This window comes from Mongoliibacter sp. (assembly GCF_007692705.1).
Classification (GTDB): Bacteria; Bacteroidota; Bacteroidia; order Cytophagales; family Cyclobacteriaceae; genus Mongoliibacter.
The window spans coordinates 1-40,408 of record NZ_REBN01000224.1; the positions used below are offsets into that span (position 1 = coordinate 1).

The 40,408-nt window shown below is 38.9% G+C and carries 31 protein-coding genes; 15 read left to right on the top strand and 16 right to left on the bottom strand.

What is annotated here, in order from left to right; genetic code table 11:
- Window positions 1-9 precede the first annotated feature (9 nt).
- On the top strand, window positions 10-138 hold the full coding sequence (locus EA341_RS19020) for a hypothetical protein (protein WP_367127667.1): 129 nt from the start codon (window positions 10-12) through the stop codon (window positions 136-138).
- Window positions 139-452: 314 nt separating this feature from the next.
- Entirely contained in the window at window positions 453-2,012 is a 1,560-nt protein-coding gene (locus EA341_RS15765; protein WP_293016127.1) for a S8 family serine peptidase, read from the top strand.
- 163 nt (window positions 2,013-2,175) lie between these two features.
- Here EA341_RS15765 and EA341_RS15770 read toward each other — a convergent pair whose 3' ends face one another.
- The 5 genes from EA341_RS15770 to tsaD form a co-directional block, all read right to left on the bottom strand.
- Window positions 2,176-3,228: a M42 family metallopeptidase gene (locus EA341_RS15770; protein ID WP_293016128.1), complete on the bottom strand. Its 1,053-nt coding sequence runs from the start codon at window positions 3,226-3,228 to the stop codon at window positions 2,176-2,178.
- Window positions 3,229-3,336: 108 nt separating this feature from the next.
- On the bottom strand, window positions 3,337-5,220 hold the full coding sequence (locus EA341_RS15775) for an amidophosphoribosyltransferase (RefSeq protein ID WP_293016129.1): 1,884 nt from the start codon (window positions 5,218-5,220) through the stop codon (window positions 3,337-3,339).
- 126 nt (window positions 5,221-5,346) lie between these two features.
- Window positions 5,347-5,862 carry an HNH endonuclease gene (locus EA341_RS15780; RefSeq protein WP_293016130.1) on the bottom strand — a complete coding sequence of 172 codons (516 nt, stop codon included), beginning with the start codon at window positions 5,860-5,862 and terminating at the stop codon, window positions 5,347-5,349.
- Window positions 5,863-5,916: 54 nt separating this feature from the next.
- Entirely contained in the window at window positions 5,917-6,384 is a 468-nt protein-coding gene (gene smpB, locus EA341_RS15785) for an SsrA-binding protein (protein WP_293016131.1), read from the bottom strand.
- A 252-nt stretch (window positions 6,385-6,636) separates the two neighbouring features.
- Window positions 6,637-7,641, bottom strand: a complete 1,005-nt coding sequence (gene tsaD, locus EA341_RS15790; RefSeq protein WP_293016132.1) for a tRNA (adenosine(37)-N6)-threonylcarbamoyltransferase complex transferase subunit TsaD — start codon at window positions 7,639-7,641, stop codon at window positions 6,637-6,639.
- A gap of 13 nt (window positions 7,642-7,654) precedes the next feature.
- Between tsaD and EA341_RS15795 the strand changes: the two genes are divergently transcribed.
- From EA341_RS15795 to EA341_RS15810, 4 genes are read left to right on the top strand one after another with little or no spacing between them, the layout of a single operon-like run.
- Window positions 7,655-12,274, top strand: a complete 4,620-nt coding sequence (locus EA341_RS15795) for a translocation/assembly module TamB domain-containing protein (protein ID WP_293016133.1) — start codon at window positions 7,655-7,657, stop codon at window positions 12,272-12,274.
- Window positions 12,275-12,322: 48 nt separating this feature from the next.
- A complete protein-coding gene (locus EA341_RS15800) occupies window positions 12,323-13,621 on the top strand; it encodes a deoxyribodipyrimidine photo-lyase (protein ID WP_293016134.1) in 1,299 nt (432 codons plus the stop codon).
- Window positions 13,621-14,574, top strand: a complete 954-nt coding sequence (locus EA341_RS15805) for a Smr/MutS family protein (RefSeq protein WP_293016135.1) — start codon at window positions 13,621-13,623, stop codon at window positions 14,572-14,574. Before EA341_RS15800 ends, EA341_RS15805 begins: the two co-directional genes overlap by 1 nt.
- 3 nt (window positions 14,575-14,577) lie before the next feature.
- Window positions 14,578-15,411: a hypothetical protein gene (locus EA341_RS15810; protein WP_293016136.1), complete on the top strand. Its 834-nt coding sequence runs from the start codon at window positions 14,578-14,580 to the stop codon at window positions 15,409-15,411.
- Window positions 15,412-15,416: 5 nt separating this feature from the next.
- Here EA341_RS15810 and EA341_RS15815 read toward each other — a convergent pair whose 3' ends face one another.
- From EA341_RS15815 to EA341_RS15845, 7 genes are all read right to left on the bottom strand, one after another.
- Complete coding sequence (locus tag EA341_RS15815) at window positions 15,417-16,889, bottom strand: cellulose synthase family protein (protein WP_293016137.1); 1,473 nt, start codon at window positions 16,887-16,889, stop codon at window positions 15,417-15,419.
- The gene (locus tag EA341_RS15820; RefSeq protein WP_293016138.1) at window positions 16,889-18,433 is read right to left on the bottom strand and encodes a 4Fe-4S binding protein; all 1,545 of its coding nucleotides are present in this window, start codon (window positions 18,431-18,433) and stop codon (window positions 16,889-16,891) included. Before EA341_RS15820 ends, EA341_RS15815 begins: the two co-directional genes overlap by 1 nt.
- On the bottom strand, window positions 18,430-19,788 hold the full coding sequence (locus EA341_RS15825) for an FAD/NAD(P)-binding oxidoreductase (protein ID WP_293016139.1): 1,359 nt from the start codon (window positions 19,786-19,788) through the stop codon (window positions 18,430-18,432). Before EA341_RS15825 ends, EA341_RS15820 begins: the two co-directional genes overlap by 4 nt.
- Complete coding sequence (locus tag EA341_RS15830) at window positions 19,781-20,539, bottom strand: DUF547 domain-containing protein (RefSeq protein ID WP_293016140.1); 759 nt, start codon at window positions 20,537-20,539, stop codon at window positions 19,781-19,783. Before EA341_RS15830 ends, EA341_RS15825 begins: the two co-directional genes overlap by 8 nt.
- 141 nt (window positions 20,540-20,680) lie before the next feature.
- A complete protein-coding gene (locus EA341_RS15835; protein WP_293016141.1) occupies window positions 20,681-21,166 on the bottom strand; it encodes a rhodanese-like domain-containing protein in 486 nt (161 codons plus the stop codon).
- Between the two features lie 92 nt (window positions 21,167-21,258).
- The gene (locus EA341_RS15840; protein ID WP_293016142.1) at window positions 21,259-21,972 is read right to left on the bottom strand and encodes a Crp/Fnr family transcriptional regulator; all 714 of its coding nucleotides are present in this window, start codon (window positions 21,970-21,972) and stop codon (window positions 21,259-21,261) included.
- A gap of 72 nt (window positions 21,973-22,044) precedes the next feature.
- On the bottom strand, window positions 22,045-22,518 hold the full coding sequence (locus EA341_RS15845; RefSeq protein ID WP_293016143.1) for a type I restriction enzyme HsdR N-terminal domain-containing protein: 474 nt from the start codon (window positions 22,516-22,518) through the stop codon (window positions 22,045-22,047).
- A gap of 51 nt (window positions 22,519-22,569) precedes the next feature.
- On the opposite strand from EA341_RS15845, the gene EA341_RS15850 reads away from it, so the two are divergent.
- Entirely contained in the window at window positions 22,570-24,222 is a 1,653-nt protein-coding gene (locus EA341_RS15850; protein ID WP_293016144.1) for an amidohydrolase, read from the top strand.
- A gap of 122 nt (window positions 24,223-24,344) precedes the next feature.
- Here the strand turns inward: EA341_RS15850 and EA341_RS15855 are convergent, their stop codons facing one another.
- Window positions 24,345-25,043, bottom strand: coding sequence for a helix-hairpin-helix domain-containing protein (locus tag EA341_RS15855; RefSeq protein WP_293016145.1), 699 nt, complete (start codon window positions 25,041-25,043; stop codon window positions 24,345-24,347).
- A 224-nt stretch (window positions 25,044-25,267) separates the two neighbouring features.
- On the opposite strand from EA341_RS15855, the gene hemA reads away from it, so the two are divergent.
- Window positions 25,268-26,539, top strand: a complete 1,272-nt coding sequence (gene hemA, locus EA341_RS15860) for a glutamyl-tRNA reductase (RefSeq protein ID WP_293016156.1) — start codon at window positions 25,268-25,270, stop codon at window positions 26,537-26,539.
- 67 nt (window positions 26,540-26,606) lie between these two features.
- Window positions 26,607-28,187, top strand: coding sequence for a WG repeat-containing protein (locus EA341_RS15865; RefSeq protein ID WP_293016146.1), 1,581 nt, complete (start codon window positions 26,607-26,609; stop codon window positions 28,185-28,187).
- Between the two features lie 124 nt (window positions 28,188-28,311).
- Here EA341_RS15865 and EA341_RS15870 read toward each other — a convergent pair whose 3' ends face one another.
- The 3 genes from EA341_RS15870 to EA341_RS15880 form a co-directional block, all read right to left on the bottom strand.
- Window positions 28,312-31,149, bottom strand: a complete 2,838-nt coding sequence (locus EA341_RS15870; protein ID WP_293016147.1) for a PD-(D/E)XK nuclease family protein — start codon at window positions 31,147-31,149, stop codon at window positions 28,312-28,314.
- Window positions 31,142-34,402: an exodeoxyribonuclease V subunit beta gene (locus EA341_RS15875; RefSeq protein WP_293016148.1), complete on the bottom strand. Its 3,261-nt coding sequence runs from the start codon at window positions 34,400-34,402 to the stop codon at window positions 31,142-31,144. The genes EA341_RS15870 and EA341_RS15875 overlap by 8 nt, the downstream gene beginning before the upstream one ends.
- 90 nt (window positions 34,403-34,492) lie before the next feature.
- The gene (locus EA341_RS15880) at window positions 34,493-35,101 is read right to left on the bottom strand and encodes a hypothetical protein (protein WP_293016149.1); all 609 of its coding nucleotides are present in this window, start codon (window positions 35,099-35,101) and stop codon (window positions 34,493-34,495) included.
- Window positions 35,102-35,554: 453 nt separating this feature from the next.
- Between EA341_RS15880 and EA341_RS15885 the strand changes: the two genes are divergently transcribed.
- The 6 genes from EA341_RS15885 to accC all read left to right on the top strand — a co-directional run bounded on the left by EA341_RS15885 (window position 35,555) and on the right by accC (window position 40,142).
- Window positions 35,555-36,121, top strand: coding sequence for a DUF177 domain-containing protein (locus EA341_RS15885; RefSeq protein WP_293016150.1), 567 nt, complete (start codon window positions 35,555-35,557; stop codon window positions 36,119-36,121).
- 17 nt (window positions 36,122-36,138) lie between these two features.
- Window positions 36,139-36,330 (top strand): 50S ribosomal protein L32, encoded by a 192-nt coding sequence (gene rpmF, locus EA341_RS15890; protein WP_293016151.1) that lies wholly within the window; start codon window positions 36,139-36,141, stop codon window positions 36,328-36,330.
- A gap of 274 nt (window positions 36,331-36,604) precedes the next feature.
- Entirely contained in the window at window positions 36,605-37,603 is a 999-nt protein-coding gene (locus tag EA341_RS15895; RefSeq protein ID WP_293016152.1) for a beta-ketoacyl-ACP synthase III, read from the top strand.
- A gap of 21 nt (window positions 37,604-37,624) precedes the next feature.
- The gene (efp, locus tag EA341_RS15900; protein WP_293016153.1) at window positions 37,625-38,188 is read left to right on the top strand and encodes an elongation factor P; all 564 of its coding nucleotides are present in this window, start codon (window positions 37,625-37,627) and stop codon (window positions 38,186-38,188) included.
- A 106-nt stretch (window positions 38,189-38,294) separates the two neighbouring features.
- Complete coding sequence (accB, locus tag EA341_RS15905; protein ID WP_293016154.1) at window positions 38,295-38,765, top strand: acetyl-CoA carboxylase biotin carboxyl carrier protein; 471 nt, start codon at window positions 38,295-38,297, stop codon at window positions 38,763-38,765.
- A gap of 27 nt (window positions 38,766-38,792) precedes the next feature.
- Entirely contained in the window at window positions 38,793-40,142 is a 1,350-nt protein-coding gene (gene accC, locus EA341_RS15910; protein ID WP_293016155.1) for an acetyl-CoA carboxylase biotin carboxylase subunit, read from the top strand.
- The last annotated feature ends 266 nt before the right edge of the window (window positions 40,143-40,408 follow it).

Below are 40,408 nucleotides of genomic sequence, written 5' to 3' on the forward strand. Positions count from 1 at the left end.
GCAGTTGACATTTTCAAAAAAGCCTCTGAAAAAAGTGAAGATGCAGACATCAAAAGATGGGCAAAAGATTCATTACCAATGCTGCAGAATCACCTTGACAAATCTGTCAAACACAAAGAATTGACTAAAAATATATAAACTAAATTAAATTCCTGAACTCAATTAAATGTTCAAATAATATGAATCAAGAAGCCTCCTAAGCTCAAATGCTTTGGGGGCTTTTTTCACTGGGATCTAAATGTAAATTAAACACAGATCCTCCATAATTTTTTATCTGCTTTTTTATCAATAAAAAATACTTTTTTATAAATAGATAAGTATATTACTACGTATTTGTAAAAATTCTTTTTGGTCAAAGCACAGGTTTTGATTGAGAAAAAATCTTACTAAGAAAATAACAACCAACTCGTTTTTACCACTTATTTTCATTTTATCAACATTAATTTACAATTATGATGTGTTCAACCAAATTCAAATTTTCACAATTTTTTGTGATTATTCTTTTGTTGTTATCAGCTTGTCATGACCAATTGGAAAGCATAGCTCCAATTGAAGATGCAATTACAGAAGAGGAGTCAAGCTTCAATCAGTTCAATTTTGAAGAATTGGCTGATATGTCCGACTTTACCAATTTAAGAGAGGGTGACTTTACCGGTAGATTTTTAATCATCAGTAGAGGACAAAACCTGCCGAATAACTTAGAGCGAAGCATTCAGCAAGCAGGAGGAGAATTAGTAAAAACTTTCCCTCAGATAGGTATAGCTGTAGCCGTAGCAAGGGCTGAAGACTTTCTTTCTCAAGCAAAAAAAATCAACGGTATAGAGTCTATTACACCTGATTTGATTTTGCAATACACTAAGGAACCTGAAATCAGTGGTGAAGCATTAGTATTTGATGCTTCTTTGACAAGGAGAGGAAATACCGCTTCTGCTGGAGCACCTTTTAATTATCAAGACGCATTCTTTGATGGCGTTCAGTGGGCTCCATCTTCCATCAATGGTCCTGCAGCTTGGGATGCAGGCTTTACCGGTAAAGGAGTTAGAGTTGCCGTAATTGATGGGGGTTTTCATTCAACTCATCAAGATCTTGCTCCAAATTTAGACATTGCAAGCTCAATTTCGACTGTACCCGGATTCAATTTTAATCAGGACGTAGGTACTTTCTGGCATGGTACACATGTCGCGGGCATTGTTGCAGCAGCTGGAAATGGTATCGTGGGAATAGCACCCGAGGCGACACTGATCGGTGTCAAAGCACTTCACGGAGGCTCGGGCGCCCTTGAATGGATATTGGAAGCTATACTTTATTCAGCCACACCCCTTACAGAAGGTGGAGCAGGAGCAGATATCATCAATATGAGCTTAGGAGCAACAATCGATTATAGAAACAATTGGGGTGATAAAGGTTTCCGTGATTTTTTCAAAAATTTGCAAAAAACTTATGATAGAGCCACAAGATACGCTTATCAAAATGGCGTTACTGTAATTGCTTCAGCAGGTAACGGCGGTACTAACTATGACGATGCTAAGGAATTTTTCCAACTTCCAGCACAAAACCAACACGTGCTTTCTATAAGCTCTACAGGTCCTACAGGTTGGGTATTAGGAAATGATAATTTCACACAACCTGCCTATTACACCGATCATGGTAAATCTTTGGTAGATTTTGCTGCTCCAGGAGGGACGATAGGATTATTTGAAGTTGAGGGATTTGATGGTATTTGTACCTTAAATGGTACTAACTTAGAGCTTACGAGATTCTGTGAGTTATTTGATATGGTCATCAGCTGTAATGTAAACAATAACTGGGCTTGGGCTCAGGGAACTTCTATGTCAGCTCCTGCCGCAGCGGGTGTAGCGGCATTAATCATTCAAGCCAACAAGGGTAAAATGTCTCCAGCACAGGTAGCTGCAAGAATGAGACAATCTGCTACAGACTTGGGAAAATCTGGACAGGATGAATTCTATGGCCATGGATTTGTTAATGCTGCCAAAGCTGTAGGTTTAAATTAAGTTCAAAAACCAGAATTTTACAAATACAAAATAGTTGGTCAGTTTGATAATTGCCAGCAAAATCAAAAAGGGTTGTCTTTGATGAAAAGACAACCCTTTTTGATTTTAAAACCTTATTTTTCAAACCTAAACGAGGTCAGAAAAAGACCTTAAAGGTTAGGCGTTAATGACTCCAATCATACCCATCCATATCTTCCAAACAAGCTTTTAATAAAAGAATACTATTGGCTATGTCTTCTTTATGAGCCATCTCAATCACTTGGTGTAAATGGCGGGTGGGGATTGAAATCGCACCGGCTATAGCACCCTGCTTGCCCATACGCTGTACACCTGCTGTATCCGTACCCCCTGCGGTTAGTATTTCGGGCTGCCAAGTGATCTCATTTTTCGATGCAGTTTTTTTCATAAAATCCACCATCCTGTAATCACAGATTGTCATGCCATCCATAATTTTTATTGCAGTGCCTTTTCCAAGCTCTGTTATTTTTTCATGTGCTTGAGCTCCTGGTACATCATACGCAATAGTAGTATCTAAAGCTATTCCAAAATCAGGGTTAATTCCATGAGCAGCAACATTTGCGCCGCGGATCCCCACCTCTTCCTGTACAGTAAAAGTTGCATAAACATCGTACGCAGGATCCTCAAGTTGCTTTAAGGTTTCGATGAGAATAAATACAGCTACCCTATTGTCAATAGATTTACAGTTGACACAATCACCCATTTCAATCAATTCCCTATCCCTTGTAATCGGATCACCTACATTGATGTATTTTTCTACCTCCTCTTTGGGCATTCCCATATCTATAAAAAAATCCGTTGTCTTGGGAAGCTTGGTCCTTTCTTCAGCTGACATGACATGAATAGGCTTACTTCCCATCACACCTATCAGGTCTTTTTTCCCGTGGACAATTACTCTTTGTGCGGTAAGGGTTTTGGGGTCAAAGCCACCCAAGGTATGAAAGCGAACAAAACCCTTATCATCTATATGGGTGACAATAAAACCAATCTCATCCATATGCGCGGCCACCATCACCTTTTGGGTATCCGGGCTTTTCTTTGATTTTTTAACAGCTATAACATTGCCCATATTATCTGTTTTCACTTCATCCACCAAAGGGGTGACCAATTCGATGACCAGATCCCTGATACGTTTTTCATAACCAGGAGCTCCAGCTATCTCACAAATCTGCTTTAACAAGGCTACATTTACTTCCATATTTAATCAGTGATTTTTACTATAAAAAAGACTTTCCCGCTTGATATAGCAATCAGGAAAGTCCTATAAATTGAATACTCAAGACTGGTTAACTTTTCCGGAATTGTATTAATAAGCTCTGACTGCCTTTCCTTCCATAAAGTTAACAAACGCCCTATTCACAACGCGCATTCCTCCACTTGTTGGGAAATTACCCGTAAAGTACCAATCTCCCAAATGATCTGGAATACATTTATGTAAATTATCTGCTGTCTGGTAAATTACCTTTACTTCTGCTTGTATCTGATCAGTGGTAATGATCTCTGCAATTTTATCTGAAATTTCCTGATCTGTAAATGGCTCATATAGAAGTTTTACAAAATTATTTGAGGTATTCTGATTGCTTTGACATTTCTCCAGTATCTCATCCATCAGGAAGTTCATCTTTCTTTCTTTAATGAGTGCAAGCGTTGCCCTGAATGCGATGAATTCTCTCATCTTAGACATATCAATTCCGTAACAATCAGGGAACCTGATCTGAGGTGCAGAAGAAACGATAATGATACGCTTGGGATTCAACCTGTCCAAAGTAGTCAGGATACTCTTTTCCAAAGTAGTACCTCTCACAATACTGTCATCAATGACCACCAAAGTATCAATACCCGAGCGGACTACCTCATAAGTAGTATCATAAACATTGGCCACCATCGCATCCCTGTCAGAATCATTTGTGATAAAAGTTCTCAACTTAACATCTTTACTGACAAGTTTTTCTACCCTGGGCCTAAAACTCAGCAAATCCTCCAAATCCTCTAAGTGTGGTTTTCCTTCAAGCAGCACTTCCCTTCTTTTAGCACTTAGGTAATCTTCCAATCCCTCAATCATACCCAAAAAAGCTGTTTCCGCTGTGTTAGGAATATAGGAAAACACTGTGTTTTTCAAGTCAAAATCAATGGCCTGAAGTACTTGAGGAATTAAAGCCCGTCCTAAAGCCTTTCTTTCTCGGTAAATATCAGGATCCGTACCTCTTGAAAAATAAATACGCTCAAAGCTACAGGATTTCTTTTCTCTGGCGGGCATGATTTCAAACTCTCCATATGAACCATCCTTATTGATCACCAAGGCGTGACCCGGCTGAATTTCTTTGATTTCTTTATAGTCTATGTTGAAAGCAGATTTGATGGCGGGTTTTTCAGAAGCGACCACCACAATCTCATCATCAGCATAATAATAGGCAGGTCTGATACCGGAAGGATCCCTCACTACAAAACTGGATCCATTCCCTATCAATCCGGCCATGGCATAACCTCCGTCAAAATCCCTGCAAGACCTTCTCAGTATTCTGGCTACATCCAATTCATCTTCAATAAATGCAGTTATCTGTTCATTACTGAAATCCTGCTTATACTTATCAAAAATCCTCTGGTTTTCCTCATCCAGAAAGTGTCCGATTTTCTCCATAACTGTCACCGTATCAGTTTTTTCCTTAGGATGCTGCCCCAATTCAACCAATCTACTAAAAAGCTCTTCCACATTGGTCATGTTGAAGTTTCCTGCCATGACAAGATTTCTGCTTCTCCAGTTATTCTGTTTTAAAAAAGGATGACAGGTTTCAATACTGTTTTCGCCGTGAGTGCCATAGCGTAGGTGTCCAAGCCATACCTCTCCAGAAAACGCAATATTTTCTTTGAGGTATTCTGCATTGGTGAGGGCTGCATCCCCTCCATGCTTTTTGGCTTTTTTATATTTCTTGTGGATTTTATCAAAGATATAATTAACTGCCTGTGGTTCTATGGACCTGTAACGGCTGATATATCTTGTTCCTGGTTTGGTGTTGATTTTGATATTGGCGACTCCTGCGCCGTCTTGTCCTCTGTTGATTTGCTTTTGCATCAGGACGTATAGCTTATTTGGAGCATACAGGGGTGATTTGTATTTATCCAAGTAGTATTGAGGGTCTTTTCGAAGCCTCAACATGGCTATTCCACATTCATGTTTGATCTGCTCACTCATTTGGGTCTGGGCGAATTATATGACAATGCAAAGGTACTTTTAATTTCAATGATTAGAAAAACCTTTTTGTAAATGGCACTACACCCAAATTCGAAAAATAGTTTCCACCCCTCCCAAATAGTGGGTTTATTTTACTCCCACGACTTTTACATCTAAAAACGGCATCCATTCTTCTGCATGGCGTTCTGCGTAATTTGCCAAAAAGAAACCTAATGTAGGCCTAAAAGGAATGCTATTTAACTTCAATCCCATCTGTTCTGGACTTTTGTCCCCTTTCAGTACATTGCACCTATGGCATGCAGTAACTAAATTCGACCAATTGGTTTTACCTCCCTTTGATTTGGGAATTACATGGTCAATTGTTAGCTGTTTTTTGGACCCACAGTATTGGCATTCGTTTCCATCACGACGAAATAGATTAGACCTATTTAAAAGCACCCCTTTGTAAGGGATATTTTTATACTCATTAAGTCTAATGACAGCCGGATATTTAAATTCTTTAGAGACTGTCCTAACTACAAGTGTTTCGTAATGACTTAGGCAGCTTACTTTTTCTAAAAAAACAAGAACCAGCGCCTTTTGCACGTTGACAACGGCTATCGGACTATGATCCAGATTTAACACCAAAACACGCTTTTCCATAGACCTCTAAGATAAAACTTTGATTGGAAAAACCTGTTGTTCAGTGAGAATGTTTTAAAACTTCATCCTTGCTAATTCTCTTTTTGAATCTTTTTCTTTAATACTTTGCCTTTTGTCATGGACTTTCTTTCCCCTCGCTAAAGCGATCTCAAGTTTTGCCAAACCTTTGTCATTCATGAAAATTCTGACCGGAATTATAGACAATCCTTTTTCCTCAAATTTGCTTTGAAGTTTTTCTATTTCCTTCCGATTCAATAGCAGTTTTCTTTCACGTACTGCATCATGATTGTAACTCGCAGCCATAGAGTAAGGAGCAATATGCATCTGCTTGATAAATAGCTCTTCTTTTCTAAAAAAACAATATGCCTCAGTCAAGGAAACCTTGCCCTCTCTGATAGATTTAATTTCTGTCCCTTTCAAGACAAGACCTGCCACAAAAGTATCTATAAACTCAAATTCATAGCTGGCTTTTTTATTTCTTATATTGATATGCTTTTCAAATCTTTTTTTCTTGTCAGACATGTATTCATCCTTTTATAGTAAGAAACTAGTATGTCAACTCCTTACCAAATTAAAATTTGTCACTAAAACTACTCACCGCTTCCTTGCAAAAACATCAAATATTAAAATAATAAGGTCCTATTATAAATTACACCTATTCTCTTGATTCTTGCCTTCTCGCTTTTTACTTGTTTGCCCTTATTTCTTGATTTCTCTCACGCATCTCGGCTCTCAGCTCTCGTCTCTCGTCTCTAGTCTCTCGCTTCTTACTTCTCAGATCTTCATCCTTGCCTCAGGTACCACATCCAATCCACAAAACTCACCTTTCATATATTTAAAATGTGCGGCCATGGCAATCATAGCGGCATTATCTGTACAATACTCAAATTTCGGGATGTAAACCTTCCAACCATGTTTGTTTGCCAAAAGTTGCAGTTCCGCCCTTAATCCTGAATTTGCTGAAACACCACCTGCAATAGCAATATGATTGATTTTGTACAAATTTGCTGCTTTTTTCAACTTCTGCATCAGCATTTTGATCAAAGTAAATTGAATTGAAGCACATAAATCTGCTAAATTTTCTTGAACAAAATTCGGATTTCCTTTTAATTGATCCCTCAAAAAATAAAGAACTGCTGTTTTTATTCCTGAAAATGAAAAACTTAATCCTGGCATATCCGATACCGGAAAAGGAAAAGCTTTGGTGTTTCCTTCTTTGGCATATTTATCAATCAATGGGCCTCCAGGATATGGTAATCCTAATAGTTTCGCAGTTTTATCAAAAGCCTCTCCTACAGCATCATCCATCGTCTCCCCAATCACCTCCATGTCCAAATATCCTTTGACTAAGACCAATTGTGTATGCCCGCCCGATACCGTCAAGCAGATAAATGGAAACTCAGGCTTGGGATCATCAATAAAATGTGCCAATATATGGGCCTGCATATGATTGATATCAATCAAAGGAATACCCAAAGAATAGGCAAAAGATTTCGCAAAGGATACACCCACCAAAAGAGAACCCATAAGGCCTGGTCCTTTAGTGAAGGCAATAGCAGACAGTTCATTTTTGGAAATCCCGGAGTTTTCTATCGCTTCATGTACTACAGGAATAAGATGTTGCTGATGAGCCCTTGAAGCAAGCTCAGGAACTACTCCACCATATTTTTCGTGTACTGATTGCGTAGCGATAATATTATTAAGTATTTTGCCGTCAGAAATTATCGCTGCGGACGTTTCATCACAAGATGATTCTATAGCCAGAATATTGATTTTCATTGCAGATTGATCCTTGGAAAAGAACCCGAAAGTTACGGAAAAAATACTGAAAGCCTTAAGGCTGATCTTCAGGCTGGTACTTTTCCTTGTTTTGGGAATTTTTTTAATAGCTGCCTTGCTTCAAATCCCTTATTTTCAAACCAAAATATCGGGAGTTTTAACTGATTATATTACCAAAAATACAGGCTTTGATACCAAAGTATCGAGCGTAAAAATCAGGTGGTGGGATGCTATCAGTTTGAATAACGTGGTAATTCACGACCAAAAAGATAGCCTCATGGTCGATTTGGAGGAAGTTTATATAGATTTTTCTATCCGTGGATTATTTGACAAAGAAAGTCCCTCACTTGACCAAATCAAGATGGAAAAAGGAAATGTCAGGTTAATATTTCATGAAGATGAGCCCTACATCAATATTTCTGAATTTTTCTCAAGACTGAATGAATTACTTCCTGGCACCAAAGATCCCGACAAGCCATCTGGGAGGTTTGAAATAAACAATATCTATTTCAATCAGACATCTCTTGACATCCTTAATTACGATGCAATACCAGTAACTGAAGGCTTTGATTACAACAACCTTAGGTTTCGTAACCTAATTGCAGATGCAGATGAGTTCTACACTGACGGACCAAATCTGGGCATGAAAGTCAATTACCTAAGAGGTGAAGAAAGCACTTCAGGTATGGTTTTCCAGCAACTGAAAACAGATTTTACTTACGCTCCTACATTTATGGAATTTGATAATCTTTATCTCAGGTCTAACAGAACCGAATTCAAAGATTATCTAAAATTCAGCTACTCTTCCAGCAGTGCACTTTCCAATTTCAATCAGGAGGTACAAATACTCGCCAGACTTGATGAGGCCTTTTTGGACATTCAGGACTTACGTTATTTTACCGACCAATTGCCAGAAGTTGAAGATAGGATATCCTTGAGCGGAGAAGTCAGTGGGACTGTTGACAAATTGGTGTCAGAACAACTGCTGATTCGGTTTGGACAGCGTAGCGCCTTATTTGGGAAATTTAAAATCAATGGCCTGCCTGATGTAAGCAATACTTTTTTTGAAATGTCATTGATGAATTCTATCCTTAGCAGCACTGATCTTAAACCATATATTTCAGAGCAAGCCCAAAGGGAAGTCAATAAGTTCAGGGATATTCGTTTTGACACTGATTTCTCAGGTTATCTACATTTTTTCACTTTCAATGGGAGATTTAGAACGGGCATAGGAAATATGACCGGTAGGCTAAGCTATAAGTCAGAGAACAACACACCGACTTATACCGGAAGGTTGGAGTTGGAAAATCTGGATATGGGAATATTGATGGAGGATAGGGAACAGTTTCAAAAAGTATCTATGACAGGACGGGTAAGAGGAACCGGACTAGCGGTAGAGTCTGCCATTTTGGAATTGGATGCAGATATCAGAAAAATTGGTGTAATGGGATATGATTATACTAATATCAGGACAGATGCCACCTATGGAAGGGATCTTTTCAGAGGCAGTATAAAAATAGCAGACCCTAACCTTAAAGGTGAAGCCCGTGGAGTACTGGATTTACGGGATAAAAAAGACTCCATCAGACTCAACGTGGAACTGGATACTGCCTTTTTGAAGGAATTAAAAATTGTAGATAATGAGCTTTTCATAAGCGGTAATTTAGACATGGATACAAAAGGCATCACCCTGGATGATATTGAGGGGATTGCCAGATTCAGTGACATTGCCGTAAGTTTGGAAGGGCGTACCTTGAATGTAGATAATTTCTTCTTCCAGTCATTGTTTACAGATGATTCAAGGGTGATTTCTCTCAACTCAGACCTTTTGGTAGCTGGGATATCTGGAATATTCAAAGTAGAAGAATTGATCACTGATGTGACCAATCTCAGCAGAGAATATTTGGCAATCTTGACCAATTCTCAAAGTCCCGTAGACATCTCCCAAGTAGGGCTTCACGACCCCTATAATATTGATATCAATATGAATTTCATTGATATCAATCCCATTATCAATTTGATAGAACCTAAGGCATCTATTTCCAAAAACACCCTAATAGAGGGTGCGTTTTATCAAACCCCTGACAATACCATATTGAACTTTTACTCCGGAATTGATAGCATTTACTATAACGGTAATTTCTTGTTCGACACAAACCTTGACTTCAATACTTCAAAACTAACACGAAGTAATGACGTGTTGGCTTCTTTTTATATCTACTCCAAACAACAAAACCTCAAGTCGGGATTGGTCTTCAACAACCTGGAAATTGAAGCAATATGGGATGTTAACAATATAGATTTCAGCTACCGCCAAGACCAATTGAGCACCGGAAGCTACCTGCGCATACAAAATGAAATCACCATATTTCCAGACCATACCACTATCGTATTTGAGCCATCAGAGCTCAAGATCATTGATAAAATCTGGAATTTCGATCCCGAAAACAGAATTTACATTGCAGATAATGCCTTTCTCTTTGACAATCTCAAAATTTTCAATGAAAAGCAATTTATCTCCGTAAATGGAAATGTATCAGAGAGTTCAGAGGATGTCTTAGGGATTGAAATCAATAATTTAAACCTTGACTTTTTCAACACACTTTCTATAAGAGAATTTGAGGGTAGAGCTAATGGTCAGTTTGGACTGAGTAATATTTTCGAAACCCTTGCCATCAATGGACAATTGAATGTTGAAGATTTCTACATCAACAACTTTTTGATTGGTGACATAGAGGCAGGCACTTTCTTTTCGGAGGGCTTGATCAATGTTGAATTAAATAATTACCGTTTAGGAGAAAAAGTTATTTCTTTAGAGGGTTCACTTGGAAGTGAAGAACAGAACCTCACCTTAAAAGCAAACCTGCAAAAAGCCAATATTTCTGTATTAGAACCGTTTTTGGAAGATTATGTAACTAAAATGGGTGGAACTGTTACCGGAGAATTGGATATCGGTGGCACTCTGGCATTCCCTGTAGTCACCGGCACCGGAAGGGTCGATGAAGGACGCCTTTTAATCAATTACCTGAACACCCCTTATACCATAGATGGAAACTTGGTTTTTGAACCAAACGAAATAAGTTTTAGGGAAATCATACTTAGGGATGTAAATGGTAACCGTGCAAGAATGCGCGGCGGGATCTCTCATGACTATTTCAGTGATTTTGTCTTGGATATTTCTTCTACTATGGAAAACTTCCAAGTCCTAAACACTTCTATTAGGGACAATGACCTGTTTTATGGAACAGCCAATGTTTCAGGTAGTCTCAATATATTCGGTGCAGCCAATAACCTGGACATAACAGCCCGTGCTACTTCCCAGCCAAATACGAGAATTTTTATCCCTTTTGGCTCGTCCAATATTCAAGCCCAAGAAGATTTCATCAATATTATCAACATAAGGGATACGACCCAGACGCAGGGTTTTGAAGAGTCAGTTGAAAAGCTTGCTATCAACAATGTCCGTATGAATTTCACCCTAGATATCACCCCAGATGCCTATACAGAAATCCAAATAGATCCAAGAACAGGTGAAAATATTCAGGGAAGAGGGCGAGGAGTACTGACATTGAATATCGACACGCAGGGGAATTTTTCCATGCAAGGGAATTATGAAATCACTGAAGCCCGCTATAATTTCTCACTTTATAATGTGATCCGAAGGGAGTTTATAGTTGAGCCAGGCGGACGGATTTCCTGGTATGGAGATCCATATGAAGGAGTGATGGACCTTAGGGCGTATTATCAGGAAAGTGTATCTTTACAGAATTTACAAAATGTACAAAACCAAGGTTTGGAAGATCCGCAGATGAGAAGAAGGTGGCCGCTGAGGGTTATCATGGATCTTAAAGGAAGTTTACTCTCTCCAGATATCGCTTTTAATTTTGACTTTGCAGAATTCCCCTCTGAAGGAAATATACAAACCTATATTTCAGCCTTCCAAAACCGGATAGCCAATGATGAACAGGAAAAAAACAGACAGGTTTTTTCTGTGATTATGATGCGGTCCCTTTCTCCAGAAGGACAATTCACCGGTGTCAGCAACATTGCAACATCCAACCTTAGCCAGCTGCTTTCCTCGCAATTGAACAGCTTTATTGCCCAGGTAGATCAAAATCTGGAAGTGGATATTGACTTGGCTAATCTTGATCAAAATGCCTTGGAAACATTCCAATTGCGCGTAGCCTATACATTCCTTGATGGTAGATTAAGGGTTACAAGAGATGGTGGATTTACGGATTTACAGGGAAATGCTGATATCAATAGCATCGCGGGTGACTGGCAGGCAGAATACCTGCTCACAGAAGATGGCAGATATAGAATGAGGATTTACAATAGAAATAATTTCAATACCTTCACCTCTCTTTCTCTGGCAAGAAATGTCGCTACCTATGGAGTATCAGTCTCTCAGAATCTTTCCTTTAATTCATTTACAGAACTTTGGAATAAATTGAGGTCAGGTGAAAGAGAAAAACTCAGAATCAACGATACTGATGATTTCCTTAGATATCAATTTGAAGAGGACGAAAATTGGCAACCAATTCCCCTAAAAGATTTGGACAGAAAGGTGGAGCCTGAATACCTAGAGATTATTGAAAAGCCTAAAAATCTTAGAAAAGAGGAGGAAGATTGAAACATTTTTCAAATTGGGATATTCTAAACCTAAAACAATATATAAACTATGGATAAAGTAAGCATATTTTGGTTTAGAAGAGATTTACGTTTAGATGACAATGTAGGATTATACCATGCCTTTGAGCAGGAAAAAAATGTACTTCCTCTTTTTATTTTTGATAGGGATATTTTGGATGACCTAGAAGATAAAAAAGATGCCAGGGTAAGTTTTATCCATGATCAAATTACGGGAATTTCCAAAAAGCTAGAAGACTTTGAAAGCAGCTTAATTGTGCGATATGGCAAACCGATCGATATTTGGAAGGAGCTTTTGGAAGAATATGAGATTGAGAATGTCTACACCAACCGAGATTATGAACCTTATGCCAAAGAAAGGGACTCATCAGTAAAAAATCTGCTAAAGGATAAGAATATCCAATTTCTGGATTTCAAAGACCAGGTGATTTTTGAAAAAGACGAAATTGTCAACGGATCAGGAGATTTTTATAAAGTCTTCACGCCATTTAGCAAAGTTTGGCTGGAAAAATTCCACAAATCAAAAATCGAACTGGTGTCTTTGGATGGCCGTAAAAAGAACTTCTTCAAAACTGAACCTTTGCCTATTCCAAGCTTGGAAGATATGGGCTTTGAAAAGACCGATATCGAGATTCCTCCTTTGGAAATCGATAAACCTCTGATCAGGAAATACGACGAAACCCGAAATTTCCCCTCGCAGCAAGGAACGAGCCGGTTGGGTATTCACTTGAGGTTTGGGACACTAAGTATTCGCAAACTGGCTCTAGAAGCAGACGAATTGAATAAAACTTACCTGAATGAGTTGATTTGGAGAGAGTTTTACATGATGATTTTATACCACAATCCATCGGTGGTCGATAAAGCCTTCAAATCAAAATATGACCATATTCCGTGGAGGAATAACCAAGAAGAATTTGAGAAATGGTGCGAAGGAAAAACCGGCTACCCCATAGTAGATGCAGGCATGCGGGAATTGAACAAAACTGGCTACATGCACAATAGGGTAAGAATGATTGTAGCAAGTTTCTTGACAAAGCATCTTTTAATTGATTGGCGATGGGGAGAAGCGTATTTTGCAAAAAAATTACTGGACTTTGAACTTTCGTCCAATAATGGTGGGTGGCAGTGGGCTGCAGGTACTGGTACTGACGCACAGCCTTATTTCAGGGTTTTCAACCCTGAATCCCAAACAGCCAAATTTGACAAAAATCTGAAATACATAAAAAAATGGGTTCCGGAATATGGGACCGACAAGTACCCCGAACCCATCGTAGAACATAAATCTGCACGGGAAAGGGCCCTTGAGACATATAAAAAAGCATTGAATTGATGAATATAGGAGACAGAGTAAGGTTGCTTCATGGAAATGAGGAAGGAATAATCACCAAAATCTCTTCAGGTGGAAGAGTTGAAATAGAAATAGAGGATGGGTTCAGGATCCCTGCTATGAAAAACGAGGTAGTCTTGATTTCAAGTACAGAGAGGAGTTACTTCAAAAATGAGGTAGAAGACACATCTGTGATTTCCGAAAATTTAAGTAGCAAAGCAAAGAATCAGAGCCTGGAAGCTATTTATCTGGTATATATTCCCCTCAATGACAAAGACCACAGTGTCTACCTTTGTAATAATACCCCGAAGGATTTTCTTTCCATTACCTCGGAACACTATGGCTCAAATTCCCAAACTTTATTGGCTGATAAGATCGCTGCTAAAACAAGTAAAAAAATAACGGAAAAGTCTATACAGAATTTTGAGGAATGGCCACCCCTGTTGGTACAGCTTTTCCCTATCAACCAAAGGATTGAAAAAACGGAACCCGCATTAGAACGCAAAATCAAATTCAAAGCCAATACTTTCTTCAAAAGCAAGGGAATGGCCCCGATTTTGGATAAAAGCGGCTATGTCTTTCGCCTTACCGAAAACGCCAAAGAAATCGATATTCAAACACTTAACAGAGAATTGAACCCTGAGGTAATAAAGCCAGAACAATCTTTTCCTCGCCCACCCAAAGAAGTTGACCTGCATATAGAAAAATTGACCAAAGATCATGATTTGATGAGCAATTCTGAAATGCTCAAGCTTCAAATGGAAGCTTTTGAGAAAAATCTGAATTATGCCATTGCCTCTGGAATGGATGAAATAAGTTTCATTCATGGTATTGGAAATGGGGTGCTCAAAAAAGAAATTCACAAGTATTTGAGTCAATTGGGAAATATTAAGTATTTTCAGGACACACAGAAGAGCCGATTTGGCTACGGTGCGACCCTGGTCAGAATTTCCTAAACTATGCAAGGTAATATTTCTCCTGTTTTTGGGCTGTTTCAGCAGCATTTTGAAGAAGCGAAAGCTGCACATGCATCTCTTAGCAAGCAGTTCAAAGGCAAAAAAGCTATTGAACTGGAAAGTCGTTTGATATTTCTTGAAATTTATATTGATCTCTTGTCCCATATACATTTTAAAAAGGAAGGTCTCAAGTTTGAGCTTTTTGCCCCTTTTAAAGATCTTTTTAAAGGGCTGAAAAAAACCAAGCACCTAAAAATGGTCAACAATCAAGTGGAGTCCGTCAAGATAAAAGAAGCAATAGAATTCAGGACATACACCAAAAACCTTTTATCAGAGAAAAACAAGCTATATGCTGAGGTCTACGATCACGTGGTTGTTACTCCATTACATATTTGGGAGGACTTGTATGATACTGCTTATAAGTTGAGTAAAGGCCTAAAACCTTTGATGATCAATACCGCTACAAATCAAATAATCAATGAAGAGTTGGAATTTTTCAACTTGGATCATAAAAACAAACTCGATAGCAAAGCACTGAAAGATATCTATGAAGGACTGAGGGTAATCATAGCCCTGGAAAATTTGAGAATTGAGTCTGGGTTCAACCCTATTTTTGTCAATGAGGTACATGATAAAATGTTTTTGCTACAGAAATCTCTATTGAAATGGTATGAAAACCATCTTTTTATCCAGCACCTGACTGGGTTTTTGACTGATAAACAGAATATTTCTAAAAAGTACCTGGACCTACTGGGCAATCTTCAGGAAGATCGAAAGGACTTCAAATCTTTGGTAGAAAAACAGGTACGGGATTTATTTGAGAAAATTCTAGACTGAGGAGGTTAGACTTTAGCTTTTCTATAGCTTTTGAAAGAATACCAACTCACCAATCCGTAACCTAAGGCAAGCATCAAATGGAAAACCACCATTTGATAGGTTCCATAATGGATAGAAGCCAAAACAATTAAAGAAAAAACCAAAGCCAATATTGCTTCAATATAAGTAGTGGCAGGAACCTTAAACTGATTGTATGAATTCTGAGTCCATATTCTACCAGAGTCGGAAAGGTTGTACTTAGGGGTCCTGATGAAGGGTGATTTTTTACCGGTAATTCCTTCCCATACTGCTTGTCCGTTGTGTAGGGCCAGTCCCATTGAAACTGATAAAAACAAGGGCAATTCCCATACAAATCTCCATATTCCTTTCCAGGAGAAATCAAGTAAACTGAGATTTGCCACGAAGTAAACAAAAGCAATGATCACAAAACTAAATAAAAAGCCTCCTGCATATTTGAAATAAGTCCAAGGAATCCATTCCATCTGAAAACCAAGCCAGATTGGAATACTGCTAATACTTACCAAAAAAACTGCTATAAAGATCAATGCATTTAGCAAATGCGCCGTGGCATGGATCTTCACCTTTATCGGAAATGGATTGGTCAATACATTCCTCAGGTGCTTGACTGCACATTCCGCACCACCCTTCGTCCAGCGAAATTGTTGGGACTTGATAGCCGACATCACGGGAGGAAGCTCTGCTGGAGAACTGATATCAGGTCTGTAAACAAACTTCCAACCTTTCTGCTGCGCTCTATAGCTCAAGTCAAGGTCCTCAGTTAGGGTATCATCCTCCCAATTACCGGCATCGAGAATACAGGTTTTTCTCCATATCCCTCCAGTTCCGTTAAAATTGATAAATGCTTGTTGCTGATTTCTGCCTATTTGTTCCACCATAAAATGGGCATCCAGTGCAAATGCCTGCAAACGGGTAAGTACCGAATAGTTTTCGTTCAAATGAGTCCATCTTGATTGCACCATTCCTACTTTGGGGTCTTCGAAATGCCCTATAGTCTTGATGATAAAGTCAGGATCTGGTAAAAAATCAGCATCAAATACGGCAATATATTCTCCCGTAGCCTTTTCCATTCCTTCTCTGAGGGCTCCAGCTTTGAATCCTTTCCGGTCAGACCTGTGCAAGTACTGAAAATTAATGTCTGGATATTGACTCAATTCTTGTTGGATGATAGCCGCTGTTTCGTCTGTACTATCATCCAATAGCTGGATTTGTAATTTGTCTTTTGGGTAATTGAATTGCGCACAGGATTTTATCAACCTTTTTACCACGTATTTTTCATTGAATATTGGTAGCTGTACTGTTACATAAGGCAGGTTGTCTATATCCAGGAATGGATCGATTCTCTTTTTTCTCCTGAAAATCAAAAAATGATATAATAAATGGGCTTGCGCAAAGCTATACAGGCTAACAAAAAGCATGGCCAATAAGTACACGCCTAAGAAAATATAAAGGATACTCATTAAGATTTTACAGTAATTGATTTGTTTCCGATAAGGATAGGGTTGTCGTTTATCCTACCCTCTTCTTCACCATTTTCTAATTTCAATACACCTCTGGGACACACAGCTGAACATACGCCACAACCTACACAGGAAGACCTTACTATATTTTGACCTCTCTGCGCATACCAGCGTACATCTATGCCCATTTCACAATAGGTAGAGCAATTGCCGCAAGATATACATTGTCCTCCATTAGTGGTGATTCTAAATCGGGATTTGAAGCGCTGAACCAATCCCAAGTATGCTGCCAGTGGACAACCAAAGCGGCACCAGACCCTATTTCCCATGAATGGATAGAAACCGGTACCGACCACTCCGGCAAATGCTGAGCCAATGGCAAATCCATACACGCTGTGCAATTGATCAGTGGCCTGCCCTAGTAGTCCAAATTCCATAAAGTAATTGACAATGGTAACAGCAGTCATCAAAACTGCAAACACCAAAACTCCGTGGATCATGTACCTTTCGACCTGCCAGGCCTTTAAAGATTTATCTGACAATTGTCTATATGGATCACCCAACGTCTCCGCCAAACCTCCACAGCCACATACCCAAGAACAATACCATCGTTTTCCGTAGAAATAAGTAAAAAGGGGAACCCCTATAATAATCAAAATAATTCCCCAAATCAGCATAAACATTCCCAAGGCACCCGAACTGAGCATTCCTTCCATTCTGTAATCATAGAAAAAAGAATAATCCAGAGGCCAGATATTTTTGAAGTCGTGCCAAGGTTTGTTGAGTAAAACAAGAATTTCCGGAATCAAAAATGCAAAAGACAATTGAAAAAACATCACAGAGGCTGTCCTAATGGTTTGGTAGGCATTTCCCTTGTATTTTCTAAACATCCTGATACCCATCACCAAAATAGCTAGTGTATATATAAACCCATATAGAAACCACTGAGACGCCGGATTTCCAGATAGCAGTATACTCAAGGGATCCATAAGTACCACCAAGTTGGTCAGGTACTCAGGGAACCAATAAAGGATGATATAAAAAAGGATTAACCAAGTACCGGTAATGATTCCCAGCAAGCCCCTAGATTTCATAGAAGAAAAATAAATCCCATCATTCTTGATTCCATCCGGCTCATTCCTGTACATAGGCAAAATATAGATCAAACCACCTAAGACTGCCAAACCCACAGATATGGCTAGATAAAGGTTTGGATTGTCTGCAACAGCTCCTTGTGTAGCTGCTTTGGTAAGGTCAAAGGCATAATCGTCCCAAATGACATTATCCCAATCTTCATTGGCTTTAAGTGCTTCATTGTATTCATCAAAATACCCATTGAAATCTGAGACAAAAGCAAAATTACTCATGTATTCCTCACCATACATTGGCTCAAGAATGCGTAGCATATCTTCTTGATGTTCCTCTTTAACCTTGGCCTCCACCATCTCTTTTTCTAGCTGGTAAGTACCCAAGAAAGGTATTACACTGAAAGAAAAAAGTCCCAGGATAAATATTATCAAGCCTATTATTTGATTTATTTTCATGCCCTTGAACCAATTAACCTATGAAAGAACGATTGCTTTTCCAACGCTATCTTTTTGCCTGTCTCATTCTCGTACTTTTTAAAAACTTTTTTATAAAATTTTTCAAAAAACTCAGTACTGAAATCTGCTTTATGTAAATTTTTAAGAACCTTTTCCAAGGTCCACTCTTTTTCTATAGCCTTTTCAAAAAACTCATGTCTTAGCCTCCAGCCAAGACTATTGGCACCTAACAATCTCTGAGATTTCTCCTCAAAAACCAATCTTAGACAATTTTTCCCTGTTTCGCTTTCCCAATAAAAAGAACTTATTCCTTCCTTATCCTCATTGGGGACAAGCCCATAAGTTTGATACTCTATGTCAAAAAATTTGGCTGAATTGAACCACATACCCGGTTGATAGGCTACCGGATTTTCTGCTGTAAGATTATAGGCCAAAGTTTCTCCATGCATCCTACCTGTGTACCAGACCTGTTCGATATTTTTTCTGTCTGAAGCCGGAGGTTCATGAAATTCAGCGCAATCCCCAATAGCATAAACATTCTCTATATTGGTTTTGAAAAACCTATCTACTAAAACCCCTCTTTTAGTCTCCAATGCTGAATCTTGAAGAAATTTGATATTGGGACTGACCCCCACGGTTAAGCCCACAAATTGGCAGGAAATCGTCTCTCCTTTATCTGTGACAACAGATTTGACCAAACCCGATTCATCTCCCTCAATTTCTTTCAGTTCTGTTCCCAGCCTTAGGTCAATGTGGTGTTCCAAGATGTGCTTATTGATCAATCTGGCTTCGTCTATGGGTAGGACATTGTCCCAAAAGTTCTTTTCCCTTACCAAAAAGGTGACAGGGATTTTTCTACTGGCTAACATTTCTGCCATCTCTATTCCAATCAATCCGCCACCTACCACAACTGCACGGTTAATTCCAGCTGTATTCATTTCCATTGTATCTAAATCTTGTTTGGAATATAGGCCCTGTACCCCTTTCAAATCTTGACCAGACCAATTAAATTTATTTGGAACGGAACCTGTGGCTAAAATAAGTGTGTCATAAATGATTTTATTTCCTGAGTCAAGGTGCAGGGTTTTATTACCATAATCTAAGCGTTCAACCCAGGCCTGCTTCAACTTGATATTATTTTTCTCCCAAAACCAGTCTTCATAGGGCTTGGTATGTTCATATTTCATATGCCCCATATAGATATACATGAGCGCCGTACGAGAAAAGAAAAATTCAGTTTCTCCGGAAATCACCAGGATTTCTGAATTTTCATCTCTTTTTCGGATATTTCTGGCGCAGGTAATTCCGGCAATACCATTACCTATGATGACTATTTTTTGGGTTTTGTCATTCATTTAAAGACCAGTCGTATTTAAGATTTGAAATTTTGGCTTTTGAATTGATCTCAACTTTGGAATATTTATTAAGGTAATCAATTAAACTTCCATTTTTGGTAAAATCACCCTTGAACCATGAGAAAATCTGGGAAATCTCAGCCTTATCTTTAGAAATTTTATTGTACTTCGGGTTATTGATAAAATCCTTAGCGGCCTTTTCAAGCTGCTTATCCAGCTTCTCGGCAGTAAATGCCTCATTCAAAAGTGGTGGACAAGAAACAGAAGCGCAATTGACAGCAAAATGTATCCGTGGTTCTTCGAATTCCTTTCTGATGATCTTGTGCTCTATATCATCCAAACTGGTATCCTCTCCACCTATTTTGAAAAACTTTTTTGTCCAAACAGTATTAACCATTGGGACAGTAAGTGTAGGGTTAAGGTCTTTGATACTTTCGACAGGATAATTGTCAGCTATTAACTTGATGGTAAAGGCATTGTAAGCATTTATCCAATAAGCCAATTGTTCATCCTTGGACCAAGTCTTCCGGTCAGGAGCATTTTTACTCAGGAGATCCAAGTATTTCTGCAATTTCCCCTTTTCTTCTACAAAACCCTTGTAATTAACTTTACCTTCTTTAGAAACATATCTTTTTAGAAGTTCATCAAAAATCTCATGTGATGGGGCTTTGCTTACAGCACCTGTCATCTCGTAGGCTCCACAAGAAAAATTAAATAGGAAAAGGGCGATTAAAATTGTTAGTGTTTTCATAAATACATTAAATGTTGGTTTAATCAAGGTACGATGTAAAGCGTATGTTCGTATCAATTACACTGAAGACTTCTGAAATATTGCATAAAATTCGAATTTTAAATCACCCGTAAATGTCTTGGTTAAGACAAATATGCGAATTCAATAAACCTTCTCTCCCCTATTCAGCCATATCCCCCAAGTACGGCTATAACCATGGACCTTAGATGTTTCCCCTTCCTTATTATACACTGGAAAACCTTCGTTTACCCAGTGAAAAACCCCTCCGTAGAGATTATAAACATTCTTAAAACCTGCTTTTTTGAGTTTTTTACCTATATCTTGACTTCTAGCGCCGATAGAACAATAAACCACTATTGGCTGCTCTTTTGAAATTCCATTCACTGAATCCATTGTAAAGGTATCATAACCGACCCAATTGGCACCTTTGAGATGAGAGATTTCAAACTCTTCGATTTCTCTTGTATCCAAAAGCACTGCATCAGGCATACCTTCCAAGTCTTGTGGATTAACTACGGGAAAATCCTTTTCATAAACACCTTTAAGAAGAGTTTTATAAGCAAGACTTTGTCCCCAAGCCATGGTAGAAACGGTTAAAAGTAAAAGTAAAGCTAGATTCTTTTTCATAATTTCTAAACACCATTTGATCTTTATTGGTTGCCAAAAAAAAAGCAGTGCAGATATGAACCGCACTGCTCTCATTATATTTTACAAAGAAATCAGCCATAGAAATCAGAAAGTCTTGCCAATCCTTTTTTATCCAATACTATAATCTTTTTCCCATCGAACTCAATCAGTTCGTCTTTTTTGAATTCAGAAAGCAACCTGATTACTGTTTCTGTCGCTGTACCAACCAAACCGGCAATTTCTTCTCTAGTCAATACGATATCAATCTTCTGTCCTTCCTGACCTTCAATCCCATAATTTTCACAAAGTTTCAAAAGTGTAAATGCCAATCTCTCTCTGATAGATTTCTGGGTAGCATCTGTCAATTTACTCTCCATAATGCCCAGGTCATTACAAATGGCTTTGGTTACTTTTTGTTGAAAAGCATTATCATCTGATAAAACTTTGAGGAAAGATTCTCTTGGGATAAAGCAGATTTTAGCTTCTTCAACGATCGTTGCCGAAGAAGAATAAGACTCCTCACCAAGCAAAGCCGTATATCCTAAGAAATCTCCTTTCTTAGCCAAGCGAATAATTTGCTCTTTTCCATTAGAAGCTGTTTTCGAAACTTTAACCACCCCTTCATTGATACAAAAAACCCCTAAAGGCTTTGTTCCTTCATAAAACAGTATTTGACCTTTCTTGTGGCTAATGAAGTTTTTATTTTCAGAGACATGACATAAATGCTGATCTGCTACACCAGCAAAAAGGGAAAACTTTCTACTGATACATAGTTCACAGGAAACATTCTTGGGCTGGGTTTTCATTGTATTATTAATAGTTTTAATACTTATACCTTTGGCTTAAATATAGTCAAAAAGATGACAGATGTCACTTATTTAGACATCAAATTGGGGAATTTCTACTATTTGCTTGTAGGATTGGGTTTTTGGATCAAAAGATAAAAAAAGATGATGAATACCATTACTAATCCCTACGAAGGGAGCAGCAATACTTTTATTATATACTGACACCTGTTCTACAGTTTTTTGGGAAAGCTGAATTTCAGGAGCTTTGCACTCTATCAATAAAAAGGCTTTACCATCCCTGTCCAAAACCAAAATGTCGGAACGTTTTTGAAGTTGGTTATATTTCAACCCTTTTTCCAATGAAATGAGAGATTTAGGGTAATTATGGTATTGGATCAAAAAGGCTATCATATGTTGCCGTACCCATTCTTCTGGGGTCAACATAAGATTCTTCTTTCTCAATGAATCGAAAATGCTTAATTTACCTTCAGTTTCCTCCAACCTGAATTCGAATTTGGGAAAATTCAACTCAATTTTCAGAAAATCGTATTTGTATGCCGACATTTGGCAAATATCCAGTCTTTTGGAGAACAATCACCTATTCAACATTCAAAAATGAAAAAAATTTTACTCCTTATTTATACCCTGACTGCAGGGCTGATTTTTCAAAGTTGTGGTACTGGAAAAGAATCAGCAGACCTAATTGTACATAACGCCACCATATATACTGTAGATGGAGGCTTCAACATTGCACAGGCTTTCGCTATCATCGACAACAGGTTTGTATCTGTAGGGAGCAACAACAGCGTACTTTCAAAATTTAAAAGTGAACAGGTCATTGATATGAAAGGTAAAACTATTTATCCTGGTTTCATTGATGCCCACGCACACTTTTACCGTTACGGACTTGGGCTACATGTCGCGGATCTGCTTGGAGCAGAATCTGAGGAGGAATTGATACAGAGGGTCAAGGACCACTTTGATAGAAATCCTGACGTATCTTGGATCATGGGGAAAGGGTGGGATCAGAATCTCTGGGAAGGAAAAGAGTTTCCCACGAAAGATGCACTTGACGAATTATTTCCGGACACACCAGTTCTTCTTACAAGGATCGATGGCCATGCAGCTCTTGTCAATCAGAAAGCATTAAACTTAGGTGGCATAACGGCTTCAACTGAAATGATTGGGGGAAAGGTCATTCTCAAGGATGGCAAACCAACAGGAGTTCTAATTGATAATGCCATCAAATTGGTGTCTTCAAAAGTTCCTGATCCAAGTGAAGATGAATCAAGAAATGCACTTCTGGGAGCACAGGAAAATTGCTTTGAGGTAGGATTGACCACAGTGGTCGATGCTGGCCTGGAAAGAGGAGTCATTGAACTGATCCAAAAAATGCAGCAAGAAAAGGCACTAAAAATACGGATGTATGCAATGGTCAATCCTTCCGAAGATAACATGGCTCATTATTTTGAATCAGGACCTTATCAGGATGACAATATCACTATAAAAAGCTTTAAAATATATGGAGATGGGGCTTTGGGTTCCAGAGGAGCCGCTTTACTTAGGCCCTATCATGACCACAGTGATCATTATGGGTTCCTTTTGAAAACCCCTGAAGAGTTTGACGAATTGGCCATGAAAATGTATGAGAACGGCTTTCAAATGAACACCCACTGCATCGGAGATTCCGCTAACAGAACCCTATTGGATATCTATGCCAAATACCTGAAAGGAAAAAACGACCTGAGATGGAGAATTGAGCATGCGCAGATTGTAAGCAAAGAGGATATGCCAAAATTCGCCCAATACAGCATAATACCATCTGTCCAACCCACGCATGCCACATCTGATATGTATTGGGCTGAGCAGCGCTTGGGTTCCTTTCGTATCAAAACAGCCTATGCATACAAAGACCTTTTGGATCAGAATGAAATGCTGGCACTTGGTAGCGACTTTCCTGTAGAACATATCAACCCCCTTTTCGGATTTCATGCTGCTGTCGCAAGGATGGATGCTGACAATTGGCCTGACGGAGGTTTTCAGCCGGAAAATAGGATCACAAGAGAACAAGCGCTAAAAGGAATGACAATTTGGGCTGCATATGCCAACTTTGAAGAACACCTTAAAGGAAGTATAGAACCCGGAAAGCTTGCAGATTTTGTGGTTTTGGAGGAAGACATCATGACAGTCAGCCGCAAAGATTTGAGAAATATCAAAGTAAAAAATACATTTATCGGGGGGGAGATGGTTTATTCATCTTCAAAATAAGGATACAATAAACGTCATATGCCTGGAGAATTAATTGTCTATTAAAGTTTTTCTGTCATTCTAAAGTGGAAGTAAGTAGACTACTGACTGTTCTTTATTTTACTCAAAGGCCAACCAAAAAATTATTCGAAGATCAAATATGGACTTACCCTCTCCACCCAATCTTCACTGAAAATTTTGACTTGTAGTAGGTCTTCCGGCTTCCTGTAATCGCCATGCTGTTCCCTGTATGCCACAATCACCTTGGCAGCGCCATAGTTGATATAAGGGTGTTTGGCTATTTCAAAAACATCAGCTTGATTGATATTGAGTTTTCTGTATAATCCAGGTTTAAAATCAAAGTATTCAAAAACCCTATCCAAAACTTCAGGTGTCATGCCATAAACATCCAATAATTGGTCTTTGTGCAACAAGCCTCCCATTCCTTCTCTGAACTTCACAATCCTGCCAGCCATCTTCTGCCCTATTCCCGGAACTACTTGCAAAACCACAGAGTCAGCCTCAAAAAAATCAAGCTTTTTCAACATAGGTGCTTCTCTACGTTGATAAGAAGATGATTTTTTAGTGGTATCTTGGAGGGTTGGAGAATTAAATTTGGCGAAATTTGGTTGATATAAGTGGAACCCAGCTTCCAACATACTATCAATCACCCCTTGATATTCAATGTAATGCTCTATGTTTTCATTTTCCAGCACTTTGTTATAAAAATTTGGAATAAAATAGAGCAAAAGGAATACTGGAATCAATAAAATGAACCCACGGGATTCTCTTCTGGAAAATCCTAGATAGGTTCTAAGAAAAAAATAAAACTTAGACTTCATAAAAATATCCTTTTGTCTAAAATCCAATCACCCGAACTTCGCCGTAATTGAAGAACATAATTTAATAGGATTGAATGGAATATCCAAAAAGTAAAAATTTGAGGCTCTATAGAATTTAAATTCCAACCGCTCTTATTTAGATAGGTTTTAAATTAAGACAGTATGTCACGAAATTTTCTTTTGAAAAGAAACTGAATTAAATTTGTATGCGAAAAGTATCAGAAATGCAGCACAACTTCAGAGCGATAAGCTTGTCCCATAAAAATGCTCCCGTACAGATCCGAGAGGTTATCTCCTTAGATGAAGGTTCTATACATGCTTTACTGATTAAACTGAAGGATTTTTTCAGCCTGACTGATACACTGATTCTATCTACTTGCAACAGAACAGAAGTTTATTATTCCCATGAATTAGACCTCAGCACTGAGATCATCAAATTGATAGGTTTGGAAAAAGGTATTTCTAATGTTGTAGATTATTTGGAATACTTCAATATCATAAATCACGACAGGGATTCAATTCAGCATTTGTTCAAAGTATCTATGGGTCTAGAGGCTCAGGTGGTCGGTGACATGCAGATTTCCAATCAGGTCAAAAGAGCATATCAAATGTCTGCTGACTTGGATCTTGCAGGTCCTTTTCTGCACAGACTTATGCATACTGTCTTTTTTAGCAGTAAAAGAGTAGTGCAGGAAACAGCCTTTAAAGATGGCGCTGCTTCTGTATCCTATGCTGCTGTTGAATTGATCGAAGAACTTACTTCAAATACTTACCAGCCTCGTGTTCTTTTAATTGGTGTAGGTGAAATTGGGGAAGATGTGGCTAAGAATATGGTAAATATTCCTGACGCGAAAGTCACCATATCCAACAGAACATTTGAAAAAGCTAAATCCTTAGCAGATGAATTGGGATATGATGCCATTCCTTTCGAGCAATGTATGGATGCCATGAATGACGCTGATGTTGTTGTCTCTTCGATCATGAAGTCAGAACCATTCATTACAAAATCTTTTGTAAAATCTTTGGACATTCCAAGCTATAAGCTATTTGTTGATTTATCAGTACCTAGGAGTATTGAAACTACAATTGAGGATGTCCCCGGAGTAATGCTTTACAATGTTGATAATATCAGAAGCAAAGCCAGTGAAACCCTAGAAAGAAGGCTTGCTGCAGTACCAGAGGTAGAAAGAATCATAGAAGAGGCCATAGAAGAATTTTTTAACTGGAAAAAAGGAATGATGGTGTCTCCTACCATCAACAAACTCAAAAATGCCCTTGAGCAGATACGTCAGGAAGAAATGGAAAGATTTCTCAAAAATGCCGATTCTGGTCAAGTAGCCATGATTGATAGGATTACCAAGAGCATGATGCAAAAAGTGCTTAAGGTGCCTGTTGTGCAATTGAGAGCTGCTTGTCTAAGGGACGACGCAGATCAGATGATCAATATTATTTCTGATTTATTCGACTTGGAAAAAATTAGCGAGAAAAAGGAATAAGAAATTCCACATTCTACATTGAAATACAGTACTATTCCCTTTAATTTACCTCTTCAACTAGCTTAAGATGAGTTCAAAATTAATTTGGGGTAGTATATTTTCTGCCTGTATCCTACATTTCACCCACTTACCTGCAATTTCCCAAACCTATGAGGTTTATGACCAAAATCTCATGCTTAAATCCAGAGTGGAATATGACCACATCAGAATCTTGGGAGAATCTGTGAGGATAAGCAATGCAAACAATCAAGTCAAATTATTAAGTAGGGAATATAAACCCTTTATCAACCTAAAAGCAGAATCCATTCATGCTTATGACCAGCCCTGGATCATTACTCAGGGGAAGCAGGGTAAAGGAGCTTTTCATGAATATGGTGAAGAGATTTTACCCGCGGAATATGATAACGTACAGACCTTTTTCACTAGACTCCTTGCCAACAAAGGAAGGCAGTACTGGCTCTATGATCACTCCACTCGTGAATTGACCGATGTAGGCACTTTTGACGAAGCTATTTTGGCCATGAACGGACAAGTAATTGCCAAAACAGCACAAGGATACTTTTTACCCTTGTCAGATGATCCTGACCACTTGTTTGATGAGATTAGAGAAATCAACCAAAACTACCTGATAGCAAAAGAAGCGACAGGCTATGGCTTGGTCAATAGAGAAGGGAATTATGTGCTCAGACCTGTTATTGATCACTTGGTCCACCTGGAAGAGGACTACTTTTATGCTTATGATGGCAACCAATACATGTTGATAAAAGGTCGGGAAGGCAAAGCGGATATCAGCTATTCATCCTATCATAAAATCACCAATGAGGACGGAATGCTATTGGAATACATTCATGGCAAACTGCGTAGGGTAATGGATAACGACGGCATCTTATTGGATCAAGTAGGGATGGAAAAAGTGCTGCCTGTGGGAGAAAAGCATTACAATGTTTTTCTCAGAGACCAAACAATGGGCTTACTTGGACCAAAAGGATGGGAAGTTAAGCCTATTGCAGGAGTTGACAAAATATTACCAGGCAAAGAAGGCTTATACCCTGCTTTGAAAGATGGGAAATTGGGGTTTGTGGATGTCCTGGGAAAATGGGCTATCCCAGCCAAATTTGAAGATGGCAAGAAATTCAACGAAGGTTTTGCTGCCGTCAAATCGAATGGTCGATGGGGCTATATTGATAGAAATGGCAGCTGGATATCTGATACACAGTTTGAACAAGGAGCTGAATTCAAAAGAGGGCTAGCCTTGGTTAGGCTTTCAGGGAAACAAAATCTAATTGATAGAAGTGGGAATTTATTGCTATCGGAAGGCTATGAACGCATTTCCCGTGGAGCAGACAATTATTTTATTACTGAAGATGACAATAAATTTGGTTTAATTGCACCTGATGGAAAAGAGATTGTGGCACCCAAATTCCAAGAGCTTCGAAGGGAAGACCTCAATAAAATACTGGTCAGGTTAGGAGATAAGTATGGTATCCTTGATGAAAATGGTGATTATTTGCTACCCCTTTATTACAAAAGTATTGTATTTGACCAAGGTGCCAATCAGATCCTAGCAGAAGATTTCTATCAGTTCGAACCAGAACCTACTGCTGACATTAAAGTCGAATCAAACGGAAGGAAGAAACGCGGAGGTTAATCCAATTCTTTTGTGAAAACGCAAAATACTTCCAATTCTTTTGAAGCTAATTAAGTAAATATTTCAATTGCTATAATTTAGGAATTCTTCAAAAGCTGCTAAAGATTCCCATAACCTGATTTGATCACCTTCCACACATCTCTTTGTAAGGACAGTAACCACATTTTAAAATATCTTCAGTCTGTGTAAAAGGAATGTTTGCATCAAAAATCTCTGCCAATAGTCCGCTCAGACCTTCCTCAAATTCTTCTCTATGGTCAAAGTAATTTTCAACTTCAGACTTGTCCATCAAAAGGAAAGGACTGAAGTTTTCTTTAAAGATTTCTTTGACGTTGAATAAGCCAGGTTTTAAGGGCTTTAGATTTGAATCATTGGCAAATTGGTAAAGGTAAGCATAAAGCATTGTCTGAAGACCTGCTTTATTTCTGTTTTTATTTTCTCTATCGACTAAAGAAGGAATGGACTCTATTTTTTTATTATCCTTTCCGGTTTTATAATCCAATAGTCTGATAATCCCCTCTCGTTCATCAACCCGGTCTATCAATCCATAAAGACCTATTGGCTGTATTTTGCCATCTACATTGACGGGGATGCTTGCATGATAATCTTTTTCCAAACCTAGAACCTTAAAATCTCCATTTCTCAGGTCATATTCCACGATAGCTTGAATATAATTTACAAAAATCTCCCTGACTATTTCCATCTGACCGGTAATGTGAATATCAGTACCTTCTGACTGCTTATAAAAATCCATGATGGCCTTGTCTACCATAGCAGGAATCTGTGGCTTGATTCGCTCAAGTTCATGCGGAGTGATTTTCCGGAATTCCTGACCCTCCGGAACTTGGTATAAAAATTCAATGGCCTTGTGTAAAATACTTCCAAAAACGCCTGCATCAACTTCTGCGGCAACTTCCTCTTTTTCATTCAATCCAGCCACATAACGAAAATAGAAACGGAGAGAACAATCCAAGTAGGAATTAATTCCCGAAGCAGAAAGCTTTTTTCTGTGGTCTTTGGGACTTCCTTGAACCACATATTTGCGCAGCGTATCCAGAATAGCCTCTGTTTTCTCAATATAAATCTCCCTTGATGGGGTAAGCGTAGCTTCCAACATAACCACTTGAGGATTGGAAATCCCCAACTCCACTTGCATCTGTTGGAGAAAACGGGACATCTCCCCTGCCTTACCTTGATTGGCAGAAGTACTATATATCAGGTGCACCTCTTCTGCCCTATGCAAAAGCCTATAAAATGTGTAGGCATAAATGGCATCATTCTGTTCTTGAACAGGCAACTTGAAGGCTCTCCTCAGGTTATAAGGAATCATGGAATTAATGCCTCCCCCAGGAGGAAAACTCCCCTCGTTCACATCACAGACAATCACCCGCTTGAAATCAAGGTTTCTGGACTCAAGGACTCCCATAAGCTGCAAACCCTCCAAAGGTTCTCCTTCAAACGGCAACTTGACTTCTCTGAATAATTGTCTGAAAAGCTTTAGAAAAAACTCAGTCTTCAAATCCCCCAACCTATTCCCTTTGAAATTCTCCTTCATCCTATTGAGTAACTTGTAGGTTTGAAAAAGATAGGAGCGCTGAATACTGTCATCCTTGAGCTGTTCAGCTAGCTTCGAAAGCAAATCTCCTAGGTATTCAAACAACTCAACCGCCTCTACTTTCTTAAATATCATGGAAAACAAACCACCTCCTTGTTCGAAAACTTCAGAAGGAATATCAAGGCTATTGGTACTTGAAATATGCATTTTCAATGAAGCTACAAATGCACTGTCAGCATCAATGAGGTAGGTGAAGGACAAAAGATCAAGTACAGGTTTATGGTAGAAAAAAGTCTTCCCATTCCTTACTTTAATAAAGCGCTGCAAATCCAATATTGCATCCAAAAATGCGTAAACAGGTGCATTTCGGATAGGATAACCCATAGTGACATTCAGCTTTTCAATTTGCTCAGGTATGGCATGCAATGTTGGGAAAAGCAGTTGCTCGTCAGGTAAAATAACAACAGTCTCCTCCAAAGACTCCCCTGCTTTTACTTGTTCCAATAAACTACCTACAAGATTCGCCTGATTGATTTTCAGAGGCACTGCGTAAGTTGAAATCATCTTGGATTTTGAAGCTATTCTTGATGGAATCTCTTCGGGGAAGGTTGGCCCAAACACAGGATCCTTCCTATAATCTCTGAAAAATAAGCCAGATTCCTGCCTTTCATCCTTGAGATAATAGGTGTCTATGTCCCAATAAATCTCAGCTCCATATTGCTTGATGAAATGTTTGATCAGCTTTTCCTCAGTATAAGTGAAGGCGTTGAAACCCACAAACACATAGTGTTTTTCGGGGGCTTCCATATTATCCAACTTGGAAATGGCATTCCTGTATATTTTACCTGTATAAGACAATCCTGACACATCCAAGTGGGCATTAAAACGCTCATACAAGTCTCCCAAAATCTGCCAAAAACGAAGGAATTTTTCTTTCTCCTTGTCCTTTTGGCTCTTGAAAGACTTCCAAAACTGCTCAATCAATTTCACCTGATCATCTGTCAGGTAGCTGAGATCCGCTTCAAAACTTTTGATCTCAGAAAGGTTTCTATAAAGGGTTTTGGCATCAGCCATAAACTGATCTATGTCGTTAAAATCTTTCAGGATCAATTCCCCCCAAAAGTAGAACCTATCAAAATCTTCCGGTTCAGACTGTAGCTGACAATACACCTCATACAGTTCAAATACCAAACTCAGATTATCCGCGGGCACTTGTCCTGCCAGACCACCAAAGACCTGTTCTATGGTTTTCACGTCTGGCATCCAACTGGGATGGTCTATCAATTCCCCCATGTACCTAATAAAAAATAATCCCGCCCTGCGGTTTGGTAAGACCACTACAGTATCTTTCATATCTCTGCCTGATGCCAGAATAGAGGCAGCTGTATCTTTCAAAAAACTATCCATATACTTCTATGATTTGTGTAGGTTCTAGGTAGCAGAGGTAGCCTTTGACAACCAAAGGCACGATCTGCCCTAACAATTGCATGTACTCTCTTACCTGAACTTGATGCGAATCTTTCTTAACTCCGGTTTTAAAATCCAATACAATGACCTCTTTTTCACTGATGAGGATACGGTCAGGCCTCCTTTGGGCTCCACCAGGAAGCAGTATTCCCTGCTCTGCGAACGCTTTATATTCACCGGAATACCAGTTTCGGAATTGGGATGTAGAAAATAAATCCTTGAGCTGCTTTTCCAATTCAACTTTGACTTGCTCTTCAAACCTACCCTCAAAACTATATTGCGTCACCAATGAAAGGGCTTCTTTCAGGGTATTGGAGTTTTCAAGGATTTCGTGAACCAATACACCAATTTTTCTTTCGGAACGATCTTGTATCCCGATATGCCCAAAATCCCAGGCATACTCTTTGGTCTTCAATCTACTGCTCCACTCTGTATATCCCCAATTCAACAGGAGCTCCTTTTTAGAAAAATCTTTTTCTTTTTCTTTTAGCTCAGGCCATTCTCCAAATTCAAATACTTTTGATTCAGAATTCCATATGGCTTCCTCCCCCATACTGGTACAGAACTGACCTTCTTCAAATAAGGTATACAATATTCCCCCTGTGGTTTTGGTAGAAATTCCACTGCTCTTCGAAGTGATATAATTTGCATGTCCCCAGATTATTTCCTCAGCACGGGTAAATGCAACGTATAGCATGTTGAGTGAATCCAAGTAAGCTAATTTCACTTCCTCGGAATAGAGTGACTCAAAAGCCGTCTGACTTAGGTCTTTATTATGAGAAAGGGGCATGACGGCTTGAAGATCCTCCTCTTGCCATGGTGACCAAAGTATTGGCGCTTGATTGCCTGTAGCCACCACTTTCCAATCAACAAAAGGCATCAAAATCACTTTATATTGTAAGCCTTTAGATTTGTGAATAGTCAAAATCCGCATCGCATCATGGTCTTCGGGGATTTTCACTGTTTGCTTGTCTTTATTCAATTCCCACCAATCCAGAAAGCCTGCTAAGTCCGCTCTGTTCTTTTTTACAAAATCAAAAACAGCTTCTTTAAAGCCAGAGATATAAGCCAAATCAGTTCCTGCATCGGTAAGCTCCAAAAACTGTATCAACACGTCCACCAACTCCAAGAGAGGCTGCTGAAGCCACTTCCCTACATGAGTCTCCAATTGTCTCTGCTTGGACTGTATTTCTGTAGCGAGTCCACCCAATTCAAATAATTCGTGTGTATAAGGTATTTTATGAAAAAGAGCATAATAATAAAAGCAAGTTTTAATCGCCACCTGATCTTCCTGATCTCTGAGGTATTTCAGTAGCGATATCAAAGCCTTTACAGCAGCGGACCTATGGATAAACAAGGATTCTTCTGATAGAACATCGTAACCATAGCCGTTCCCCTTGTTTTCCCGGGCATAGTCTATCAGTTTATCTGCTATTTGGGCACCTTCCTGGTTTTTCCTGACCAAAAATGCGATATCCTTTAAGGCATATCCCTTATCCTGGAGACGCTCCACCAATTCCGGTATTTTATCCAGAACCTCTATCTCCTCTTGTTCTTCAGCATCCTCATCGTTTTCATGGTTAGCACTTCTTCTGTACTCTTTTTCTGTGAATTCCAAGTGGATAAAGCCCTGAAAAGGAAGGGCTCTTTTCTTCTGAGGAACTTGCTGACGGACCTCAGCGAAGGCCTGCCCAAGCATATTACCTGCATCTACCTGAAAATCTGATTGTATCAATTGCTGCATCCACTCTGGCAAATTGCCAAAAAGTGTATTGTTGAAATCTATCACTTTCGGGAGGCTCCTGAAATTGACATCCAGATTTTTGACTTCAATCATGGCACTCCCAATCTGTTGCTCAACCTCATTCAAAAGCAGCTCCAGCTTCCCACCTCTCCAACGGTAAATGGATTGCTTGACATCCCCAACCAGCAAATTGGTATTTCCCGAAGCCAGAGAGTTGAGTAATAATGGTTTGAAACTGGACCACTGAAAATCCGAAGTATCCTGAAACTCATCAATCAGGAAATGCTTGTATTGATTCCCTATTTTTTCATAAATAAATGGCGCTTCATTGTCTTTGGTAATTTCTTTTAGAAAATCATTGACATCAGAGATCAATAAAATGCCTTCCTCATCTTTTAACTCTCTCAATTCCAAAATAAGGTTCCTGAAAACTCCATAGACGCGCAGATTTTTAAGTAAAGCATCCAAGGTATTCCACCTTGTTCTTAACGGAAGAGCATCAATAATCAATGATCTCAGTCCCCCATCTACAGCTGCTGAAATCGAATCCTTCTTTTTGGAAGTTTTGGTATACCAACCTTCCACACTATCTATATTGACGAGTTGCTTTTCGGTGAAAGTAGGAAAAGGGTGAATTTGATCACCAAACTTCTCAAATTTGCCTGCAAAATTAGAGTTGCCTTTTCCACCTGAAAAATCCGCCCAGTCCAACCCATTCCTTTCACGGATGGCATTGGCTTTTTCCTTAATTTCCAATGCTATTTGAACCAATATAGATCTCTGCTGAAAAATATATGCCCTAAGCTCCTGTACGAAGTCCTCCTTTTCCAAAGCCGTCTGAAAGCTTTCTCTGTGAAGCTTGAATTTTTCCTGAAAAATCTCCCTGCCGAGTTCTTTTATACCCAAGCGGACATCCCAAGATTTCCCATTCTCAATTTGGTCTTTCGCATATTCCACTAGCCATTGCTTGAGATTTTGATCCTCTGACACTTTCTCCACCACCCTATCTACCAGCCTATCCAATACAGCCTGTTGGTCCAGTTCAATGTCAAACTTGGCTTGTAAGTCCATCTCTCTGGCAAATGACCTGATGACTTTTTGAAAAAACGAATCTATAGTACTGACTGAAAAATATCCATAGGAATGGAGTATGTCCAACAGGGTATTTTTTGCCCTTTCACTAAGCGTCTTATCATCTATCTCCAGATGCCTCATCAGTTCCTGATCCAGAAATTCTTCAGGCCTAACCTCTCTGGAAATCCTCTCCAAAAACTCAAGAATCCGCTCTTTCATCTCCTGGGTCGCCTTATTGGTAAAAGTAACTGCAAGTATCTGCCTGAAAGCTCCAGGACTCCCAAGGGCAAGTTTGAGGTATTCCAAAGTAAGTGTGTAGGTCTTTCCGGATCCAGCAGAAGACTTATAAATTATAAAAGGTCGGATACTTTCCATGGGCAAAAATGATTGTAAACAAATCAAAGGCTTTTGCTCCTGAATAAAAAATCATTGACGTGAATTGTCGGAATATTTCATCACCGAATTTCAGAATTCCCATCGCAGGGATAAGCCATTCCCTGTTAGGTTGACTTGGTCCACAATTTTGCCAAGACCCTTCGAGTGTTTGTTGTGTACAAAGTACTTTATCAAATCAAAACTCATCAAAAAAGCACCTTGCAGCATAATGGATTTACCAAAGCCCTGAAATTGTTCATCATCCAACCTCATCCCTCTCTCATTCAGCCATAATCCCGCTGCTATGTAAGCAACATCCAAGCCTGCATTTACCAACAACACTTTTTCAATGCTATTTTGTGCACTGATAGTTGCCCATAAGTCATCTTCAGGTACTTCTCTCATAGCACTGAAATAGCCAAAACCAGCTATCAGCAGATTCACAGAGTTCCAATACACATTCATTTGATGAAATGCCTTGGTTTCACCGGAAGTCCTCTCAGCCATAACTGCACCTGTGGCAATATTTCCTACCGCCCAGGATCCCAGTATTAGCATCCCTGATTTGTTGTAATCAATCCTTTCCTGATTATATTGTTTGAGGGCTTCCCTGTCTACTTGAGCTTGTAAAGCTAATGGTAAAACCAAAGCAGCAAAAATTACACTTGATATCAATACTTTATGTTTTAAAAATTTCATAGGGTTATTTTTTTAACTTAACATCATTGGATTTATTTTGTTGGCCGTTTCAATTTGAAATTCAATCCATTCATCAGAAAGTTCGAATTGTCTTTCGAACAACACCTTTCTCCTTTTAATCCTGGTTAGTACCTGAGGTAAATTTAAGTTCGTTTTTCTAGCAATTGCATATCCGATATACATAAACATGATTATCCACTTTCCCACAATAAGAATTATTTGATAAAAATTAAACAGCATTTTAAAACAAATATCTTGTATCAGTTAATATCATCATGGTACAAAAACGTTAATTGATTAGTTATCGATATCGTTGAAGATTTTCATAAATTTCAAAATATGAATTCAACATCATTTTACTGAGCCATAGCTTTTTAAAAATAAATCCTGACCAAATTTTATTTTTCTCATTCATTTGCCTAAATTTGCGGTCTTGAATTAGAGGGAGGAATCATGAAATTCTTGAGAACGTACGAAATCGACGTCATCAAACTTAATGAAGGTAGACACACTTTTGAGTTTAATGTGGATGATGAGTTCTTTAAGTTCTATGAAGCCACTGATTGGGTCAAAGGATCCAATCTAACCGTGAAAGTGCACCTGAACAAGACTGCATCACTCATGGAAGCTAACTTTGAAATCGAAGGGATAGTAGGGTTAACCTGTGACAGAAGCTTGGAAGAATTTGACTATCAGCTAAAGCATGAAGAATTTATGCTTTATAAATATGGTCAAATTGAGCAGGAAATCAATGAAGATGTGATGATGATTACAAGGGACACCCCGAGTATCAATGTTGCCCAATTGATTTATGAATTTATCCTCTTGGCAATACCAGCCAAGAAAATACACCCTGATTACCTTGATGACGAAGAAGATGAATTTGATGAAGGAGAAGGTTCAGTTGTTTATGTTTCGGATGAAAAAGAAACAGAATCAAGTGATACAGACCCATCTCAACCGAAAAAGCCAGTAGACCCTAGATGGGAAATTTTAAATAAGTTAAAGAATAAAGATTAATCTAAAATAGCATAGAGATGGCACATCCTAAACGCAAAATTTCGAAAACCAGAAGAGACAAAAGAAGAACTCACTATAAGTTGACAGCTCCAGGAATGGCTCAGTGTCCAACTACCGGTGAATTCCACCTACCACATAGAGCATATTGGTTGGACGGTAAACTGTACTACAAAGGACAGGTTATCATGGAAAAAGAAGTTCTTGCTTAATTATTACACAAAAGGCCTTTTGACAAAATCCACCCTGACATGATTCAGGGTGGATTTTTTCGTTCAATATCTACTGAATCCAACAGGAATACACCTTAGAATCTTGATGCTATATGTCTTAAATAGCAAAAAGCTTTGGTGAAAAAGGACATTTTAGATAATTTTGATGCTTTGGTTTGTCAATAAAACGGAAACTCCCTTACTGACTAACTATAAAACACTAAAGGCCAAATCATAAACCAACACTTTCAATTTGGCTACAAACCATTGATTAATGAAAAAAACAAGAGCAGTAATTACAGGTGTTCATGGCTGGGTACCTGAGTATGTCTTGACCAACAGGGAATTGGAAACCATGGTGGACACCAATGACGAATGGATCACTACCCGGACAGGAATCAAAGAAAGAAGAATTCTAAAAGGAGAAAACCAGGGAACCTCTGTCATCGGCATAAACGCTGTGAAAGGATTACTCGAAAAAACCAACACGAAAGCAGAAGATATTGATTTGATCATTTGTGCCACTGTCACTCCTGACATGCCTTTTCCTGCAACGGCCAATATTATTGCAGATGGTGTAGGCGCTAAAAATAGTTTTAGCTTTGATATTTCAGCTGCCTGTTCAGGCTTTCTATATGCTTTGACCATGGGAAGTCAGTTTATTGAAACCGGTATGCACAAAAAGGTGATTGTGGTGGGGGCTGATAAAATGTCATCCATCATAGATTACCAGGATAGGGCTACCTGTATCATTTTTGGTGACGGAGGTGGCGCTGTATTGTTAGAGCCTACACAAGAAGAAGTAGGGGTAATGGACTCTCTTTTACATGCAGATGGCTCAGGAGCACCATTTTTACACATGAAAGCCGGAGGAAGTAGGAAACCAGCAACACCAGAAACAATAGCTGCCCGGGAACATTTTGCTTTTCAGGAAGGGTCTACTGTTTTTAAATTTGCTGTAACCAACATGGCCGAAGTCAGTGCCCGTATCATGGAAAAAAACAATCTTAACTCGGATGATATCGCCTGGCTCGTTCCGCATCAGGCGAATAAACGTATCATAGATGCTACCGCAAATAGAATGGGGATAGGGCCAGAAAGAGTCATGCTCAACATCGAAAAATATGGAAACACAACAGCAGGCACACTTCCTCTCTGTCTTTGGGATTACGAATCTCAACTGAAAAAGGGAGACAATATTATATTAGCCGCATTTGGTGGAGGATTTACCTGGGGATCCATTTATCTCAAATGGGGATATGACCCAAAATAAGCTTAAAATAAACTGATAAATATGGCAAGTACCGCAGATTTCAAAAATGGTTTATGTCTTGAAATGAACAATGACATTTTTACCATAGTGGATTTTCAGCATGTAAAACCAGGCAAAGGAGCAGCTTTTGTAAGAACAAAGCTAAAAAGCCTTAATACTGGTAAAGTGTTGGACAAAACTTTCAATGCAGGTGAAAAGGTAACCACAGCAAGGGTTGAAAAACGCGCTCATCAGTTCATTTATGCTGATGACATGGGTTACCATTTCATGGACCTAGACACCTTTGAACAAATACCTATTCAGGAAAAACTTATCGAAAGGGCCAATCTACTCAAGGAAGGTCAGACCGTTGACATTCTCATCCACGCTGAGACAGAAACTCCTCTCACTGTAGAATTACCTCCCTTTGTCGAACTGATGATTACTTATACAGAACCCGGAATCAAGGGAGATACAGCTACAAATGCATTAAAACCGGCCACTTTAGAAACCGGTGCTACTGTGATGGTTCCGCTATTTGTGGAACAGGATATCATGATCAAGGTAGATACCAGAGATGGTTCTTATTCCGAAAGAGTAAAATAATTTCAATACCTATTGTGATTTTCTTAAATTACATATAATTCCTATTTCATATCAAACCCAAACTTTAATCTCCCTTAAAGGGTGATTTTTAAACTATTCAAAAATTATGAAAGCAAAAGAAATACAGGATTTAATAGATTTTATTTCAAATTCCGGATTAGCGGAAGTGAAAATAGAAACAGACGAGTTCAAACTTTCTATCAAAAAGCATTCTGAAGCTCCGATAAGAGTAGAATCTACTGTAGCTGCTGCCCCAGCACCAGCTCCCGCACCAAGCCCTGCTCCGGCAGCAGCTGCAGCTTCATCATCCGAACCTAAAGAAGACACATCAAAATACGTGGAGATCAAATCTCCAATGATAGGGACTTTCTACAGAACTCCAAATCCTGATACAGATCCATTTGTCAGTGTAGGCGATTCTGTGACCAAAGGTCAGACAGTCTGTATCATTGAAGCAATGAAACTTTTTAACGAAATCGAATCGGAAGTTTCCGGGAAAATCGTAAAGGTATTGGTTGAAAATTCTCAACCAGTGGAATACGATCAGCCATTGTTCTTGGTAGATCCAGCAGGATAATTTTTGTTTCAACAAACCCAAATCACAGTGTTTAATAAAATATTAATTGCCAACCGTGGAGAGATTGCCCTTAGGGTTATCCGGACCTGCAAAGAGATGGGTATCAAAACTGTAGCGGTTTATTCCGTAGCTGACAAAGACAGTTTACACGTGCGTTTTGCGGACGAAGCTGTATGTATAGGCGCGGCCCCAAGCAAGGAATCATATTTAAATATCCCCAGAATTATTGCTGCTGCAGAAATAACCAATGCCGATGCCATACATCCTGGCTATGGTTTTCTTTCTGAGAATGCAGAATTTTCAAAGATCTGCGAAGACTACGGTATCAAATTTATTGGTGCAAGTCCAGAAATGATCAACAAAATGGGAGATAAAGCCACTGCCAAAGCAACCATGAAGGAGGCAGGCGTCCCAACCATTCCAGGCTCTGAAGGATTACTAGAGTCTATTGATCATGGAATCAAAATTGCCGGCGAAATGGGATACCCAGTCATCCTTAAAGCTACTGCAGGTGGTGGAGGTAAAGGAATGAGGATCGTCCGTCAGGAAAGCGAATTCAAAAAGGCTTGGGATGATGCAAGACAGGAATCAAGTGCTTCCTTCAACAATAACGGGCTATATCTCGAGAAATTTGTCGAAGAACCCCGTCACATTGAAATCCAAATTGTCGGTGATAGCAAAGGAAGAGCTTGTCATCTTTCAGAAAGAGACTGCTCAATTCAGAGAAGACACCAGAAATTGGTAGAGGAAACCCCTTCTCCCTTTATGACAGATGAGTTGAGAGAAGCTATGGGGAACGCCGCCATCAAAGGTGCTGAAGCCATTGGTTATGAAGGTGCAGGTACCATTGAGTTTTTGGTAGATAAGGATAGAAACTTCTTTTTTATGGAAATGAATACCCGGATTCAGGTAGAACATCCCATCACAGAAGAAGTAACAGATTTTGACCTGATCAAAGAACAGATCAAAGTTGCTGCAGGCGAACCCATATCAGGCAAAAATTACTACCCAAAGCTATTTGCTATGGAATGTAGGATAAATGCAGAGGACCCTTCCAACGGATTCAGGCCAAGCCCTGGAAAAATCCAAAACCTACATGTACCAGGAGGTAGAGGAGTAAGAGTTGACAGCCATGTCTATGCAGGCTACGTCATTCCTCCCAATTATGACTCTATGATTGCCAAGCTCATCGTGAGCGGACAATCGAGAGAAGAAGTGATCGTAAGGATGAAAAGAGCACTTGAGGAGTTTGTTATAGATGGTATAAAAACCACTATACCATTCCATATAGCGCTCTTGGAAAATGAAGAATTCAAAGCAGGCAATTTTACAACCAAGTTCCTGGAAAGCTTTGATTTCTCGCTCATCAAAAAATAAAAATCAAATTAAAATCAATTACTAAGCCGGTCCAATCGACCGGCTTTTGTTTTTTTATAATACTTTATTTGCTGTGAACCATATTTTTACAGATGGTTTTGTTAGCAATGTATTTTTTTACGAAATTACTTTTACCAAATAACCTTCATCTGAAAATATCATGAGACTTAAGATTCAGTCTTCCCTTCTCCTTATCATTCTGGCAATTGTTAGTTGTAAGAATTCTGAGTCACAGGAAATATTCATTTCAGGTGAGGAACAGATCA

What these genes read in the sequence shown, in the direction of transcription:
- EA341_RS15810 (WP_293016136.1), top strand. Translation starts at nt 14,578, where the DNA reads ATGCAAGGTAATATTTCTCCTGTTTTTGGGCTGTTTCAGCAGCATTTT.
- EA341_RS15885 (WP_293016150.1), top strand. Translation starts at nt 35,555, where the DNA reads ATGAAATTCTTGAGAACGTACGAAATCGACGTCATCAAACTTAATGAA.
- EA341_RS15780 (WP_293016130.1), bottom strand. Translation starts at nt 5,862, where the DNA reads ATGGAAAAGCGTGTTTTGGTGTTAAATCTGGATCATAGTCCGATAGCC.
- tsaD (WP_293016132.1), bottom strand. Translation starts at nt 7,641, where the DNA reads ATGAAAATCAATATTCTGGCTATAGAATCATCTTGTGATGAAACGTCC.
- EA341_RS15880 (WP_293016149.1), bottom strand. Translation starts at nt 35,101, where the DNA reads ATGAAATTTTTAAAACATAAAGTATTGATATCAAGTGTAATTTTTGCT.
- smpB (WP_293016131.1), bottom strand. Translation starts at nt 6,384, where the DNA reads ATGTCTGACAAGAAAAAAAGATTTGAAAAGCATATCAATATAAGAAAT.
- accB (WP_293016154.1), top strand. Translation starts at nt 38,295, where the DNA reads ATGAAAGCAAAAGAAATACAGGATTTAATAGATTTTATTTCAAATTCC.
- EA341_RS15840 (WP_293016142.1), bottom strand. Translation starts at nt 21,972, where the DNA reads ATGAAAACCCAGCCCAAGAATGTTTCCTGTGAACTATGTATCAGTAGA.
- efp (WP_293016153.1), top strand. Translation starts at nt 37,625, where the DNA reads ATGGCAAGTACCGCAGATTTCAAAAATGGTTTATGTCTTGAAATGAAC.
- EA341_RS15870 (WP_293016147.1), bottom strand. Translation starts at nt 31,149, where the DNA reads ATGGATAGTTTTTTGAAAGATACAGCTGCCTCTATTCTGGCATCAGGC.
- EA341_RS15825 (WP_293016139.1), bottom strand. Translation starts at nt 19,788, where the DNA reads ATGAATGACAAAACCCAAAAAATAGTCATCATAGGTAATGGTATTGCC.
- EA341_RS15855 (WP_293016145.1), bottom strand. Translation starts at nt 25,043, where the DNA reads ATGAAGTCTAAGTTTTATTTTTTTCTTAGAACCTATCTAGGATTTTCC.
- EA341_RS15895 (WP_293016152.1), top strand. Translation starts at nt 36,605, where the DNA reads ATGAAAAAAACAAGAGCAGTAATTACAGGTGTTCATGGCTGGGTACCT.
- EA341_RS15820 (WP_293016138.1), bottom strand. Translation starts at nt 18,433, where the DNA reads ATGAAAATAAATCAAATAATAGGCTTGATAATATTTATCCTGGGACTT.
- EA341_RS15805 (WP_293016135.1), top strand. Translation starts at nt 13,621, where the DNA reads ATGAATATAGGAGACAGAGTAAGGTTGCTTCATGGAAATGAGGAAGGA.
- EA341_RS15875 (WP_293016148.1), bottom strand. Translation starts at nt 34,402, where the DNA reads ATGGAAAGTATCCGACCTTTTATAATTTATAAGTCTTCTGCTGGATCC.
- EA341_RS15835 (WP_293016141.1), bottom strand. Translation starts at nt 21,166, where the DNA reads ATGAAAAAGAATCTAGCTTTACTTTTACTTTTAACCGTTTCTACCATG.
- EA341_RS15775 (WP_293016129.1), bottom strand. Translation starts at nt 5,220, where the DNA reads ATGAGTGAGCAGATCAAACATGAATGTGGAATAGCCATGTTGAGGCTT.
- EA341_RS15845 (WP_293016143.1), bottom strand. Translation starts at nt 22,518, where the DNA reads ATGTCGGCATACAAATACGATTTTCTGAAAATTGAGTTGAATTTTCCC.
- EA341_RS15765 (WP_293016127.1), top strand. Translation starts at nt 453, where the DNA reads ATGATGTGTTCAACCAAATTCAAATTTTCACAATTTTTTGTGATTATT.
- EA341_RS15770 (WP_293016128.1), bottom strand. Translation starts at nt 3,228, where the DNA reads ATGGAAGTAAATGTAGCCTTGTTAAAGCAGATTTGTGAGATAGCTGGA.
- hemA (WP_293016156.1), top strand. Translation starts at nt 25,268, where the DNA reads ATGCAGCACAACTTCAGAGCGATAAGCTTGTCCCATAAAAATGCTCCC.
- EA341_RS15865 (WP_293016146.1), top strand. Translation starts at nt 26,607, where the DNA reads ATGAGTTCAAAATTAATTTGGGGTAGTATATTTTCTGCCTGTATCCTA.
- EA341_RS15830 (WP_293016140.1), bottom strand. Translation starts at nt 20,539, where the DNA reads ATGAAAACACTAACAATTTTAATCGCCCTTTTCCTATTTAATTTTTCT.
- EA341_RS15850 (WP_293016144.1), top strand. Translation starts at nt 22,570, where the DNA reads ATGAAAAAAATTTTACTCCTTATTTATACCCTGACTGCAGGGCTGATT.
- EA341_RS15800 (WP_293016134.1), top strand. Translation starts at nt 12,323, where the DNA reads ATGGATAAAGTAAGCATATTTTGGTTTAGAAGAGATTTACGTTTAGAT.
- rpmF (WP_293016151.1), top strand. Translation starts at nt 36,139, where the DNA reads ATGGCACATCCTAAACGCAAAATTTCGAAAACCAGAAGAGACAAAAGA.
- EA341_RS15815 (WP_293016137.1), bottom strand. Translation starts at nt 16,889, where the DNA reads ATGAGTATCCTTTATATTTTCTTAGGCGTGTACTTATTGGCCATGCTT.